This window comes from Novosphingobium sp. SG720, from assembly GCF_012275365.1.
Classification (GTDB): domain Bacteria; phylum Pseudomonadota; class Alphaproteobacteria; order Sphingomonadales; family Sphingomonadaceae; genus Novosphingobium; species Novosphingobium rhizosphaerae.
Genome location: NZ_JAAZQN010000006.1, coordinates 288,358 through 346,028, shown reverse-complemented (window position 1 = coordinate 346,028; position 57,671 = coordinate 288,358). Strand labels below are relative to the sequence as shown.

Sequence of the window (57,671 nt, the reverse complement as noted above, 5' to 3'; positions counted from 1 at the left end):
TGGTTTGCCGACCAAGGCGATGGCACCTATCGCAACCCGGTTATTGCGGGTGATTGGTCGGACCCTGATGTGATCCGCCACGGCGACGACTATTATCTGGTCGCCTCCTCCTTTACCGAGGCGCCCGGCCTCCCCATTCTGCACTCGCGCGATCTGGTCAACTGGACGTTGCTGGGCCATGCCTTGCCGCGTGCCTTGCCTGATGCCCATTATGCCACGCCGCGCCGGGGCGGCGGCGTATGGGCGCCGGCCATCCGGTTCCACGACGGGCGCTTCCTGATCTATTACCCCGATCCCGATCACGGCATCTTCGTGGTCAGCGCCACCGATCCCGCCGGGCCCTGGACGGCCCCGCAACTGGTCGATGCCACCGCAGGTGCGATCGATCCAGCGCCGTTCTGGGACGAGGATGGCACCGGCTGGCTGGTCCATGCCTATGCCCTCAGCCGCGCCGGCCAGGCCAACCGCATCGTGCTCAAGCGACTGGATCCCTCCGGCACGAAAACCATGGGTACTGGCCAGGTGATCATCGACGGCGACGCCCTGCCACCGGTGCCAACCAGCCTGGGGCCAAGGCCGTGGCAGACGACGGAAGGCCCCAAGCTCTACAAGCGGGATGGCTGGTATTACATCTTCGCGCCAAGCGGCAGCGTCAAAGGCGGTTGGCAGGGGGTATTCCGCAGCCGCAGCATCACCGGACCCTATGAAGGGCGCGATGTGATGGACCAGGGTCACACTGCCATCAACGGTCCGCACCAGGGGGCGTGGGTCTCCACCCAGAATGGTGAAGACTGGTTCCTGCATTTCCAGGATCGCGACACCTTTGGCCGCGTCGTGCATCTACAGCCCATGCGATGGCGTTCGGGCTGGCCGGTGATCGGCACGGATCCCGATGGCGACGGTCGCGGTGAACCTGTCCTGCAATACCGCCGCCCACAAACCATCAAAGGTGTTCCGCCCGCCCCGCCAAGTGCGCCATTGGCGGACGACGATTTTTCGGAAAGCACGATCGCACCCATCTGGCAGTTTGGCAGCAACCCACAACAGGATTGGGCCAGCATTGGCAATGGCTGGCTGCGCCTCAAGTCGATCAGCAGTCCTGCCGATCTCTATGAAAACGGGGGCGTGCTGTCACAGCGCCTGCCGGCATTCGCCTTCGTTGCGACAACGCGCATGCGCTTGGCGGGGCTGCGCGTGGGCGAGCGCGCCGGCCTGGCGATCCATGGCACGGCCTGGGCATGGATCGGCCTGGAACGTGATAGCAACGGCGTGCGCGTGATGCGGATGGAAAAGTCCGATCCCCGGCCGGGGACCAGCATCGCCAGCATCGCAGGCCCAGACTGTCCCGGTGGCAGCGTGTGGCTGCGCGTCACCGTCAGGCCGCACATGGTGGGCGTGCCACCGCCCAGCTTTGCGCCGTACTGGCCATCCATGCTGCGCGAAGAGCGTGCTGAGGCGAGTTTGGCCTACAGCATTGATGGGGTCGTCTTTACATCCATCGGCACACCTTTCGACGTCTTGCCCGGCCGCTGGGTCGGCGCCCGTATCGGCCTGTTCGCCCAGGCTCCATACGGTACTCCTGCTGCCACAAGCACAACCGTGGGCTACGCCGAATTCGACTGGTTCCGGATCACCAGACCGTAAGCGCCCATTCCCTTTTGCCTGACGGGATGAACGATCGGAACAGTCGTTGACTGCAGCTGTCGAGCGCAACGGCGCCATCCAAGGCGGGCTTGGCGCTCAACTCACTTGCAATATGAATGAAATTTGCCGGAAATCGGGCCGACGTACCCAGCGCGAGATATTCGCAGGGGATCACGCGACGCCATGAATCACACACCGCTCGTCACCGCCACCCGCACGCTCACCCTGTTGCTGGCCTTGGCCCTCGCCGGTTGCGGCGGGGATGACTCCGGTTCCTCCTCCTCGTCCAGCTCCAGTTCCAGCTCCAGTTCGTCGAGCAGCACGAGCAGCAGCAGTTCGTCCTCGTCTTCGACCTCGTCCAGTTGCTCGGCCAGCAGTGGCCAAGGCACCTACATGACGTGCCTGGCCAACAATTTTCTTTCCACGCTCAGTTCCAGCCAGCAATCAGGCATTGTCTATTCGCTGACGTCGAGCAACGCGACCACCTATTGGTCCAACCTGCCCACCACGTTCGTCACGCGCCATGGCCTTGCGCTGTCGGCCCTGTCTTCCACGCAAAAGACCGCCGCCGAGGCACTGCTCAACGCAGCGCTGACCAGCCAGGGGCAATCCACGATGTCGGGCCTGCGCGCGGCGGACGAGTACCTCAAGGATAACGGCGGCGGTTCCGATTACGGCGAAGATCTCTACTACATCTCGTTCCTGGGTTCGCCCTCCACGTCTTCGGCCTGGATCCTGGAATTCACCGGCCATCACTACACCTATTTCTTCAGTGTCGATGCCAGCGCCAATGCCGTGAGCCTGACGCCCAATTTCGTGGGGGTCGAGCCGGTCAGCTATACCGACAGCGGCAGCACGCTTACCCCAATGGCCAGCGAGCATGACGGGCTCAAGGCGATGCTCGACGGGCTGTCCTCGTCCGAACTGGCCTCGGCCAAGATGTCCACCTCGGTCAGCGACCTGGTTGTGGCGCCGCAAAAGGACGGGAATTTCCCCACCACCCGCTCGGGCATCCTGGTGTCCTCGCTCAGTTCGGCCAAGCAGGCGCTGGTCAAGGCCGCCATCGCCGCTTACGCCAGCGATGCCAACGGCACCGGGCAATACGATGCCTATGTTACCGACAGCGCGCTGGCTGATACTTACATCGCCTGGTCCAACTATTCCGACCTGTCCACCAAGGGCTCCTACGTCCGCATCGACGGGCCGCGCGTGTGGATCGAATTCTCGGTGCAGAGCGGCGTGGTCTTCTCGGCCAACCACTACCACTCGATCTGGCGCGACAAGACCTATGACTATGGCGGCAATTTCAGCTTCTGATCGGCCGGCCATGCACCATCGTTGCGAAAGCGGGGGCGAACGGACGCCCTCGCGCCTGCTGTGGTTCCTATTCGCCTTCCTGGTCCTGGCCCTGTCGGCAGGCGTGCTTTCGGCCCATCCGATGCCGGATTCGCAAGTGAGCGTGCGGATCCAGGCGCACCATTGGCGCGTGCACCTGGTGCTGCCCAACGATCGCCTGGCCATGGCTCTGATCGCCACGGGCGGCGTGCCCGATCCCGGCCCCGGCTTCACCGCCTATCCCGCGCTGCCCCATCCGGCGATCGCCCACTACGTGGTGCATAACATGCACCTGCACACCCCGAACGGGGCGGACTGGCCGCTGCGCGTGGTCGGCATTGCCGGGCCGGCGGGGCCGCGCCTGGAATGGACCGTGGATGTCGATGCCACGGTGCCGCTCGGCCTCGATCCGCGCACGGCGGTGCTCGATTACGACGTGATCATCCGCCACGTGATCCCCGATGCGGCCATCGTGGCGCTGGACCAGGATTGGGGCGGCGGCGTGCTGCCGGGCGAGCCGGTGCTGCTGGGCAAGCTGTCGGAAGACCAGCGCTCCATCGCGATTGCCCGCCACGATGGCGGATCGTGGCAAGCGCTGGGCGGCATGGTCGTGCTGGGCCTGTGGCATATCCTGGAAGGCGCCGATCACATCGCCTTCCTGCTCACCCTGCTGTTGACGGTGGGCCTCGTGGCGCAAGGGCAGCGCTGGGCCGTGGCCCCGGGGCGGCGCCGCGTGCTGCACGATGTGCTGTGGCGGGTCAGCGCGTTCACCGCCGGGCACACCCTGTCGCTGCTGGCCACCTCGCTCGGCCTGCTGCCGCAAGCCGGGCGCACCATCGAAGTGCTGATCGCGCTGTCGGTGGCCATTTCGGCGGCCCATGCGCTTGTCCCGCTGTTTCCCCGTCGCGAAGCCTGGATCGCGGGAGGCTTTGGCCTTGTGCATGGCATGGCCTTTGCCACCGCAATCCGCGACCTGGGCCTGTCCACCGGGCAGACGGTGGCCGCCACCCTGGCGTTCAACCTGGGCATCGAACTGGCGCAACTGGGCATCGTTGCCATTGCCCTGCCAACGCTGCTGCTGCTGCGGCCCACGGCGGCCGGGCCATGGGTGCGCCACGCGCTGGGCGCTGGCGCGCTGGTTCTGGCCCTGGTCTGGATGGCCCAAAGGATCACGATTTGACCATGCCATCGGCGCGGGCGCGCCGTGCACCGCTGCTGGCGATGGCATGCATGGCGGCGATCATGCCTGCCGTGGCGCTGGCAGCGGATGAAAACGCCCCTGCCCCGCCGCCAGACGACATCGTCGTGCGCGGGCGTTCGCTCAACCAGGTGGGAGAGGCGACGAGCGGGTCGCAGGGCGTGGTCGGGTATGCCGATTTCGAAAACCGCCCCCTGTCGCGCGTAGGGGAGCTGGCCGAAAACGTGCCAGGCCTGATCGCCACGCAGCATTCGGGCGAAGGGAAGGCCAATCAGTATTTCCTGCGCGGCTTCAATCTCGACCACGGCACCGATCTGGCCAGCTTCATCGATGGCGCCCCGATCAACCTGCGCAGCCATGGCCACGGCCAGGGCTACAGCGACCTCAATTTCGTCATTCCCGAACTGATCGAGCACATCGACTATGCCAAGGGGCCTTACAACGCGCAAAATGGTGACTTTTCCGCCGCTGGCACGATGCGTTTGGCCATGCGACAAAAGCTTGAGGCACCATTCGTGCAGGTCACGGGCGGCACCTATGGCTATTGGCGGGGGCTGGCCGCTGGCTCTGCGCGCCTGGGCCAGGGCACGCTGCTGGGCGCTGTGGAACTCACCGCCAACAATGGTCCTTGGGTGCGCGACGAAGCCCAGCGCAAGTTCAACGCCTTGTTGCGCTATTCCACGCCATCCTGGTCGCTGTCCATCCAGGGCACCACAAACCGCTGGAATGCCACCGACCAGGTGCCGCAGCGAGCCATCGCCTCGGGGTTAATTGCGGCCAACGCCACGATCGATCCCTATCTAGGCGGCCGCTCCGGCCGGCTGGCCGCCATCTTCAACGCCCAAGTAGGCTCCGATACCGCGATCAACGCCTATGTCATCGGCTCGCGGCTGCAACTCACGTCGAACTTCACCTATTTCCTCAACGACCCCATCCATGGCGATGAATTCCAGCAGACGGACCGACGCCGCGTGATGGGTGGTTCGGTGATCCGCACGCTCGAAGCCGGCCCCGTCACCTGGCGCCTGGGTGCCGAAGCGCGCTGGGACCACATCGCCCTCGGCCTCTATCACGCCGAATATGGGCAAGTGACCGGCAACGTGCGCGAAGACCGGGTTGACGAGGAAAGCGGCGCGCTGTGGGCGGAGGGCCAAGTGCGGATGACGTCGGCGCTGCGGCTGGTGCTGGGCGCGCGGGTGGATGCCATCGGCTATGCGGTGCATTCGAACCTGGCAGCCAATTCCGGCACGGGCAGCGCCGCGCTGGCCGCGCCCAAGGCAGCCCTGGCCTGGACCGTGGCGCCCGGCGTGGAACTCTACGCCAATTATGGCGAAGGCTATCATTCCAACGATGTGCGCGGCGCCACCATCACAGTCGATCCCTCCACCGGCGCCGCGGCATCACGGGTCCCGGTATTTGCCCGCGCCCGCGGCGCAGAAGTGGGCGCACGCATAGAGCGCGCCCGTTTCAAGGCCTGCCTGGTGGGTTTTGCGCTCGATCTGGCGTCGGAACTGGTCTTTGTCGGCGATGAAGGCGCCACCGAACCCCAGGCGGCCAGCCGCCGCCTCGGCGTGGAAGGCAGCCTGTTCTGGCAGCCGGCATCATGGCTGGCGCTCGACGCTTCGGGCGGATGGACCCACGCCCGGTTTCGCGGTTTGGCGGCAGGAGAGGATTTCATTCCCGGCGCCACGCCCTTCGTGCTGGGCGGCGGGGCCAGCCTCACAATCTCGCCCAAAGTCAGTTTTGCCTTGCGCCTGCGCCATTTCGCTGGCGCCCCGCTGATCGAAGACAACAGCGTGCGGTCGCAAGCCACCAGCGTGGTCAACAGCGGCCTCTATTGGCAGCATGGCCGCTTTGGCGTGGGACTGGATGTGCTCAACCTGTTCAACACGCACGATCCCGATATCAGCTATTACTACGCTTCACGCCTGCCCGGCGAAGCAGCCACCGGGGTTGACGACGTGCACGTGCATCCGGTGGAACCCCGCCAAGCCCGGGTCACGCTCCGCATGCATTTTTAGCAGGCGATGACAAAAAGCGACAACCGGTTTTGGTCGGCGCACGCCCACGAAAGCCCAGGGCTGGACCCGCACGAAAAACTCCCTTTCCATCAGGATGGAAAGGGAGTGGAAGAGCAAGCATATGAAAAGTGCCGGCATGCCATCAATCAACTGCCAAAGCTGTATCGCAGCGTGGCCCCGAAATTGCGACCGTTTACAAAGTGCTGCCGCTCGATCCCCGTCTCGAAGCCGGGCTCACCGACATAGCGGTTCGCGGCAGCATTGGTAATGTTCGACGCCGTGATCGACAGCGATAAGTTGTAGGGCAGCTTGAAGTTTACTGAGGCGTCGAGCAGACCGAATGCCGAGATATAGCGACCGTCGATCGGATTGTTCGAATAGCCGAACAGCACTGACTTGGAACGCCAGGTATAGACCACACGCGCCGAAACGACCTTGTCTTCATACATCCCGGTGAGAGAATAGTTGTATTTCGATGTCAGGGGCTGGACCGTGTCCACCGCCACACCATTCAACGTGAGCGGGTTCTTGGTGTCGACAAACGTGAATGCCCCCTGCACCCCGAAGTTGTGCAATGGCTGGGGAAGAAAATCATAGTCGAGGAAGGTCTGCGCCGCCAGTTCGATACCCTTTGCGGTGCCGGTGGCGGCATTGACCGTCTGGCTGACGAAATACTGGCTGCCGGTGCAGCTTTGGTTGGCAATCGGCGTGGGCGCTCCGGCAACGGTCGTGCAATTGCTGACGGTGCTGAAGAAGCCATTGATCCGCTTGTAGAACAGCCCAGCCGAAACATAGTTTACCGACGTGAAGTAATGTTCCAGCGACAGGTCGTAGCTGTCAGCCTTCTGCGGCTTGAGATTGGGATTCCCCACCGAGCCGGTACCGGAAACCTGGTTCAGGATGACGGCGGGATTGAGCAGGCCGAGGTCGGGCCGGGTGATCCCCTTGCCATAGCCCAGGCGCAGGATCGTGCGATCGGACAGAAACCCGGTCAGGTTCACGCTAGGCAACGCATTGGTATAGCTGGTGTTCTGGTTGTTGGGGGTAATGTCGGAAGAGCCGGGCAATTGCACCATGGCCTGGGTGAAGGTGTCGGTGCGCACCACGCGCACACCGGCGTTGCCCTTGATGCGGTCTGCCAACAGCGCGAAATCGGCCGTGACATAGCCCGCATAGGTCTTTTCGCGGAACAGGCGCCGGTTGGTGAGAATTTCCGGCAGTGAACCGTTGGCGGGAATGCCGGCTGCGGAAAAGCGGTTACGCACGTTGTCGCCCAGCAAAGCATCGGGCGAGAACACGAGGTAGCCACCGCTGTAGCCGGCCTTGCCGTCCAGGAAATTGGACGGTGCGGCCTGAACCAGATCCGCCGCACTGGCCACGCTGATTCCGTTCGACCGGGTTGCGGTCAGGGCCTGGCCATCGGTCGTCAGGTTCTTGCCGGAATAGCTGAAATTACGGTAGAAATCGTTTTGCGTGGCATAGCGCAGACCGGCCCGTACCGAAGATAGGAAGCCACCACCGACCTTGTACTTCAGATCGAGCGCGGCGGCCACGCCGTCGTCGTCCCATACCTGGTTGGTGCCATTGCCATAGTTGGCAAAGACCCAGGAGCTGGGCAGCCCCAGGTTGGGGCCGCTGATCGAAACCTGCTGCGGTGCGCCCAGCTTGCGGGTGATGTCCCAGCCCAGGCCCGCTGCAGCCGCCAGCGTGACGGAGCGGTTGTCCTGGGTCTGGTCTGCCTTGACATAAGACAGGTCGAGATTGACGTCGAGCGCGTCGGTGGCTTGCCACTTCATCCCGCCGGCGATGATATAGGTCTTGTAGCGGCGGTGTTCATCGCCCCCGGTGGTGGTGAACGTCGATCCCAGAAATGTGCCACCGGTTATGCGCTGGCCCGACAGCAGATCATTGTTGCCGCCATTGGCATTGCGGTTGGCCAACGCCTCGTCGATGGTGAAGCCGGTCAGCGTCAGGTTCTGCGCATAGCGACTGTCTGTAGCGTTGAGGAACCGGTAGTTCTGGTGATAGAGATAGTCGTTGTATTGGCCGTCGACGTAGAATTCGAGACCAGGATGCGGCCGCCATTGCACGGCAGCGTTGAACCCCTTGCGCGTTCGCTCATAACTTTCCTGGGCGATGTTGTTCTGCACGCCCACCGAGGAAATGAGCGCCGATCGGTCGCTCGCGGCCACCTTGGTGGGATCGACATCGGCCAGGTAGGTGACGTCGGACCGCCCTTGATACGCGGCCTTGTACAGGCCGGAGGCGACGCCGGCAGCATATTCGGCACTGTCCGCACGGATCGCCCGGCGGAACTGGGTGCCGCCAACGGCGGGTGTGTTGTCGCCACGGTTGAACGTGCGGGCATAGCTGCCGGCCACCATCACACCGATTTCACCATCGCCCACGTTCCAACGATTGCTGACCATGCCGAAGTATTCCGGTTCCAGCTTCCGGCCCAAGTCGTTCCAGCGCCCACCGATCGCGCCGGAAACCGACAGCCCCTTGAAATCGAATGGGCGGCGGGTGCGAATATTGACCAGGCCACCGATCGCGCCCTCGATATGGTCGGCGGACGGATTCTTGTAGACATCGATCCCGCCCACCATGCCAGGGCTGGCGCCTTCGACGTTGAACTCACGTCCCCCGGCGGTGAAATAGGAACGCCCATCCACGCGCGAGCCGGTCTGCCCGGTCAGGCCACGGATGGTCAGACCCGAACCGTTGCCCGTGGGCGAGGCTGCCTCACCCCCAAAGCGATAGGCCTGAACGCCCGGGATTCGAGTGAGCGTTTCAGCCACGTTGGGATCGGGCAGCTTGCCAATATCGGTGGCGGTGATGGAATCGACCACTTCGGCCGCGTTCTTCTTTATCTGGGCGCTGGTCTGCAAGCTCGCCCGCAGGCCCGTGACGACGATTGCCGGCACATCGTCGGCCTGGGCCGATGGCGGGGCAGCCTCCTGGGCTGCAGCCACGCTCGACAGGCCAAGCGCCGTGCCAGCCATCAAGGCGGCGGTGAAGCAGCAGTTTCTCATAGTCCCTCTCCTTGCCGGGCCGGTCCGCCCCATTGCTGGAACGTGCTCCCGCCTGCATTGTTATCGATAGCAGTGTCATTTCAGTTATCGATATCAAAGGTAACTCGCAAGGGGTTTTTTTCAGCCTCGAAACATTGTCGGCCGCGGCCGTATGCTGCGACAGCGCGAAGGAAGCCGGGCGTGCGGCGCGCCGTCATCACGGGCAGGGCGATACGATGTGCGAAAACAAAGACGCAGCAGCACCTTGCGGGTGCCGCGCAAAAGCGCTGACAGCAGCGTTGAACCCGACAGGGTTTTCCAGATTGATGACGTGTCCGGCATTGGGAATTTCAACATGCCGCGTGCGCGGAAACAGTTGCAGATAGCGTGACGGCCTTTCGGCATCGGCATTGCCCGTCGGAATCTGCACCGGCCTGCGAGCGATTGCGCAGCAGCATGACCGGTGATGCGCCGCCCAAGCAGCATGCTTGGCTCAATATGCAGAGGCTGCCAGGCCACGCCAAGCCTTCGATCTCAACATCGCCTGCACTCTGCACGGGGGGAGGTACGGCGCTTTGCACATAGGAGTAGTTCACCTGCGCAAGCGGCCCCTGAACGAGATCGGTCGATGCACCTTGCACCGGCTGGATGATGTCTGCGGGAGATAATTAACAGATGGCCTGACAGTCGACCGGTATCCGGGAACCCTATGGCGTAAAATGGCACTTGATGCCGGCCCCTATATGAGGACCAGGACGCCCGGATATCCATCTTGGTCAACGACCACATGTCGAAAGGCCGGATACGTTTTCTCAGACTGCTCAGATCATCCGACACAAACCGCTTGCCGACGGGGCGGGCCATACGTTTATCGCAAGTTGGAAGCCGCGCGTTGGGCCTTGAGATAAGTCGCATCAGTCATCCCGGTCTGAGGCTCGGCGTGCTGGGCCGACAGGCTGTCACACACCCATCACACCCCACCGTTTCCAGCCTTTATATAAAGGCTTGCGCCCAACACCCCTTCGGCGCATCGTGCCAGCGCAGGCCGTTGCAATTGACAAAGATGCTCCCGCTCAGCAGCCGTCGGCCATAGACCCAGCGCCTGCCGTGGCTCTTGGGGAAATACGGCGCGCGCCGCCATCTGCTCGTTCCTCAGCCGGTAAATGTCACTCATGCCCAGTCTTCTCGCGGAGCCTGAAGCACATTGCCAACTGCCAATCGATGAGTCCTGAGCCTAGGCCGTAGATCTGTAATTGCAGAGCGAGGCGGTGTGATCCCTTGAGGGTTTCATGGATCTGTCCGCACTGACCGAGGCTAGGCCTGGCCGTGCTGTATCGGGTCTCACAGAGGCGAACGTTGCATTGACTCGAAGCGGGCTTGGTGGCCCATCCAGTAACCTTCGCAGATCGTTCGTCCCTGCGTTCCCTCGCGGGACACCGCCCTCGGATCAGCTTTGACGCTTCACCGCTGGCAAACGAGTTCTACCCTACCTCATGCCTGGAACAAAGTGCCGTCGCGCAGCATGGCGTGCATGATCACCGCGAGGCGGCGCGCAAGCGCGACACGGGCCTTCTTGAGCCCCCGGCGCTTGGCGATCTTCATGGCCCACGTTTTCAAAGCAAAGGTTTCCCGGCTTCGGGTGAGGATCGAGTTGGCGGCTTCATAGAGCAGCTTGCGTACGGTTCCGTCCCTTTGCTTGGTGATCCGGCCGGTCCAGTCGAGCTCGCCCGATTGGTGGCGTCTGGGCACCAGACCGAAGTAAGCGCCGGCATTGCGGGATTGTCGGAAGCGGCCCGCCTCATCCACCGCAGCGGCGAACGCGGCGGATGTTTGCACGCCGACCCCCGGGATGGTCATAAGGATTTCGCAGGCCTGCGACTGGTTGGCGATGATGCGCAGGCGGCGATCCATTTCCTTGATCTGCTCGACCAGTTCGGCGCGCACCGCCAACAGGGATGCGATTGCCTCGCCCAAGCCGGGAATGTGGGCAGCCTGCATGATCCGCTCAAGGAATGCTCTCCCTTGTCCGGGACCAGGGCGGTAGCCGAACGTGGCGCAAAGGCCGCGGATCATGTTGTCGAGCCGGACACGTGCTTCGACCAGGTGGCCACGCGCGGTGACCACGCTGCGCACGCCATGGGCGGCCGGAGATTTGACGCGCACTTCCTTGTAGAACCCTGTCCGCGCAAGTTGCGCGAGCCCGGCGGCATCGTGGGGATCGGTCTTGTTCGCCTTCATCGCGTTCAGGCTCTGGTGCGCCTGCCGGGCATCGATGCACACCACCGAGACGCCCAGTTCGCGTAGACCCAGGCAGATCGCCGGCGACATGCGCCCGGTCTCGATCACCGCCCGCTCGACTGGGCCATAGCGACCCAGCATCGCGGCGATCGGCTCCGGAGAACTCTCGACCTTCTCCGACACGAGCTTCCGCCCATTTTCGTCAACAATGCAGACCTGCGCGTGCTTTCCATCGACAGGTCCAGTCCGGCATAATGCTTCATGGCTGTTTCCTTCCTTCAGGATTCGACAACCAGAAGTGTGCGCCTCTGCCGAGGTCCGAGGGAAGCAGCCGCAATTACACGATGACTCATAAACGCGGAGCCATAGCCGCATTAAGGCGAGCTGGACCATTGCGAGGAAGTTTTCGGCCAGTTTGTCGTAGCGGGTGGAAACCTGGCGGAAGTGCTTCAACTTCGCGAAGAAGCGCTCGATCAGGTTCCGTTGGCGATAGAGCCAAGTGCTGAAGTACGGCTTTGATCGGCGGTTGGATTTCGGCGGGATGTTGGCAAAAGCTCCCTTCTCGCGAAGGGACGCTCGGATGCGATCGGCATCGTAGGCTTTGTCCGCGAGCACGATCGTTCCAGCGCCAACATGATCGAGCATTGCATCAGCGGCTTGGCCGTCATGGCTTTGCCCCGCCGTCAGGCTCAGCCGGATCGGGAGGCCTTGCCCATCGACGACCGCATGGATTTTGGTCGTGAGCCCGCCTTGGGAGCGACCGAGACAATGATCTCGATCCCCCTTTTTGCCGTCGCAGCCTGCTGGTGCGCCCGGATGGAAGTGCTGTCGATCATCTGGATGTCGCCATCATACGCGGCGGTGATGGCATCCATCATCCGGTCCCAGACACCGGCTTTCCGCCATCGAACAAAGCGGTTGTAGCAAGTGGTGCGTGGCCCGTAGCGTTCGGGCAAGTCGCGCCACGGTGCGCCAGAGCGTAGCACCCAGAATATGCCGTTCAGCACGCGGCGATCATCGACACGCGGCACGCCGCGCGGCTTGTCGGGTAGCAGCGGTTCGATCACGCGCCACTCGAAGTCAGTCAGGTCATATCGGCTCATGCCAATGCTGAATCAGACTTGTGGCATTCGATCAATATCCCGGCTTCCACGGTTCGTTTTCGAGCGAAACAAGATCGCCGTCCGCCAAAAGCCGCCATAGCGCCACGATCTTCTCGGATGGCACGTTGGTCATATGCCGGGAGGTGCCCTCTTCCAGATTCTCAAAGACGACATACCTGCCTCGGTATGCGCCAAGACACCATTCGCTCTCATGCGTCACACTGACCGAAGTGTGCTCTTCGTCGTTGGGATCGGCGTCAAGCTCTTGCAGTAGGGCAGGAAACGCCGAATGCGGTGCCTTCTCCATATTCCCCAACCGATGCGTTACATGAAAGCCCATCCCACACCCCAAATCGTGGACGAGCATGAGCTATAGGAGAACGTGAGCCATACCGCCATTTATGAGTTCACGGCCCAGTGGAATTTAGGTCGCCTCCAACGCTGCAGATGAATGATCAGCCACTCTCCTTTGCCGCCTTTACGGTGTTGGCAAGGAGGCAAGCAATCGTCATTGGCCCCACCCCACCCGGTACCGGCGTAACCGCGCCTGCATGGTTCATTTCGTCGATTGCGATATCTCCGACCAGTATGTCCCGTTCACCGGAAGCGCCCGACACGCGTGTAATTCCAACGTCGATCACAACGGCCCCCGCCTTGACCCAAAAGCCGCGAACCAGCCTTGGCACTCCGGCCGCAGCAATAATGATGTCAGCCTGGCGGGCAATGTCGGGCAATCCACGAGTCGCGATATGCGTAACCGTAACGGTCGCCTCCCGTTCGAGCAGCAGCATCGCAATAGGCTTACCCACAATGTTTGATTTTCCGATCACCACTGCGCTCATGCCCTTGATCTCGTCGACAACCGAATCGAGCAGCATCATTACCCCAAGGGGAGTACAAGGCACGAGGCCACCGGTCCCGGTCGAAAGTCGGCCCACGTTGACCGGATGGAAACCGTCGACGTCCTTGGCGGGATCAATGGCGCCCAGGATCGCGCTGGGATCAATATGCCTGGGCAATGGGACCTGCACCAAGATGCCGTGCACCTTTGGGTCATGATTGAGCCGTGCTACAAGGGCCAGCAGGTCCTGCTGGCTGACGCTTGCCGGCAAGCGATGCTTGAAACTCTCGATGCCAACCCGCAAGCAAGCCTTGACTTTATGCGCAACATAGATCTCGCTAGCCGGGTCATCACCAACCAAGACGACCGCAAGCCCGGGCTTTATGCCTCTGTCATCCAGCAGCTTGGCCACCACCTGCGCGGTCCGTTCGTCCAACTTCCGCGCTAATGCCCGGCCATCAATCACGCGTGCCATAGGTACATCCCAAGCGACATTAACTGCCGAAAACGACTGTGCGGTGTCCGTTGAGGAACACACGGTCCTCGAGATGTGCCTTGACCGCCTGGGCCAGGACACGACGCTCAACATCCCGCCCCCTTGCTACAAGATCATCGGGTAAGGCGCGGTGTGAAACGGTTTCGACGTCCTGACCGATAATCGGTCCTTCATCGAGATCGGCGGTCACATAGTGGGCAGTTGCGCCGATCATCTTTACACCACGATCAAATGCTTGATGATAGGGCTTAGCGCCCTTGAAGCCTGGCAAGAAGCTATGGTGAATATTGATGCATCGCCCCTGCAGGAAACGGGACATATCATCCGAAAGTATCTGCATATACCGTGCCAGAACAATAAGTTCGGCGCCCGTTTCGGTGATGATCTGCTTTACCTTTGCCTCCTGCTGCGGCTTGGTGTCCTTGGTAATGGGGCAATGGTGAAATGGGATCGCATCGACGATGCGTGGATAATCCTTGTCACGATCGTGATTGGAAATGATTGCGACGACATTCATGGAAATATCGCCAATCCGTTGACGATAGAGTAGATCGACGAGACAATGGTCGAACTTCGAAACCATTATCACCACTTTGGGCGAAACAGCGGGGTCACGCAATTTCCATTCCATCGCGTATTCGCGGGCAATGGGTGCAAACCCTTCGCGCAGCTCGGAAATTCCGGTAATGCCGGGATCGAGCACGATCCGCATGAAAAAGCGGTTGTTGGTGCGATCGTCGAATTGCTCGGCATCGAGGATATTGCAGCCCGAGGCGGCAAGATAATTTGATACCCGCGCCACGATGCCGGACTGGTCTTCGCAAGCCAAGCTAAGAATGTATGCCTTTGTCATTTTCGGGCTCCTTGCGGAAGTGTGCGCTTGGTGCGGTAACTGGCAATCCACCTGACAGTGGCGTCGAGTCCGCCGAATGGATAGAAATGGATTGCGGCTGGATGGGCCGTGTCCGCAAGCCCTTGTTCCAAGCCAGCGACGAGCCGATCAGGGCCGGCGGTGCCGATCAATTGACCCAGCGATATGCCATATTTGCGGAGTACCGTGGCCGACGAGCCGACGCCGCAGAACGCGGCGTAGCGCAAAAGTCGCCTTATCCCCGCTGGCCCAGGCACACCCAAACGCACAGGCACGTTGATTCCACGCCGACGCACGCACGTCAGCCAATCGAGCAGAGCCAGATGATCGAACGAAAATTGCGTAACCAGTGCGCTCTCCATGCCGCGCGCAGAGATCTCGGCGAGCTTTCTGTCCATGAAATCCGCAAGCTGCTTGGCAGCCATGACCGGATGGCCTTCGGGATGGCCGGCCACACTCACCACTTCGATCTCATTGGCCTCGAACACGCCCGTGCGAAGCATCGAAAGCGTATCCTCAAACGGACCAGCGGGTTGGGGCGGATCGCCCGCCACGAGAAAGACGCGCTTCACGCTGGCCTCGCGCGCGCAACGCTCCACCATCCCGAACAGTTCGGCGTTGCTGGCAATCCGGCGCGCAGAAATGTGCGGCATCGGTTCGAACCCGAGTTCGCGAATGTGCCGTGCCGCGGCGATGCGGCCAGCCATGTCTTCGTTAGGCAAGAATGCCACTGCGATTTGGGTCCCGGGCTCGATTTCGGATGCTGCAAGATCGAGCCCTGGGCGCTCCTTGGCAGTCATTTCCAAGGAATAGCCATTCAGTATCGGCACGGGTCATGTCCTTTCAGGACGGAAACAGGCGGGCCCACCATGATGCTCTGGCCAGGGCATCGCGACGCAAGGCGATCCGCTTATGCGCATCGCTGCAGTTCAGTTTCTACGGTATGCTTCTCGGGCGTGATCGTTGAACGGCGAGGCGGCTACCGTCGCCCTGATCCGCTTGAAATCCGAGCCAGAATTCACGCCTGCGGCGCTGCCGAGATGCTCTCCAATCACAATTTCAACCTGGGTGCCAGGCGTTGCGCAGGCGTGATCCACAAGGCCGAGCGAAAGTAGGCTATCGATCGGGCCGATCTTGCCTGTCTGAAATGTCAGACCGACCAGCTTGCCGCCAGCTTCGACCCTATAGCGCGCATAGTTGTTGAAGTAATCCAGGTCACCCATGGCGGCGCGAACCTCGTCCTGATTATAGACGAATGTAACCCGCGTGCGAGGCGTTTTACCTTGCGCGGCTTGCAAGGCATCGCGGCCGTAGAAATCGTGGTTGAATGCAATGGACTTGCCGTAGCCCAGTTCGAACGGTGAAACGTAATAGTCTTCGATGTTGGAGGAAAAGAAGCTGCCATGGAGCGGCTTCTGCCCTTCATAGGAAAACACGCTCAACCATTCGCGATATCCGGCAAGCTCAGGATCGGTGAAAATGCCCGGCGTCGGGGTTGGGATCCAGCCACTCTCGATCCCGTTGGTATAATAGGCCTTGCCACCAACATGAACCAATCCGAACTCTTCGCCAGCCTTCAGCATTGCCGCCTTGACAAATGCGGCATCTTCCCAACGTCCGATAAATTCATAGCCCGGCATGCCGGCCATGCCATGGCGAAACGCGCGAAACTGGCGCCCTTCCAACTGGACTGGCGTGGAATGAAAGAATTTCGTCTTCGGCAGCGGGCCGCCAAAGATCTTTTCAGTGAGCGCCAGCGCCTGCGGTCCTTGTAGCTGGAACCGGAAAATCAATGGATCGCCTGATTTGCGCAAGCCCGAATCAGGATCAACAGTAAATTCAACATCATAGCGCCCCTTCTCCCCATGATAGCGAACCCAGCTTTGCGACGCCGGCACGCCACTCAGATTGAAGCGCTCCTCGCCATCGCGCATGACAATACCATCGGTAACGAGGTGCCCTTCGCGCGTTACTGGCACAAACTGCTTGGCCTGTCCGATGGCGAAGTTTTCATAGTTGTTAGCGCTGTAGTCCATTAGAAGTTTCAGCGCATCAGGACCTTCAATCCAAAGATCCCACATGTGATGTGAAAGATCGCTTAAAGCAACGGCGTTCCGCCAAGCAAGCTGCTCTTCGCGCCATCCGGCGTATTCTGGCTCGATGACTGGGACCCGCCAGGCAGGAGCGTGCGGCTTCCACACCAGATCGATCGGTGAACCGGCTTCATCAATTGCGGCTTGCAGGCTTTTGGGTTGCATCGGCTGCTCCTCTTCACGTCTGCAGCCGGGGATAGTCTCTCAATTGTCCCGGATTAAGAGCAAATACCGCAACTAAATATCGCGGTTTTCGCAACAATTCCAGTCCAGCAGATCAAGTGTACTGCCGCAACCACTTGTCGAGCCAGGCGACAAACGCCCCGATTCTGCGGGGGACCTGTCCACCGGGAGCGGATGCGACGAACAACGGGCGCTTGGCGATCGGGTAATCTGGCAAGACTGGAATGACGCTTCCATCAACGAGAAAGCGGCCTGCCACGGTCTGCGGTACTAATGCAATCCCAAGCCCGGCAGTGGCAGCACTGCACAATGCAAAAACACTGTTGGTCGTCCACTTCACGTTGGTGCGTGCGGACACGTGGGCTCCGTCGGCAAACTCCCAGTCCGTCTCTCCGGACTTGACCAAAAGATCATGCATAGCCAATTCTCCGGGGGTTGCCGGCAATCCTGCGCGCGCAGCATACTGCACTGAGGCAATCAGACAGAAATCGATCTCACCGATCTTCTTGACCTTTATTTCTGAATCGCGCAGCGCTGCGGGCTGAAAGCAGACATCGTAACCACGCTCTAGGAAATCATGCGGATTGGCAGAGGGTTCTTCGAATTGGATGCGGATCCTCACGTCCGGGTGCGCAACGCCAAAACTTGCCGCGGCTTCTGACAAGCCGAAACTGCCGAGCCAGATTGGACACAAGATCGCAATTTCGCCGCGCACCTGATCACGACTCGCCGCGATTTCCTCCTCGCCGCTGCCGATTTCGTCCAACACGCGTCGGCACAAGGCCATGTAGTTGTAGCCCACAGGTGTGGGAGTGACAGCCCTGGTAGTTCGATGAAGCAGACGCACGCCAAGGTGCGCTTCCAGATCGGCGATGTGCCTGGATACCAGAGTGCGCGACATGCCGAGTTCATCAGCTGCGTCAGTAAAACTCGACAACCGCGCAACCGCGAGGAAGGTCTTCATTGTGAGCAGGCGATCCATGGGTATGGTCTATCCCAGATCAGCGCGGCTCGCCACCGTGCCGCGCCATGGAAAGTCCCATTCCGATCGCAGCCAGAGCCAATTCAATAGACGGCTCACGACCAAGGCAGCTTAAAGGAGGGCTGCTCGTGGAGAGATTCGCATGGCTCGGCAAGGACTACATTTCTTCGTTGGAACTCAAGAAGATGGCCCAGACTGTGGGATTCATCACGCCGTCCTTGATCCCCTGACTGGAGACATGACCCTGCTTGGCTTGGCAGCACAGGTCAGGCGGCCGACCTGGCTTGAAATAGACCCAACAGGACACCGGCTTTTTGCAGTCAGCGAAATCGGTAACAAAGGTGAATGCGACGGCGAAGTTTTGAGTTTCGCGATCGAACCCGGCGAGACGCCATTGCGCCTTCTTGGGCGTGAAAGCACCCGGGGCGGCGGGCCAACCCACCTTTGCCTACCCATTGCCGCCGATGCCGTGTTTGCGGCGAATTTCGGAGGTGGTCAGGCGGCGCGATTGGCGGTGAACAGTGACGGAGGCTTGGAACCGGCAACTCTGTCGACCGCACATTCTGGATGCGGACCTCATCCCCGACAAGACCAGCCACACCCGCACGGTGTGGCACTTTCGCCCGACGGCGGCTTTCTGTTGGTGCCCGACATGGGCAACGACCAACTAGTCGTGCACGCCCTGAGCGGCGGGGATTTTGCACCGTCGCCAGCGCATATCTGCCAGTTCCCGCCCGGCACTGGCCCTCGTCTGGTGGCGTTTGGTCCGGATGGAGCGAGGGCCTACCTACTCAGCGAGCTATCGGCCGAATTGTTCGTGCTCGATTGGGATAAGGAAACTGGCGAACCGGAAATCATCGGCCGCATGCCGCTTGATCGAACTGAAGCCGATGGCGCCCCCAGCGCCGCAGCACTCGCAATATCGCGCGACGGACGGCATCTCTATGTCTCAAATCGACGCAGCGCCACGATCTGCACGTTCGCAATTGATCCTGTTTCGGCGATGCCATCGCTGACGGGCAGCATAGGTAGCGGTGGCAATCGCCCCTGGGGCATCGCGATGTCCCGCGATGAGCGTTGGTTGCTCGTTGCCAATCAGGGTTCGAATGCGGTTGCCGCATTTCGTCGATCGCCGCGCGACGGTGCACTAACCCGGGCAGACGGGCCCGCCTTGTCCATCCCGACCCCCACCAACATCGCCTTCTGCGTGCCACGCGAATGATCTTGACATGGCACGGCGACGATATATCTTAGATATGTTTAAGGCGTACAGAAATCGCGTTGGCATTCGCTTTTCGTACTCTGCAGCTTGCTCGCAGCAGAATTGCGCTTCTGCAACGTGTCGTCCGCAAGCGACGGTGATTGCGCCGCATCAGCCTATCTTTCCAGGAGAAAATCATGACCGGATCATCGAAAAAGGGCGTGTTCCTGATGAACCGCATTGGCCCTTCCAAAGCGTCGTTGTGGATCGCCGATGCCCTCACCGGCACAGAACAGCCGCTGCTGACAGAACCGAAGTTCGAATATCATGGTTCAATTTCACCAGACGGCGAATGGATCACATTTACTTCGGAGCGCAACGGCGACGGCAATGCCGACGTTTTCCGGTGCCGCATCGATGGCAGCGACTTGCAAACCGTTGTCGCGACACCATCAGTCGAAGACGTGCTGGTGATGTCGCCTGACGGCACGAAAGGCGCTTATGTCTCCACCGCTAACGGCTTTGTCGCCAATATCTGGGTGGTCGATTTTGCTACTGGCGATCGCCGGCAACTGACATTTGGCGAAGCCAAGACAGCGTCCAGCCTGCACGACAGCCCCGAAGGCAGCTTTCGCCCAGCGTGGTCGCCTGACGGGGAATGGATCGCCTTCGCGTCTGATCGCGACACCGACTGGTATGGGCATAGCGACGGCCATGGCTGGGAACACACCCAAGAGCTGGCGATCTATGTAATGAGAGCCGATGGTAGTGAAATTCGCAAAGTAATCGGCGAAAAAGACTGGACTTATGGCTCGCCAAAGTGGTCGCCGGATGGCCGGCGCCTGGTGTTCTATTCAATGCATCGCGAACATACCTGGGGCTCGCGACGTCCTGAATGGATCGGCCGGGTAAAATCGGAAATCGTCTCTGTCGATGTTGCCACCGGACTTGGCAGGATTCAGCATACCGACGGCCCCGACCTCAAGCTGTGCCCACAATTCCACCCCAACGGCAAGGATGTGTTCTATTACATCAAGGCGGGCGGCGGTGCGCCCGGCAACATGCGAGGCACCGACCAGGCCTGGATCCAGGCCGACGTTCCAACCGGCTTGTATTGCACCGATGGACGCAAGCCGATCTTGCGCCAGTTGCGCTCGCCGTGCTGGTCAGCAGACGGAACGAAAGTGGTGTACGAAAAGGTCGACTTCAAATTCCGCGGGCAGGGCGACATGCTTGTAAGCTGGGACAAGGATTGGGATTACCGTCACTCTGATGTCTATCCCGTGCTATCGCGCCAAGGGCGCGTGGCAATCACCGAGAAGCAGCAGGGTTGCTCGTCGATCGTGACATGCAAACCCGATGGCAGCGAAAAGTTTACCGTGTTCGATGCCTCCAAGGCAGGGCTTGACCCACTCCAGAACAAGAAGGGCCTTGCCGGGGCGTTCCAACCGGCTTGGTCGCCCGACGGCGAATGGATCGCGTTTGGCATCGGGCCTTGGTTCGACGCGCGCTCCACGGGCAAATCGAAAATCATGCGCGCCCGATCCGATGGCTCATTCGCAGAAGCCCTGACCGATGGAACAACCCACGTCGGTTTCCCCAGCTATTCCGCCGATGGCCGCTTTCTCGTATTTCGCCAGTGGGAAAAAGACGACTGGGGCCTGCGGATCATTGATGTGGAAACCCGGGAAATTCGTGTCCTGACCACCGCGATCGACAATATGCCCAGTTGGTCCCCCGATGGGGAACGCATCGTCTTTACCCGGCAATTCGGACCCGCGCATTACCATGTTTGCACCATCCGTCCGGATGGTTCGGATTTCCAACAACTAACCGAAACGCGGGCCAGCGACGGGCACGGCGTGTGGATGTATGATGGACGGATCGGCTATTCGACCGGGCTCTACGGTTTCCGCGATGAAGCAGCCATCTATGATTTCACCTTCCAGCCCTACGGCCAGATCATGGTGATGGACGCCGATGGTGCGAACAAGCGTCTGGTGACCGACAGCCTCTGGGAAGATTCAATGCCTTGCTACATTCCCAACGAATTCCTATGACGCCGTGGCAAGAATTCGATCGTTCCAGCCTTTGAGTGGCTCGACCAGCTTCTTGCCCAGCAGCCAATGCGTTGGTGGCATCATCGCGGCGTGCCGACATGGGACGGTGGCGGATAAGCGGTTCCAGAACTGCCCATTCGGCGTTCGTCCGGTCGCTTGGCAGGTCTAGCGTGCGATGACAGAATTGGGAAACGATTTTCATAAAAAAATCGCGCGATAGCAAACATCTAGATCATGATGGCGTTTCAACCAAACGTCATCATGGATCTAGATCTACACGGGCATAGACCGCCCCAAATGGTGCCGGCACACATCCCTTGGCCTCTTGGTGATGTCTTGGTTTGATTTTGCCTTGGCGATCGGGCAGGATCTGTTGACGCCGTACCTCCTATTTCAGGGGCAGGAACAGGTCGGCCACTGCCTGATAATCGGGCGTTTCCGGCAAGAAGCTCAACCGCTGGCGATGGATTGGGAAGTCGCGTGTTCTTCGCCGCTGCCTGGAAGCCACTCGCGGTATAAGTACAGCGCGGCAGGCTCCAGATTGTCGGTGTTGCTGACAACGCGCGGTACAGCCCAACGGCCTCCGGGGATCATGCCAGCCTTGATCGGCCCATCGCCTCACTCGATCGACCGGTCGATGCCTACGCACAAGTCCATCGGGTACTCGGATCGAGGAGTGGTATCCGGATCGGAACGGAAGATGTTGAAGGTCGGGCTTTTGTTTAGGGTCAAGCGCCGGTCGCTTTGCCCCACGCGATGAAACGCTGTATCGTCGCGCCGATCATCGCTGGATCGCCCCGGTGCTCCATGATCGCCACGGGGGTAGAGACCGCCTCCCGGATCGTTATGTCGTGAGGCGTGAAGGCTTTTTGCATAAACTTGCTCCGTGCATTGCCGAGAATGCCAACAACGGCAAGCCATGGCTCCCAATCGGGACATTTCCGAAACAACGATGGCGATTGCCCAAACCGTTGCCGAAAGGCGCGGTTGAAGGCATCTGGCGCATCGTAACCAGCATCCATCGCTATGTCCGTGACGCATTGGCCGTCACTATAAGCCAACTGATATGAAGCCAGCTTCATGCGAACAAGTTGAACATAGCGATGTACGGACAGACCCAAGGTTGCCTAGAACTGCCGGTTGAAATGAAACTTCGAGAATTCTGCAACACTGTTCAGAACATCAAGATTGAGATCCCTATTGAGGTGCTGGTCGATATATTCTAGAATCCGCTGCATTCGAGCGTGATAGTTTTGAATCGCCGCCTTCATGGTGCTTTACTCCATATCGGCACCACATATGCGATTATGGGTTAGGCGCGCTCGACCGTCTTGCAGTATGGCACGGGATAGACCGCTTTGGGATGGCCTCATTGCGCAAGCCTGCGCACATGCACCGCGCCCATGCTGTTGTCACGATCATTATAAATTTTATGCCCATGCCGTCTCTGCCGACTTGGGGCTATCGGCTGCGGATATCGGCCGAAGCGATTATGCTGGGATATTCAATTTGCGCTCGTGGTGAACTCTATTGGTTCGAGTGTCTGGATGGCGCGGCCGCAAAAGGCCATGGAAGGCTCAACAAACTGCATAAGCCTGCCGACAAGAAGGCAGGAGAGCCATTGGGAGACGGCCGTTGAGTAAAAACGCACTTTTCCACGCATCGGCATGGACGGCGACCGCATTCGCCGCAGTGGCCGCCGCAACTTCTGCGGCAGCGCAAACGGCCGATCCGGCCAACGGCGCACTCAGCGAAATTGTTGTGACGGCGCAGAAGCGTTCGGAATCCGCGCAGAATGTGCCCATCGCCATCAATTCGATCGGCATCAAGCAACTCTCTGCCTCAGGTATCACAACCTCTACAGAGCTGAAAGAGCTGTCACCCGCGCTCAATTTCAACACCAATCTCGGCGGATTTGGCCAACCGCGTATTCGCGGCATCGGCACCAACGCCACCGGCCCGGGCATTGAAAACCCGGTGGCGACTTATGTCGACGGCGTTTATATCGGCGCGTCGACCGGCGCGATCTTCTCGCTGCAGGATGTGCAGCAGATCGACGTCCTCAAGGGTCCGCAAGGCACGCTGTTTGGCCGAAACGCCACGGGCGGCGTTATCCAAGTAACGTCGCTTGCGCCAAGTGACGATTTTCACGGTTCCATGCAGGCCTATTATGGCAATTATCAAAGCTGGGGTGGATCGGGCTACCTTACTGGCGGTCTAGCGCAGGGCCTGAGTGCCAGCTTGGCCGGCGTTTACAACACCCAGGGCAAGGGCTTCGGAAAGAATCTTTTTACTGGAAACGACGTGCAAAAAGGCACGAATTTCGCTTTCCGGGGGAAGCTCCGCTACACGTCCGATGACGGCAATTCGATCATAACGGCATCTGGTGACTATTCGTCGAACATTGCAACGGACCCAACGTTCCGGCTTTATCAGGGCTTGACCATCCTAGGCACCACGATGCCAGGCGGCCCGTACGACATCTACACACAGCACGATCCACAATTACGGGTTCACCAGGGCGGTGGATCGGTCAACATCACGCACGATTTCGCCGATGTCGAGTTGGTCAATATTGCTGCCTGGCGCAAATCACGGCTGTTCACGGCATTTGATCCTGATGAAACGCCGGTCAATTTGCTGAATTTCAGCGAGGTTCAGGTCGATGAACAATTTACCAATGAATTGCAGCTGGTGTCGCGTGGAAAGAAACGTTTCAACTGGGTGCTTGGCGGCTTTTTGATGTGGTCAGACGGCAAATATGATCCGATCCAGACCCAGGGCCCTCTCCTGTGCGGATTCGCCTGCACCAATCAGATTGTCACCCAAACGGTTGACCAGTCGCTGCATTCCTACGCCGCCTTCGCGCAGGGTACTTATGCGATTGGTCCTTCCACCAACGTGACCGTCGGCCTGCGCTATACCAGCGATCATCGCAAAATGAACGAAGGCCAGGTTATCACCACGATCCCCTTTTCGGGCACGAACACAGTGGTTACACCCGCTGCGCAAGCTGCGGCGAAGACATTTCCCAAGCTTACTTGGCGACTGTCGCTCGACCACCGCTTTTCCGACAGTATTATGGGCTATGCTTCCTATAACCGTGGCTTCAAGAGCGGATCCTTCCAGCCCGACAGCTTCCCGATCCAGGTTTTGCTACCTGAAACCGTTGATGCATTTGAGGCCGGTTTCAAGGCAGATCTGTTTGACCACAAAGTTCGCCTCAACGTGTCCGGCTTCTATTACAACTACCGCAATATCCAGGCCAATCAGATCATCCAAGGTGTGCTTTATGTTTACGACGCACCCGGCTCTATCAACTATGGCCTGGATGCCGATCTGGTAGCGAGAATTACCCCCAACCTTATTTTCAATGCAGGCGTGGCGGCATTGCATGCACGCTACAAGTCGGGTTTCAACACGCCATTCTGGTCGGTTCCCATCCCCAACGCCTTCAGCAACGCCAACCCGTTTTTCACTGCGCTGGGTGGCAATTCCGTGATCCAGTGCGTTCCCGGCACGAACTACAATGGAACGGTGTTCGCACCGTGCGACGCCTCGCACAATCGCTTGCAGAACACCCCCGAACTCGTGCTCAACAGCAGTGTTGATTACACGATCCATATCGGCGCCGGGACGGTGAATTTGAACGGCATCGTCTACTACAACGGTGGATATTTCGATGATCCGCAAAACCGCCTGCGTCAGCCCGCCTATACTCTGTTGGATGCCAACATCACCTGGCGGCCGCGTGGTGATGCTTTTTTCATCAAGGCATGGGGCAAAAACCTGTCGAACACTTTTTACACTCTGCAACAGAACGCGCTGGATACGGGTGACAGCCGCGGGGCTGCACCTCCCCGGACCTATGGCTTGACGATCGGCACCAAGTTCTGATCCGCATGCCGATCTGATCGCCAATTTTGGCGTACCCTGAACAGGTCCGTTTCAAGCCCTGCCTTTGCGGCGTGCCTTGAAACGGACTTTATCTTTTATCCTTCGCTAACAGGAAATCTGCCATGCTCGCACCCCAGGCATCACCGTTCAACCGGCCGGCGGCCGTTCCCTATTACCCGCAATATGGCCTATTTAGCTTGTTCGGCGGGTACATCCGTCAATGGGAATACAACGGCTGGCAAGTGGAAAGCCTGTCCTGGAAGCGGACCTGCTACATTCATGCTGGCCTTTCCGGGATGGGCCAAATCACCTATCGCGGGCCCGACGCAGAGCGCTTTCTGGCGGAAACGTTCGTCAACAATTTCTCTCGGTTCCAGGTCGGCCGCGCAAAGCACGCGGTGGCGTGCGACGAAGATGGATTGATCGCTGGCCACGGTGTGTTGCAACGGCGCGCGTCGGACGATTTCTGTCTTTACGTGGCGGGTTTGTGGGCTCCCTACCGGTTCAGCCAGTTTTCCGGAGATGTCGAACAGATCATCAGCGACGATTTCCTATTCCAGGTTGCTGGTCCGACCTCGCTTGCCACGCTAGAGGCTGCCGCCGGTGAATCGCTTCGAGACATCGGGTTTCTGCGATATCGGCAGGTACGGATCGCCGGTCACAGCGTCCAAATCATGCGCCTTGGCATGGCCGGCACGCTCGCTTTCGAGGTTCACGGCCCATTTGCCCATGGACCGGAAATCTATGACGCCATCCTGCGTGCCGGAGAGCCGCACGGCATTGAGCCGCTGGGGTGGCAAACGTTTCAGGTAAATCACGTCGAAGGGGGCTTTCCGCAACAGTTCTGGACGTTCTCGTCATCAATGCACTGGAATCAGGGATGGCAGCAGTTCATGGCTCACATGCCGTTCGCCTTCCCCGATCCGATTATGGCCGGCAGCATCGATCCGGCGGACTGGCGCGCACGCTGCCGCACGCCAACCGATGTCGGCTGGCAGGGCTCCGTGCAATTCGATCATGATTTCACCGGCCGCGCAGCGCTTTGCGCCCAGTTTGCCGATTCCACGCGGACGGTGGTTACCCTGGAATGGAACGCCGAAGATGTTGCCAATATCTATCGGTCATACCTGGCCGAAGGCGAGCCATGCAAATTCCTCGAGATTCCTGTGTCCCCGGCAAATCGCGGCGTATGCGGCCACGCCGATCACGTCATGGCCGGTGATCGGCGGGTGGGCGTCTCCTCGGGCACAGTCTACAGCTATCATTTTCGCAAAGTGATATCGCACGCGACCATCGACCGCGACCAAGCGGTGATCGGCAACCAGGTTTTGGTTCATTGGGGTGATTTCGGCAAACGGATCGAACCGATCCGCGCAACGGTCGCACGGTTCCCGTACTTGACCGAGGGACGCAACCAGGAAATCGATCCAACGAAGATCTAACGAGGTATCGAGGCGGAAGCGGCTCAGCCATCTTCCGCCTCTTGGCGGCCAAGTGCACCGGCGCCCACGATGCTCAATCCGTAAAGCGCCAGCCCGGCAATGACTGCAACGGGGATCATGGTGACAATGGCCGAGGCTGCCCCCGCCCCCTGGCCAAGTGCCAACCCGACGATGACCGGTGCGAAAACTGAACCGAAGCGCCCCAGCGCAACGGCCGTGCCAACACCAGCGCCACGGCCGGCACGCGGATAGAGCCTTGGAGCGATGCCGTACAACGTAAACTGCCCGCCCAGCGTTCCGATGCCAACCAGAAACGCCGCCACCATCACCCCAGACGGGGACTTGGCTTGGGACAGCACGATCAGACCCACGACGATCAGCGCGTACAGCACGAGCATCGGCCCGCGCACGCCCAGCCTGTCGATCATCCGGCTGGCACACAATCCCCCGGCAACGCCGCCCAGGTTGATCGCAATGATCGCGTCAATCCCCAAGCGTACCGGGTATCCCATTCCCCTGACCAGAAGCGGTGTCCAGCCAAGCAGCACAGACAGCAACGCAAGCGTCAAGATGAAAGCAATCCATAGCAACACCGTTGATCCGGCCCGGCCGCCGCCGAACAACGCCTGCCAGGACGCCAGCTTGGCGCCGTTGCGATGCCTGCCCTTCGTCAGGGTTTCTGGAAGATAGCGGATCAACAGTGGAATGGTCAGAACGGTCAAGATACCACCCACCGTGAACAGGCTTTGCCATCCATAATTGACGACGAGCGTGCGCCCGACGATCCCCGACAGAATACCGCCCAAGGGCTGTCCGACGATCACTGTGGTGACCGCACTGGTTGTCCGTGCGGCTGCGCTGGTCTCCGCCATCGTTGCGATCAGCGTTGGCATCGCGCCGCCCAGGCCGACGCCGGCCAATATGCGCGTCAGCACCACCATCTCGTACGACGTGGACAGTGCAGTACCGAACGTGAACAGCCCTAGCGCCACGATCGAAGCAATCACGACAGGCTTGCGGCCTGCCCAGTCAGCAGCCCAGCCGCCGATCACTGCACCAATGCCAAGGCCGATCAGCGTGGCGCTCAGAAAAACGCCGATCTGCGCCTGTGAAAGGTTCATCACGTTTTGCAAGACCGGACCTGCCGATGAAATGATCTGGAGGTCATAGCCTTCAAGGACCGTGACCAGAAAACACAGCGGCATGGTCCACGTGCTGCGCTCGGCAGTCGCTTCGTTCATATCCTTCTCCTCACCGGCTACGCTTAAGCCCGGCGGGAGTGACCACAATCAGCGCGGCGGCAATCCTATCTGGATGCCATCAGTATCAATCGCCGGCTGATTCTGACCGGGCCATCTGGTCGATCATCTTGAGCGCCATCATCGGTGCACGGTCGATTGCCAGCGCGGTTTTCTGCCGCAAACCGGTGCGCTCCTGCTCCTGCTGGATGGCACTGGCCATGACGTTGTCTTCCTGAAAGGTCTTTTCCAGGCTGGCGCGCAAACTCGCGTTGAACGCGGCGTCGCCAACTCTGAAGTTGCGAATGTGTAACCAGAAGAAATGCGTCGTTGACTGCGTTTCCGGCGTCAAAAACTTGTAGCTGTAAGTGCGGACGCCAGCACTCAGACAGGCTTCGCTGCGGTCGCTACCCGCCGGAATTACCGCGATATCGACAAAACTTGTGGCCGGCAGAGCAAAGTGAAAGGCGATCTGTCGATCAACCCGCCCCTCACCAAAGTCACGGCTTGCGCGGTCGAGTGGCGTTGGCGGAATGTTTTCGATCCAGCGATAGGCCTTCAGCCCATGGTCGCTTTTGGCAACCGACACCGGGACGTTTTTGGCAGCCGGATTGCCAATCGTCTCTTTATGAAGATAAGTTGTGTGCGCCGGATCCATCAGGTTTTCGATCTCGATCCGATAGTTGGCGCCGTGATGCTGGTAGCCGTTCTCCAGCACTTCCCACCCTTGCATGCCATAGGCGGGCACGTGCGGCACCAGCGATTGATCGGCCGGCTTGTGTCCGGGCCATAGCCATATCAGGCCATATCGTTCGATCACCGGATAAGCGCGGGCTCGCGCCGTGGGCGGGATCACATCCTGCGCCGGGATGGAAACGCAGACGCCGTCACGACCGAATACCATGCCGTGATAGCCGCAGCGCAACCCGCCATCGACGCATTCGCCCAGCGAAAGCGGCGCGAGGCGATGCGGGCATTGATCCTCGAGCGCTCCCACCTTGCCATCGGACGCGCGAAACAAGACGACCGGCTCGTTGAGAATACGGCGGGCCACGGGGCGATCGCAAACTTCACTCGCCCAGCCAGCAGCATACCACTGGTTGCGGACAAAGCCCTGCGTAAAATCGGCCTTCAACGACATTGTTCCATCTCCTGCTGGAGGAGAAAAAGCACATCCGCCGTCAAAGACCCAATTCGAACCGAGGCGCAGTTGATAAATCCGTGGGTCGGTCTGCTAAAAGTCCACCCTACCTGCGGATGCCGCCACCAGGGCGCGCAGAAATTCGTTTTGCAGCCTCGTCGGCAACCAGTCCGCACGCATGGTCACTCCGATGAAAGGACAGCCTCCGTCGAGCGCGTAGGGCAAGGCGACCAGTTGATCGCTTTCGGAAGCCAGTTCGAACGAGGTGATGATCGTCAGGCGATTGCTAACCGTCAGCAGGTTGCGGACGATGGTAAGCGACGAGGTCGCAAGCGATGCTTTTGGACAATGTGGCCCCTTGAACAGGGATTTGAAGCATGAACGTCGGGTGGAACCCTCAGTGCCGACGATCCAGTCATACGCGGCCAGATCAGCCAATTGTATGTTTCGCTGACCGGCAAGAGGATGATCCTTTCGGGCCGCGATGCAGAACGGCGTTGCGGATAGGCGTTCGTTTCGCAGATCGTCGGCAGCTTCGTCTTGGACGATGCCCAGTAGTAGGTCTACGTCGCCTGCGCGCAAGCGCCGGATCATTTCTGGCGTGCTATCGCTGACCACACGAATTTCTGCTTCCGGGTGCCGGGCCAAGAAGTCGTTCAGGACATCGGAAAGCAGTAGAACTCCACCAAATGGGAGGGCTCCGATGACCAAGTGGCGTTGCTTGCCGCCAGCCGAAGCTTTAATTTCGCTAATGCCGAGTTCCACTTCCTGCATAGCAAGCTTCAGTCTGTTTCCGAATAGGACCCCCTCGGGCCTGACGGTCAAGCCGACTGCCGATCGATAGAACAAGGGGCGCCCGATATTGCCTTCAAGATCCCGTGACGATCGCTGTAGCGACGCATCTGTAAGCCCCAGTGCCGCGGCGGCATCAGCCAGTGCGCCATGTTCGATGATGGCGATCAGCGTGCGGGCTTGGGAGCGTGAAAGACGGTGAACCACTGCAATAGCTTGCTCATGCTGCGCGGTTGCACCAACTGCCAGGACCGCCGCCTCCAGCTGGGCGAACATGCGCTGCGTTCGCACGTGTAACAGAGATCCGATTTCTGTCAGGTAGCTGCCGCTTGCCCTTCGCTCCAGTAAGGTGAAACCAATCAAGTGCTCCAGCTTCGACAATGCCTGGGTTACGGCGGGCTGTGACAGGTTGCATTCTTCCGACCCTCGGCGCACTGATTCCAGCCGGCCAACACTTTCGAACAGGCGCAGCTGTTGAAAGCTGATCGCCGCAACGACTGCGTCGAAATCCACCCGCGTTCTCCCGCCCGAAAACCAGAATCAATTAGCCGATTTTAGCTCTTCCCAGATGATTAAGTCGCAAATTCCGGTGCTTCGCGCGAGTAGAAAAAACCGAAAACTTATCACGTAGAGCGCAAAATTGGCCTGAATGACTGCCACCACATGGATATCAAACCGCTCTTGGACCAGGGAATGGGCCGATGGAAGTGCGGGGCAAATTACTGATTGGACAGACATCGTTGCTTGGCACCGGAAACGGATTTTCGCACTAAATCCCGCGTCACATGCGCCGCTGTCACCGCGCTTTTCCAGCGCGTCGCCTGGAGATGTCGAACGCACATGTGCTGTGGCGGATGCGGCATTTGCGCCGTTTCGCGCAATCATATCTACCAAGCGTGCGGCATTCATCAAAGCGATCGCGGCTCAACTCGATGCCATCGCCGCCATGGTCCACGGCGAACCGTTCCCTGCGACCAGCGACGGACGATCAACCTCTGTCGGCAGCCTTGCAATCACGCGCTTTCTGCGCCCACCATGTTTCCAAGACGTTCTAGACTGCCTTCTGCCGCCGGAGATCGCCGACCACGTCCTGTACAACAGGCCGCCAACAACGCGTGGCCAGCGATAGATATTGCATCGCGCCCGGCAGGATTAGCATCGCGCCGATTGCTGAACCAGGCTCCCCATGGTTCTTGGCTCAAGGTTTTTGACAATCAGATTTTGGAAACGAGGGGAGCAACCCGTGCCTGCAAGAGTGCCATTGAAGATCGCGGTTGCAGAACATCCGCATACATCGGCGATCCGCACCGGTGCGATCGAGATCGAAGGCGTCGACGCTGAAATCGTCACGGTAAAGCCGCAGATCGGCGCGTTTCGGCGGATGGTCCGCGATGTCGAATTCGACGTCTGCGAAATCGCACCGACCACCTACATCATTGCCCGCGCCCATGGTCGCCCGTTCAAGGCGCTGCCCATTTTCGTCACCCGGCGGTTTCACCATTCGGGCCTGCTCGTCCGCCCCGATGCGGGGATCGCGCATCCCAAGGACCTGGAAGGCAAGCGCGCCGGCGTGCGCGCCTATTCGGTTACCACCGGCGTGTGGACGCGGCAGGTGCTGATCGACGAATTCGGTGTCGACAATGATAAGATCCATTGGTTCGTCGATGATGAAGAACACGTTCAGCAAATGAAGCTGCCCGGCAACGTCAGCCATGTGGCAGCAGGCGATTCCCTGGCAGACATGATGGCGCGCGGCGATATCGTGGCCGGGTTTGCCGCAGCGGCCGGCATTGGCCGCACCGGTGCCCCCACCGGTCGCTGGCAAGAGGTGGATGCCGATTACCCCGACCTGTTCCCCGATGCCGAGGAACTCGAGGCCGAATATTTCGGCCGCACCGGCATCTATCCGATGCATGGCACCATCGTGGTCAAGGACAGCGTGCTCGAAGCCCATCCGTGGATCGCGCGCTCTATCAACGATGCCTTCACCCGCGCCAAGGATGAATGGGTGGCCCGGTTGCAGGCCGGCACTGCCCAGGGCGAAGCGGCCAGGAAATATGCGCAATTGAGCCAGATCGTGGGTGCAGACCCGCTGCCCTACGGCATCGAGGCCAATCGTCCCACGATCGTGGCGCTTGAGAAAACCGCGTGGGACCAGCGCCTGACGCCCAAACGCATGACCATCGATGAGCTGTTTGTCGATCCTTCCAAGATTTGAGAAACCATCATGATTATCGATTGCCACGGTCACTTCACCACCGTTCCCCAGCGCTTTCGCGAATGGCGCACCCGGCAGGTCGACGCCGCCAACGATCCGGCCAATGCGCCCGCCCCCAAGGACGCGATCATCACCGATGACGAGATCCGCCAAGGCGTGGGCAGCGGCCAGTTGCGCCTGCAGCAGGAGCGCGAGGGCGATCTCACGCTGTTTTCGCCCATTGCCGGTTTAATGAGCCACCATCTGGGCAACGAGCAGACCAGCCTGGTCTGGGCCGAAGTGTCCAACAACAACGTCAAGCGCGTGTGCGAACTCTACCCGGACAATTTCGTGCCGGTGTGCCAGTTGCCGCAATCACCGGGCGCGCCACCGGCCAATTCCATTCCCGAATTGCGCCGCTGCGTAGAGGAAATGGGCTTTGTCGGCTGCAACATAAACCCTGACCCTACCGGCGGCTATTGGACCGGCAAGCCCTTCACTGATCGCGAATGGTATCCGTTGTTCGAGGCCATGTGCGAACTTGACGTGCCCGGAATGGTCCACGTCGCGGCATCGTGCAATCCCAACTTCCACGGCACCGGCGCGCATTATCTCAATGCCGATACCTCGGTCTTCATGCAGATCCTGCAATCCAGCCTTTTCCAGGATTTCCCGACGCTTCGGCTGATCATCCCGCACGGCGGCGGGGCGGTGCCCTATCACTGGGGGCGCTATCGCGGGATGAGCCTGGAACTGGCGCAGCGCCCATTGGAAGGGCTGTTCGACAACATCTTCTTTGACACTTGCGTCTATCATCATCCCGGCGTCGAGCTGCTGACCAAGGTGATCCCCACCGCCAACGTGCTGTTCGGGTCTGAAATGATCGGTGCGGTGCGCGGCAAGGACCCTGATACCGGTCACTACTTCGACGATACCAAGCGCTATGTCGATGCGTGCGAGGCACTGACGGACGCAGACCGCCAATTGATTTTCGAAGGCAATGCCCGTCGCGTCTTCCCGCGGCTGGATGCGCAGCTCAAGGCGAAGGGGCTCTGAGCATGATCGTCGACATCCATCCCCACGTCATTTCCGATGACGACGGCCGCTATCCGCCCGCGCCGCTGTTCGGCAAACGCTCGGACTGGTCACAGGAGCGGCCTTCGACGGTGGAAACGCTCGTTGCCCAGATGAATGCCGCCGGCGTGGACAAGGCGGCGGTGGTGCACAGTTCGACGACCTATGGGTTCGACAATGCCTATGTGGTCGATGCCTGCAACGCCCATGCCGAACGCTTGCTGGCGGTTGGTTCGGTTGACGTTCGCGCGCCCGACGCAACCACGGTGATTGCAGACTGGGTGAAACGTGGTCTTGGCGGACTGCGCATTTTCACCGGCGGCAGCACCAAGGATTTCGATCCCAGCGAACTGGAAGATGAAGCCGCCTATCCCGCTTGGGAGCTGATGGGCGATCTCGGGTTGGCCATGTGCATTCAGACCGGGCCGATAGGACTGCCGCAGGTTGCCGCGCTTGCCCGCAGGTTCCCAAAAGTGCCGATCATCCTCGATCACCTGGCGCGGCCCGACCCGACCGACGGGCCACCTTATGCCGCGGCGCAGGGGCTGTTTGATCTTGCCGCCCTGCCCTCGATCTATCTCAAGCTGACGCCGCGCATCATGGGCGACAGTGTCAAGGGCAGGGCCGATCCCGCCAGCTGGTTTGGCAAGCTGGTCGAAACGTTTGGCGCGCCGCGCCTGGCGTGGGGCTCGAACTATCCAACTTCGCCCGGGAGCCTGGCTGAGATACGGGCAACGGCCGAAGACCGCCTGACCACGCTGAGCGCAGAGGATCGCAGCTGGATTTTCGGCCGCACGGCCCTGGCGCTCTATCCAAGGCTGGCCTGAGCACGCGCGCTTGACGCACGCCCAACGCAACGCAGCGATGGGGCACCAGTTGCAATCACCGCTGCGCTTGTTTGGATTGGCGCGTCAAGGCGCCGGATTTATGAATGAGGTCAATCCAATTGACCGGGCGAGGGAATAAACGTGGCGCAGATCGTATTCGGCATGGCAGTGCCACATTCGGGGATGTTGGGGCAGACCCCCGACGAGTGGCTGATCAATGCCCCGCGTGACATGGCCAATCCCGAGCTGTGGTATCGGGGCCGTACATGGACGTATCCCGAACTTGAAGCGGAACGCGGCGGCGCCTTCGCGCAATTCCTGACGATCGAGGAACGCACCGCACGCGTCGCGCGATGCAGCGCGGCCTTGGACAAGATGCGGGAAGCCTATGTTGCCGCCGATGTCGATGTCGCAATCATTCTGGGCAAAGACCAGAAGGAAATCTGGCCCGACATGTCGCCCTCGATCGCGGTCTACACCGGCCAGGACGTGCACAACGGACCGCCGCAGCGCAAGGTCTATGCGCCGGACCACCACGTCGTGCACCAGGCCCATCCCGAGCTGGCGACCTATCTGATCCAGGCGTTCCAGGCCAACGGCTTTGACCTTACCGACCTGATCGCCTGGCCAGAAAACGTCTGGATGGAGCGCCAGATGAAGCAGAAGGCCGACTATCCCGTCGTGCCCCATGCCTACAGTTTTGTTTATCACCAGATCATGGGGGACAATCCACCGCCCCACGTGCCGGTACTGATGAACCTGTTCTATCCGCCCACCCAGCCTTCGATGCAGCGCTGCATCGATTTCGGCCGCGTGCTGCGCGATGCCCTGCTCGCCTGGCCGGCCGACGTGCGGGTGGCGGTGATTGCCAGCGGAGGCCTCACGCATTTCGTCAATGACGAGGAATTCGACCGCAAGGTCATCAAAATGCTGGGCGAATACGACTACGAGGGTCTCGCTGCCATTCCCGACTCTTATTACCAATCGGGTACGTCCGAGATCAAGATCTACTCCACCGTGATGATGGCCCTGCAGCACACCGGCGCCGAGATGACGCTGGTGGACTACGTGCCGTGCTGGCGCACCGCCGCCGGCACCGGCGAGGGCATGGGCTTCATGTACTGGGCGGCCAACTAGACAAGAAAGACACTGAGATGAGCGATATCCGCCTGAACGGCATCATCCGCGCCTTTGAAGCAGGCAAGCCGGCGTTCACCTGCTTTGCCAAGCTCGACAAGCAAAGCGCGACCGAACTTACCGACGCCCCCTATGATGGGGTGGTCTACGAGATGGAGCACAACCCCTACGACGTGGCCGCCTTGGGCGACTGCCTGCAGTACATGTTGAACCGCAAGGCAATCGCCGCCAGCGGATCGGTCGCTCCTTCGGTTACCCCGATCGCGCGCATTCCCGCCAATGGCGCGGAAATGAACCAGTTTCAGGCTAAGCAAGTGCTGGATCGCGGCGTTTATGGCGTGATCGTGCCGCACGTGTGGACCGCCGAACAGGCCTATAACGTCGTCGCATCGTGCCGCTATGCCCGACCCAAGGGCGCCGCGCTTTACGAACCCAAGGGACTGCGCGGCGACGGCCCGGCCACGGCCGCGCGCTATTGGGGCGTCTCGCAGACGGAATACTATACCAAGGCAGACGTCTGGCCGCTCGCCCCGCATGGCGAGATCGTGGTCGGCCTGATGATCGAAAGTCCCGAGGCGATCGAAAACCTCGACGATATCCTGGCCAATGTGCCGGGGATCGGCTTCTGCCTGATCGGCGAAGGCGACCTTTCGCAGGCGCTGGGATATCCGCGGCAATACGACCATCCCGAAGTGCTGGACGCCATGGCCCGGATCGTGGCCACCTGCCACAAGCACAAGGTTGTGGTCGGGCATCCGCACGTTGGCGCCAAGAACGTCGACCGGCTCATCCAGGAAGGATTCCGCTTCCTGATGTCGGCGCCCTCGCGATCGTATGGCGTGGTGGGCCAGGGCCGCGAACTGGCGGGGTATTGAACCATGAATGGCGCCAACGCTCTGGTAAAAACGCTCGCCGAAACCGGCGTCGAGATCTGCTTCGCCAATCCCGGCACATCGGAAATGCACTTTCTCGCGGCATTGGACGACCCCCGGATCAAGTCGGTCCTGTGCCTGTTCGAAGGGGTCTGCACCGGCGCCGCCGATGGCTGGTACCGGATGCGCGACAAGCCGGCATCCACGTTGCTTCATCTCGGTCCCGGCCTCGCCAATGGCCTGGCCAACATCCACAATGCCAAGCGCGCCGCCAGCGGGATGGTCAACATCGTGGGCGAGCATTCGGCAAGGCACCTGAAGTACGACCCGCCGCTGACGTCCGACATCGAAGGCCTTGCCCGCCCGCTAAGCCATTGGGTGAGGCGCGCGGAAAGCTCGACCAGCATCGTCTGGGACACGGCCACCGCCGTTGCCAAGGCGTCGGAGCATCCTGGCCAGATCGCCACGCTCATCCTGCCGGGCGACACCGCGTGGCAGGATGCCGGCAACAGTTCTGCCCCCAGCATCCCTGCAGCAGCGCGCAAGGCGCCTGACCAGGCCAGGGTCGAAGCGATCGCCAAGGCCTTGCGTTCAGGCGAGCCGGCCATGTTGATCCTTGCCAACAAGGCCACCCGCACCGCGCCGCTCGAACTGGCCGGCAAGATTGCGGCAGGAACCGGATGCAGACTGGGCTCGCAATTCTTCACCGCCCGGATCGAACGAGGGGCCGGGCGCGTGCCGCTTGAGCGAATTCCCTATGCCGTGCCGCAGGCGCTCGCATTCCTCAAGGACATCAAGCACATCATCACGCTCGAAACCCGCGAGCCGGTGGCGTTCTTCTCGTATCCCGACCGGCCCAGCCTGATGAAGGCACCCGACGCCGTCGTGCACACGCTCGCCGACGCCGACGAAGACAGCACCCTGGCGCTGGAAATGCTGGTCGAAGCGCTGGGCGTGGAGCGTGCCAGCCTACGGTATCAGTCCGCGGCGCAGGCCATCATGCCCACCGGCAAGCTGGACGCGATCAGCATTGCGCATGCGCTGTGCGCCGGAATTCCGGAAAACGGGATCGTCGTGGATGAATCGCTCACCAGCGGCCGTGAATCGATGAGCTACACCCTGGGTGCGGCCCCGCACGACATGATCAACAACCTGGGGGGATCGATCGGCTACAGCCTTCCGGTGGCGACGGGCACCGCACTGGCCTGCCCGGATCGCCGAACGCTGTGCCTCGTGGGTGATGGCAGCGCGATGTACACGATCCAGGCCTTGTGGACCCACGCGCGAGAGCAGTTGCCCATCACCACCGTGGTGTTCGCCAACAACAGCTACAACATCCTCAAGGCCGAATACGCGAACATGGGGGCCGGGGCTGCGCCTGGCGCACGCGCGCTCGGCATGATCGACATCGATCGACCGACGATCGACTGGCTGGCCATGAGCCAGTCGATGGGCGTGCCGGGCGTGCGGGTCGAAACTGCGGAACACTTTGTCCAAGCCCTGCTCGACGCCAATCGCGAAGCCGGCCCCCGGCTGATCGAAGTCAAGCTATACTGAACAGGATCGAGTTCATGTTGACCCTGAAGGCAAATATCGAAGCCTACCCGCAAACCCTAGCCATCCATGATGGACGCGTGAAGTCGGACCTCTTCCACCTCGACATTTGCGGCCCGGCCAGGGCGCACAACGGTTTCAAGGACATGCTCCGCCACGGCGCCTACGATTGCGGCGAACTGGCAATCGTCACCTATCTGCAGGCGCGCGTCTATGGCAAGCCGTGGGTTGCGCTTCCCGCGCCGATTTCTGGCCGATTCCAGCATCACTGCGCCGGATACAACAAGGAGTTGGGCCACGTTGCCCCCAAGGACATCGAAGGGCAGAAGGTGGGTGTGCGCACCTATGCCCAAACCACCGGCCTGTGGGTGCGCGGCGTGTTGCAGCACGAACATGGCGTCGATCTGGACAAGGTCACGTTCATGACCGTGGGTGAAGGGCACCTGGAGGAATATGCCGATCCGCCCAACTGCATCCGCCTGCCCAAGGGGTCGGACATTGGCCAGATGATGCTCGATGGCGAACTGGTTGCGACACTGCAGGGCGTAGACCTGCCCAAGGACCCGCGCGTGGAGCGGCTCGTGCCCGATCCCTACAACGCAGCCAAGACTTGGTACGCGAAAAGCGGCATCGTGCCGATCAACCATCTGTTTGTCGTGCATGCCGACATTGCGCGCGAACAGCCCGAGGTGGTTCGCGACCTCTATCGCATGATCGGAGAAAGCCGCGATCTGACCGAAGGAGGGCTCCCCGCTCCGTTTCCGCCGATGGGCTTCGAGGCCAATCGCGCAGGAATAGAACTGGCTATCCAGTTGGCCTTCGAACAACACATCATTCCGCGCTTGCTCAGCATCGATGAACTGTTTGCCCCTGCCATGCAGGCCTTGAATTGATCGCGTGTGACGAGCAAATCGCATTCGTTCGCCTTCAGGCAATACCGTAGCTTCTGGATTGCCCGGTTCATGTCCATGCTGTCGCAAAACAGCACCAGCGTGGCGATCGGATGGCAAGTCTTCGCCATCGCCCGCGCCGATATGAGCCTGAAGGGTGCGGCTGCTCAGTTGGGCACCGTGGGGCTGGTCCAGTCCATGCCAATCGCATTCCTCTCTCTTCACGCGGGCGTGATTGCAGATCGCCATGATCGGCGGTTCATCGTCGGCATCTGCTTGGCCATCCAGACTGGGCTGGTCGGTACACTAGCGCTGCTGGGGGCCACCGGTCGCATTTCGCTGGCGGACATTTTTTGCGAATGTCGCAGTACAGGGTGTCGCGCGGGCGTATTATCTACCTGCAATCAACGCGCTCGGCCCCAGTTACGGTCCTAAAGATGTGCTGCCACGGGCCGCGGCCTTTTCCACGCTCGCCGGCCGCTGTGGCGGCATCGCCGGGCCGGTGTTAGGCTGCTCGCTCTACACTCTGTCGCCTGTGGCGTGCAACGTTCTGGTACTGGTGTTTGCGTTGGCATTGATCGTCTCGCTAGGCGCAAGCCCCGCGCCCTTTCTCCGGTGCGGGCAGGATCGTGGCAGCAAATCTGCGAAGGACTGCGCTTCGTCCGGCACAATCCTGTCCTTCTCGGCGCTATCTCGCTTGACATGATCGCGGTTTTGGTTGGCGGCGCCACCACGCTACTGCCAGTATTTGCTCGAGAAATCCTGTATACGGGCGCCAGTGGCGCTGGGGTATTGCGTGCGGCGCTCTCATCAACGGCTTGTGTTTCACCGCTTGGCCGATCCAACGTCATTCTGGCGGCAGCATGTTTAGTCCCAGCATGTGATGGCCAGGTTTGACGATAAAGATGTCAGGCTTTGATTTCCAGAGTTCCTCGACAGCTTCTTAGGGGGTTCGGAACTTGAGTACCTTGAGCTGCTTGGCGAAGTTGTAAGCAATCAGCCAGTCGGCGACGTGTCGTCGCAGTTCCTGGATCGATGCGAAATGGAAGGATTTGGTGGTCGCTTCCTTGATTGTCCTGACCATCCGTTCGGCCTGGCCGTTGATCTATGGGTGATACGGCTTGGTGAGGCGATGCTCGATGCCGTTGTCTTGGCAGGAGCGACCGAAAATGTGGCCAATCCACGTGTGCGACACGCCTTGGTACCGATCGACGAACTGCACACCGTTGTCGGTCAGGATGGTGTGGATCGGATAAGGCACTGTCTTGATGAGCACCTTGAGGAACGCGGCAGCCGCCAGCTTGGTCGCTCGGCGAAAGATACGGGCGAAGACCAGCTTCGAGGTTCGGTCGACCGCAACGAAGAGGAAGCCTTTCCCGCCCTCATATCGCAACTCGGCGATGTCGAAATACCCGATCTCGTAACCTTTGAACTTCTTGGGCTTCTCGCGGTCGGCCTTGGGCAGGCGGCTGATGCCGTGACGCTGCAGACAGCGATGTAGGGACGAACGCGTCAACTGCGGGATCACATCCTTCAGCGCGACGAAGACGTCATCCAGTGGCAGCCGGGCCTGCACGCGCAGCGCCACGATGGCGGCTTCTTCCATCGGCGAGAGTACCGTGCTGCGGCGTTCCTTCGGCCCCATCGGCATATCTTCCACAGACCGTCGATGCCGCCACTTCAAGACTGTTTTCTCGTTGATCCCGTACCGCTTCGCGAGGCTCGCGACCGAAGCTTGCGATCGCTGTAGCTCGCCTCGAATGGCATGCGTGGTCTTGGCGCTGTCGTGAAGAATCTGGCCCATAGTTCCCTTCGCTGCGATGGCGATAAATCTACACCATCACATGCTGGGACCAAACACCTAACTAAACCTCGGACACGCCGTTCATCAGATTACGGCCCAGTTCCGCAGACGTCGCGCCCGTCCAGGCCTTGATGCCCCGGCAAGCGCTCGATGCCTCTGCGTATCCCAATTGCTCCGCAAGCCGGGCTACCGGGACCTGACCCCTTGCGCACAGTTCACGCGCCCTTCTCTCACGCTCGTCGCGAACGATCGCGCGTAGGCTGGTGCCACTGAGCGCCAGTTTGCGCTGCAGCGTTCTCTCCGCGAGCCCCACTGCCTTGCCGATGGTCGCCAGCGTCACAGGCTCAGTACCGAGGCGTGCGGCGACCGCGGCCTGCACGCGCTCGACGAGGAACGCGGGCAATCCGCGATCTTCCATCAGGTCGCTCAGATGGCGTTGCATGAACGGAAAGAACACCGCCGACGCGGCATCGCGAAAGGTCGTGCCGGCGTCGTCATTGTCGATCAGGATGCGGTTGGTCTCCTGCCCGAAATAGATCGGGGCCTTGAAGAACTGGCGGAGCGGCGAGACATCGTCCGGCGCGGAATCTTCGAAATGGATTTCACTGGGGTGCCAGTGTGGCCCGAGCCGCAGGCGCAGCCAGCAGATCGTGGCGCCGATGGTAAAGAGCGCATCCTGCCGCCGTAGTCCGCGCAGATTGCGCGCGCGAACCCGGTACGACCAACTGAACAGAGCCTTGTCCTGCTCGCAGATCGCGTCGGTGCCCTCCTGCCACGCGCCGAGGAAAGCACTCAGATGCGCAAACCCATCGGCAATGCTCGATGCCGTGCTGAACAGCACCCCCAGCGGCCCCAGCGCGCTGGGTTGGAAGCGGCGGCACAGTTCGAGGCCAAGATTGGGCTCATCGTGGCGTTGGGCGGCGCCTTCGAAAAAAGCGAGGTAATCGCGCAGCGGGATCCAGGCATAGAGATCATCGGATGCCGGCGCATGGGTCGAGGCAGGCGCTCGGCCTTGCGCCACGGCCCAGTCGCGTGTGGCAGCAGTGACCGAATGGAGAACGCTGCTCCGCACCCGGGGTTCTGCTTCGGACGATCGTGCCATCGGCTCTTTGGCTCCCTCGCGGCCGGAGCGGCGCGCTGCGGGATCCCTAGCTTCGCGCGGCTTTCATCGCTGAGCTAGGACGACTGGCGCATTTAGTCAATATATTGGCGTATTTTGACAACTGGATTGGCGCTGATCCATGTACCTTGAACACATCAGGACCAAGAATGAAGAAATGAATTCTCGAAAATAATGTCTCGAAAATTTGCGCAAGATCTGGCTCGAAGGAGGCTTGATGCGCAATTCCTGCCGGACAACCTAAAATAACCGGCATGATAAAATCAGTTCAGGAGGAAAACAAAAACTGCAAGCATGAGGGAAACGTCCATGAAGCGCATCTTCTTCTTTTGCACATCTGCTCTCACGCTGTGGTCTGGCCCAGCCTTTGCCCAGCAAACTGCGGACGGAGCAAACCAGTCCCAGCCCTCCGGTTCGGAAAGCGACGGCGAGATTGTTGTCACCGCCACGCGTTCGGCGCAGGTAGCCAGCCGCGTTCCGATCAGCATCAGCGCCTACAACCAGGCCTCGCTCGACAAGACCGGCGTTCGCGATGTCGGCGGCATCGTCGCACAGACTCCGGGCCTCGTGTTCCAGACCACCAGCCGCGCCACGAACATCGCCATCCGCGGCATCAGCTCCACCGCCGGGGCGGCCACGACCGGAATCTACATCGACGACACCCCGATCCAGATCCGCTCGCTTGGCTATGGCGGTGGCAATGCCTATCCGATCATCTTCGATCTCGACCGGGTCGAAGTCTTGCGCGGCCCGCAAGGCACACTGTTCGGCGCCGGATCGGAAGGCGGCACGGTGCGCTTCATCACGCCCAAGCCCGACATGACGCGCCAAAGCGGCTATTTGCGCAGCGAGGTGGCGTTCACCGAGAGCGGCGCCCCGTCCTATGAGGCGGGAGCGGCGCTCGGCGGCCCGCTGGTTGCCGACAAGATCGCCTTTCGCGCCAGCGGCTACTATCGCCGCAATGGTGGCTACGTCGATCGGCGCAACTTCGATACCAAGGCGACCGTCAGCCAAAACGACAACTGGGAGCGCAGCTACGCCGGCCGCCTCGCCCTGGCCTTTGCACCGATCGAGACGCTGACGATCACGCCTTCAATCTTCTATCAGAACACCTACTCGCACGGATCGTCGTTCTACTGGGATTCCCTCTCCGATCCCAGTGCGCACCGCTACATCAACGATCAGCCGGGCGCCGAGCCTTCCCACGACGAATTCTACCTGCCCGCGCTCAACGTCGATTACGACATGGGGCCGGTGCGCCTGGTTGCCAATGCCTCCTACTTCGACCGCAGCACCCGCAATACGGTCGACTATACGACCTTCAACCAGAGCCTGTTTACCGGCATTTCGCTGCCGACCATTCCCGGGCAGCATGCCGAAAGCAATTACCGTAACAGCCAGAAGAACTACACCGGCGAGTTGCGGCTGCAATCGAACGATACGGACGCGCGGCTGCGCTGGGTGGTGGGCGGCTTCTGGTCGCGCAACCGGCAGACTGCGCTGCAACAAGTCTCGGACACCTACTTCCCGGCCTATATCCTGAGCGCATTTGGCGTCCCCTACACCGTGATCTTCGGCCAGTCGCTGATCGATGGTCGCCTGATCTACGACCAGGCAACCCGTTCGGTCGATTCCCAGTACGCCGTCTTCGGGGAAGCCACCTACCGCCTGATCGAAGGCCTCACTTTCACCGCCGGGCTGCGCTACAGCCACACGAAGTTTGAGATTTCGGCGATGGCGCAAGGTCCCGTGGTCGGCCCGAAGACCGTCGACTCCGGGGTCCAGAAGGAGAACCCGCTGACGCCCAAATTCGGCTTGAATTACCAGGCGGACCGCAACAACCTCGTCTATGCAACCGTCTCCAAGGGCTTTCGGCCCGGTGGCTACAATCCGGCGGTCGGGCTACCGTGCAGCGGCAACCTCGCCAGCCTGGGCCTGACCGACCGTCCGGCGCTCTACAACTCGGACTCGGTGTGGAGCTATGAAGTCGGATCGAAGAACAAGGCGTTCGGCGGCAAAGTCCAGCTGGCGGCCAGCGCCTACCAGGTCAACTGGAACAACATCCAGCAGAACGTATTCCTCAACAGCTGTGGCTTCCAGTTCACCGGCAACCTCGGCTCGGTGCGCAGTCGTGGCTTCGATCTCGACGTGCAGGTGAACGTAACGCCGGACCTGCTGGTTTCGGCAGCGGTCGGCTATACCAACGCCACGTTCCAGAAGACCGTGTTCGCCGGCCCAAGCGCAACCAGCGCGGTGGTGAGCGCCGGCGATGCCGTGGTGGCGCCGCCGTGGACCGTGGCGCTGCACAGTGAATACACCCGCCGTGTGCTTGGCGGACACGAAGGCTACCTGCGTCTCGACTACAACTTCAAGAGCCATCAGGCCGCGATCACCCCCAGCCTCAATCCTGCCAACGGCACAGCCGACCCCACGATCGGCAACGTGCCCGCCACGCACCTGCTGTCGCTGCGCACGGGCCTGCGGCTCGATGGCATCGATGTGTCGGCGTTCGTCAACAACCTGCTCGACGAAAACGCTTGGATCGCCCGCCAGCGCGACAACACACGCTCCTCGCTATACCGTTCCATGTCCAACCGTCCCCGTACCTGGGGCATGACCGCGTCCTACCGCTTCTGACGCCGCGTCCGGCCCCCGTGGCCGGACAGCGGACCACCGACCGCAGAAAACACGGATCAAGGACCATCTGCATGGAACGATCGCAAGCCAGGATGCACGACGCGCCCCACGACCGGCTGACAGGTTCGATCGGCGTGGGCCACATCGTCTTCTTCGTTGTCGCCGCCGCGGCGCCGCTGACCTCGGTGGTCGGCGCATCGCCCGCCGCCTTCGCCTTCGGCAACGGCGCCGGGGTACCGGGGACCTATCTTGTTGCGGGCCTGCTATACCTGCTCTTTTCGGTGGGCTTCACCGCAATGAGCACCCGCATCCATTCGACCGGCGGGTTCTTCCAATACATCACAGTGGGCCTTGGCGGGCGTATGGGCGCAGCCGGCGCAATGGTCTCCATCGCTACCTACTCAGCGATCCAGTTGTCGATACTTGCGCTGGCCGGGGTCTACATCGGCGATGTCGCAGGCCCACTCGGCCTGACGCTGCCATGGTGGGCCTGGGCCGGGGCGATCGTCGCCGTGGTGATGCTCGTCGGTCGCCGCCATGTCGAGCTGAGCGGCAACATCCTGGGTGTCTGCATGGTAGCCGAGATCGCGATCCTGCTCCTGCTCGATCTCGGCAGCCTCCTGCACGCCGGGTCACACGGGGTCAACCTCGACATCTTTGCGCCGGGTATCGTGCTGGGCAAGGGACTGGGCGTGTCGATGGTCTTCGTGATCGGATCGTTCATGGGCTTCGAGGCCACCGCGCTGTTCGCCGAAGAGGCGCGCGAGGCAAGGACGAGCATCCCGCGCGCCACCTACCTCGCCGTCGGGGGGATCATGGTCTTCTATGCCTTTTCGACCTGGTCGATCACCCAGTACTACGGCCCCGACCGGGTGACGGCGATCGCCGCCAGCGGGCTCGACAGGTTCTATTTCCGCGCCGCCGAAGACGTGCTCGGCGGGTGGGCGACCGCGCTCATGCGCGCCCTGCTGATCGTCAGCCTGTTCGCCTGCGCGCTTTCGCTGCACAGTTCCATCAACCGCTACCTGCTGGCACTCGCCCGCGACGGCCTATTGTCACGCGCACTCAGCAGAGTCGATCCGGCGCACGGCGCGCCGATCGCCGCCGGCAAAGTCCAGGCTGCCATGGCCAGCGCCCTCGTTGGCGGCGCAGCATTGCTGCGGGTGGATCCCTATGCGGTGGTCTTCGGCTGGGCCTCGGCCTTCGCGGTCATGGGCATCCTGGCGATCCAGGTGGTAGTCTGCGTTGCGATCATACGCTTCTTCCGGAACCTGCCCGACCGCCCCCCACGCTGGGTGGCACTGGTTTCCCCGGCCCTCGCCGGCCTCGGCCTCGCGGCCTGCCTTGCCTGCGTGATTGCCAACCTTCCCCTGCTCGCCGGCAGTGACAGCCCTGCCCTGCATTCCTTTCCGGCCGTGCTCGCATTGATCGGACTGGCTGGCGCATGGCGCGCCCACGCCTGCCGGCGCGCTCGCCCAGGGCGGGATGCCGCCCTACGACTTCTTGGAGACGAAGCATGAACTTGCCACTTGCCAACGCCCCCGGGCCAGACAACCTCTGGAAGCGCCTCGACGCGCCCAACTACTATCGGGCCACCCAGAAGTACGACCTATCGTTCCCGATGCTCGAGGAAGATCTCGACGTCGACGTGGTGGTCATCGGCGGCGGCTTCTCGGGGATCAACACCGCGCTCGAACTGGCCGAGAAGGGCATCACCGACATCGCCGTGCTCGAGGCCAGGGTGCTCGGCTATGGCGGCACGGGCCGCAACGGCGGGCAGGTCATGGCTGGCATCGGCCACGACATCAACGCGGTCTCGCGCCATGTCGGCCCGCAAGGCATGGAGACGCTGTTCCACATCGCGACGCTGGGCGCCGGGGTGATCCGCGAGCGCATAGCACGCTATGGCATCGATGCCGACTTGTGCCGTGGCTATGGCTACCTCTCGGTCAATGCGCGCCAGACCCGCACTCTGCACAAGTGGTTGAGCGAATTCGTCGAAGCCGAACCGGACGAGGACATCGAACTGCTCCAAGGCACCGACGTGCACACGGTGATCGGCTCCGATCGCTACGACGCGGTGATCAAGCACATGGGCGGTGGCCATGTCCATTCGCTCAACCTCCTGCTCGGCGAGGCCAAGGCACTGGCGGGCCACGGCGCACGCATATACGAGCACAGCACGGTGCAGTCGGTCGATTACGGCCCGCGCATTACCGTGCGCACGCCCAAGGGCACCGTGCGCGCCAACAAGGTGCTGTGGGCGTGCGACAGCTTCCTCGACAAGCTGGAGCCGGCGATCCACGCCAAGACCATCAACACCTATTCGTTCCAGGTCGCCACGCAGGAACTTTCGCCGGAAATCGCCGAGCGCATCAGCCCGATCCGCGGCGCGTTCAGCGACATCAGCCCGGTGATCAACTATTTCCGCGTGACCAACGAGAACCGCCTGCTGTTCGGCTCGGCGACGCGCTGGCTGGAATACGTCCCGCGCGATTTCGCCGCGTGGAACCGCAAGCTGATGTTGGAGATCTTCCCGTTCCTGGCTGACACGGCGATTGACTTTGCCTGGGGCGGGCCGATGGCCTGCAGCGCCAACCTGTTCCCCCAGATCGGCACTTTGCCCGGCCGTCCCAATGCCTTCTACGTCCAGGGCTATTCGGGCTTCGGCGTGACCCCCTCGCACATCGTCTGCAAGGTGCTGGCCGAAGGCATGAGCGAAGGCTCGGCCCGCTACGACCTGATCCGCTCGATCCCCCACGCCGCGATTCTCGGCAAGGATCAGTTCGCCCCCGCGCTGCTGAGCGCCGCCAAGACCTGGCACCAGCTCGCTGGCTATTTCAACGGTCGCCGCTGAACCGCCCTTTCCAGGAGAGTTCTACCATGTCGCTGTTCCCCTTTGCCACCGATGCCCACCCCGACCTCGACCCCTGGGGCACGGTGGTCGACCTCGGGTCCGAACTGCTCGCCGGCGACGGCGCGGCCTTCGGCAAGATCACTGCAGGAACCCCGGAGGCACCGTTCCACGCCGCGTATTTCGGCGTCAGCCGCAGCCGGTTCCGGATGACCTATCCGTTCAACGAACACGCCGTCGTGGTCGCCGGCACGGTATCGCTGACCAACGAGGCCACCGACGAAACCCGCACTTTTACCGCGGGCGAAGGCTGGTTCGTCGAGAAGGGCACCGCGATCGTGTGGGATGTGCAGTCCGACCTGTTCGTCAAGCATTACCTCGCCGTCGCCTGATCCGCACCCCCTCGTCTCAAGGACACTTGCGCCATGTCGCGATACCCTCTCGTCAAAACCGTGCTGGCCCTTCTTGCCACCGCCGCAGCCACCGGTGCCGGCAGCGCCTACGCCCAGCTTGCCGCCGCCGGGGTGGTGGCGCCCCCGCCGCCTGCCGACCTGGTCCTCTATAACGGCCACGTGTTGACGCCTTCGGGCTGGGCCAGCGCGGTGGCGTCTAGCCACGGTGCCATCGTCGCGCTGGGTGATGATGCACGCGCCAAGGCCAGTGCCGCCGCCAACGCGCGGATGATCGACCTGCACGGCCAGACCGTCCTACCCGGCCTGCACGACATGCACGTCCATCCGATGTCCGCCGGCACGGCCGAAATGCAGTGCCAGATCGCGCCGGACAGCACGATGGAGCGCCTGCTCGCCACGACCGCCGCATGCGTCAAGGCGAAGAAGCCGGGCGAATGGGTCGTGGGGCGGGCCTATGAACCCGCTGCGCTGGGGGCAGCACCGAACAAGGCCCTGCTCGACGCCATCGCCCCGAACAACCCGGTCATCCTCACCGATGTCTCGATCCATGCCTCGTGGGTCAACAGCGCGGCGCTGCGGCTGGCCGGAATTAACCGCGACACGCCCGACCCCAAAGGCGGGGTGATCGATCGCGACGCGCGTGGCGAGCCCACCGGCGTCCTGCGCGAAGCCGCAGCCTTCCTTGCCCGCGAAAAAGTCCCCGCCGCCAGTCGGACCGACAATGTCCGGGCCCTGCAGTGGGCGCTCGACAAGATGATGTCGTATGGCATCGTCGCTTTCGACGATGCGCTGGTCACCACCGATGTCGCCCAAGCCTATGCCGACCTTGCCGACGCCGGCAAGCTCAAGCCATTCGTTCGCGGCTGCCTGATCTCCACCGATCCGCACGTCATCACGTATCGCCAGGTCTATGCCCGCGCGCGTTTCGCACCGACGTGCATCAAGATCCTGACCGACGGCGTGCCCAACGACAGCCACACCGCCGCCATGCTCGATCCCTATCGGCAGGATCCCGGCGTACCGCACGACGACCGGCCCAACGGCTTGCTGATGATACCCCCGGCCCAATTGGCCCGCGACGTCATCCGCTACGATGCCATGGGCTTCACCGTGAAGCTGCACGCCGCGGGCGACGCGGCGGTGCACGAAAGCCTCGAGGCCATTGCCGCAGCGCGCAAGGCCAACGGCTTCTCCGGCCTGCTGCACGACGTCGCCCACAACAGCTTCGTCACTCCCGGCGATTTCGTGCGCGCGCGCGATATCGGCGCCACGCTGGAGTTCTCGCCCTATATCTGGTTCGATTCCCCAATCGTGCGGGGCGTGCAGCAAGCCGTCGGCCCCGAGCGCATGAAGCGCTGGATCCCGGTCAAAGAGGCACTCGACGCCGGGGTATTCGTCATCCCCGGATCGGACTGGAATGTCGTGCCCTCGGTCAATCCGTGGCTGGCGATGGAGACGCTGGTCACCCGGCGCGGCCCGGGCGGCAGTGGCGAGCCGGTTGGCCTCGCCGAGGCGATCACCCTGCAGCAGGCCTTCGATCTGTTCACGATCAATTCCGCCCGGCACATGAACGCGGCCGACCGCAGCGGAACGATCGAGATCGGCAAGCGTGCCGACCTCGTTGTCGTCGACCGCGATATCTTCGCAGTACCCATCACCCAGATCCACGACACAAAGGTACTGATGACGATCATTGAAGGCGAGGTGGTTTACACACAACCGGCCGCCTGAAGGAAAGCTACCGCGAGGAGGTGCGCAAGTGCAATGCATCCGAACGCCGCACCGCTTGGTAGCTTTTGCGAAACGGTGATGCAAATCAGCGATTCCCAGCCGTTTGGACTCGAACCTGTCCAATAATAAGTTCCAGGGTATCGAAGAGGGTATCGCTTCTGGACGTCCTCCAAAACAGCAGTTTTCTGCGAGAAATGTGAGTGTTTTTGAGTCCTCTCTTGGCTCTGGTCGTAATCAGAGCGTCACCAACCCCATCCTCCGCGTCTCCGATTGCAAAAACGGTTCCACGCGGGGGCGCGAAGGGGGGCGCTATTGACCCCGCCCCCTCCTCGCAAGCCCGCTACTCCCCCCGATCCCGCCTGTCCCGGTCGCGCCGGATCTCCCGGTTCACCGACCACAGTTGATAGACTCCAAAGCCAATCGCCACGGCGGCGGTGAAGACGATTTCGATCCAGCCGGTCATGCCACGCTCTCCTGCAGCTGCGCCGCGATGGTCTGCGCGGCAAGGTCGGGGCGTTCTTCGTGGGCGAGGTGACCCAGGTGGGGCAGCACGGTGAGGCGCGCGTGGGGCAGCAGGGCGGCGGCGGCTTCCACGGTGTGGAGCGGCACGGCCACGTCTGCCCGCGCGTGGACCAGGTGCACCGGCATGGCCATGGCCGGCAGGCGGCGGCGCAGCGCGTCCAGATCCCAGCTCGCCATCATTTCCATCGCCCCGGCGCAATGCGCCGGGCAGCCCAGCAGCGCGCGATAGGCGGCAAGGCCCCCCGCATCGATGGTCGATCCCGTGGCGCGCTTGAGGAAGCGCTCCGGCTCTCCGGGCAGGCGCGCGATGCCCGCCAGCAGGCGCGGCACCAGCGGGTTGACGAACAGCATCCGCGCCAGCGAAGGAAACAGCTGCGCTGCCAGCCCCGGAAACGGCATCAGCGCGGGGTTGAAGCCGATCACCGGCAGTGCGCCGCCCGCGTCCTGCGCCCATTGCAGGGCAATCGCCGCTCCGGCGGAATGCCCCGCCACCAACGCGGCCGCCAGGTCCAAAGCGCGCAGCAGATCGGCCAGCGCGCGCGCCATGGCCGGCAGCGTGAGGCCACCCGCCGGGCGCCCACGGGTGAAGCCATGGCCCGGCAGATCGGGCGCGACCACGGTGAAATCACGCGCCAGCACGGGCATCACGCCGCGCCAGCTATGCGTGGCCGCGCCCGTGCCATGGATCAGCAAGACCACCGGGCCGGCCCCCATCACTTGCACGTGCCAGACCAGCCCCGGCGTGGCGACGAAGCGGCTGGCCGCGTGGTGCGGCCAGCAGCGCCCCTCCCCGTCCCAGCGCGGCGCGCCGCTCATGCCCGTGCCCCCGGCCCCGCCGCCGCCACCGCCACTGCGGCGTGCAACGCGCGCGCATCGGCGCAGGGCAGCGGCAGATAGCGCGCGCACATGGCATCGGCCAGCCGTGCCGCCTCGGGCCGGGGGCGCGCCGAAATGTCGATCACCACCGCATCGTGGCCCGCGGTGGCGATCGCGCGCGCGGCGAACAAGGCATCGTCCTGCGCCCGCGCGCGGCCACGCGTGCCGTCGAGGGCCAGGTTGGCGCTGCCATCGGTGAGGAACACCAGCAGCGGCGTTGCCCCCCGCGCGCCCACCGCATCGCCCACCTGCCGCGCCAGGGCCAGGCCGCTGGCCAGCGGCGTGCCGCCCCCGCCGGGCAGCGCCGCCAGCGCGCGCTTGGCGCGGGTGAGCGAGCGGGTCGGCGGCAGCAGCAGTTCCGCCCCCTCGCCATGAAAGGCCACCACCGCCACGTCCGACCGCTTGACATAGGCCTGCGCCAGGATCAGCTCCGCCGCGCCCTTGGCCTCGGCCAGGCGCGACATCGCGGTGGAGCCGGACGCATCCACACAGAACACCGTCACCGTCATGCTGCGTTCTTCAAACCGGCGCACGCGCAAGTCATCGCGGCGAAAGCGGATCGGGCCCGCCCCTTCGGGCGCGGGATCGTCGCGTCGCAGCGGCTGCCACGGGATCGCCGCGCGCAGCGTGTCGACCAGGGCCAGCCGCACCCCGCCGCCCGGCGTACCGGGACGCGCGGCCAAAGGCCGGCCGCGCCGGGCCGAACGCATGCGCCGCCCGGCCCCACCGCCGCTGCCGCGCGCCTGCCGCCCCAGGCCGGCGGCCATGCGATCGAGCACGTCGGGCGGAATCGCCGCGCGTGCGGCTTCCACCACCAGCGCTTCGGGAATGTCGGACGTGGCGCTCTCGCCATCCGCGTCGCCGGCCGTCGGTTCCTCGGCGCGCGCATCGGGGGGCGGCGCGGGCGGCGGCTCTGGCGGCGGGGCGCCGGCTTCGGGCGGCACCTGCGTGGCGCGCGGCGAGAGCACCAGCCGCGCCGCGATCTCTGCATCCGGGTGCCCCACCACCGCCGCGCCCATCAAGGCGGCATGGGCACATGCCGCGGCGCAGGCCTGCAGCTGCGGGCGCATGGACGCGATGCCCAGCGCATCCGCCGTGGCCGCCAGCGCCCCCCGCGCGGCATCGTCAAGCGCCGGCAGCACCGCGCCTTCGCCGCGCCTAGGCCATGGCAAAGGGAGCGGCATGGCCAGGTCGGCCGGCCGCACCGTGGCCAGGCACAGATCAAAGGCAATCCGCTCCATCAGCACAGCTGGCGGGCGCTCATCCCCCGGCGCACCATCATCCAGCAGCACCAGCAAGAAGGCGCCGGCCTGATCTCCGGTCCCGTCCATCGCCTGGGCAACGCGCCCGGCCACATCCGGGCGCAGCCGCTGCGCCATCGGCACCACCAGAACGCCGCCCGCCGCTTCTTCCAGCAAGCCGCGCTGCCGCACCAGCCGGCCCGCCGCCAGGCTCGCCGCGATGTCAGTCCCGCCGCACAGGCGCTGTTCGTCGATATGGCCGGGCAGGCGGCGAAACGGCGTGCCCGGCGGCATCAGCGCCGCCAGCGCGGCCAGCACCCGGTCTGCCGCCGGGCCGCCCCCATGCAGGCACAGGCCACCGAGCGGCGCGGGCGAATGGGCCAGCAGGCGCGCTGCCAACAGCGCATCCGCCAGCGCGCCACTCATGAGCGATACCGGGTCATGCCAGATGCTCAACCAGGGCGCGCTCGATCCGCGCGCTCGATCCGCTTTCGTCCAGCACATCGCGGCGCAGGCGGTGGCGCAGGGCGAGCGGCGCCACCGCGACCAGATGCTCGCGGCGCACCGCCTTGGCCCCCTTTAGCGCGGCATAGGCGCGCGAGGCGCGCATCAGCGTCAGTTCGCCGCGCAAGCCATCCACCCCCACCGCGCTGCACAGGCCCGCGGCATCGGCCATCAGGGCATCGGGCACCTCGATCCTGGCCAGCTTGCGCTGCCCCCGCGCGATCTGCTGCAGCACCTTGTCGTCCTCTTGCGCCCAATGCGCCGCAAACGCGGCCGAGTCGGCATCGTGCGCGGCGCACCGGCGCATGATCTCCACCCGATCCTCGATCGCCTTGGGCGTGCGCACGTCCACCGACAGGCCGAACCGGTCCAGCAATTGCGGACGCAATTCGCCTTCTTCGGGATTGCCACTGCCGATCAGCACGAACCGCGCCGCGTGGCGCACCGAAAGGCCTTCGCGCTCCACCACGTTCTCGCCCGATGCCGCCACGTCGAGCAGCAGGTCGACCAGGTGGTCTTCCAGCAGGTTGATCTCGTCGATGTACAGGAAACCGCGATGGGCGCGCGCCAGCAGGCCCGGTTCATAGACGCGCTCCCCGGTGCGCAGCGCGCGTTCCAGATCGAGTGCGCCAAGCAGGCGATCTTCGGTGGCGCCCAGCGGCAAGTCCACGAACGGCACCGGCCGTTTCACCGCCTTGCCCCCGGTGCAAACGCCGGGACACGCGCCGGCATGGCCCGGCGCACAGCCAAACCGGCAGCCTTCCACCACCTGGATCGGCGGCAACAGCGCTGCCAGGGCGCGCGCGGCGGTGGATTTGCCGGTGCCGCGATCGCCAAACACCATGACCCCACCGATCGACGGATCGACCGCCGCGATCAGCAGCGCGAGCTTCATTTCGTCCTGGCCGACGATCGCAGAGAAGGGGAAGCGCGCCATATGTCCAACACATTGGACATCAATGTGTGTAAGGACAAGAAAAATCGCATGGGCCAGCCGACCGATTTCTCGGGTTGGCGCGAATTGCCCCTAGGCGCGCCGCCGCGAGCGGATGCGCGGCGCCAAAGCATCCAGTGCGTCGCCATTGTCGCGCGCCCAGCCATAGAGCGCTTCGACCGGCTCCACGAAGCGGCGGCCCAGCGCCGTCAGCGCATAATCCACTTCAGGGGGGTTCACCGCATCGCGCACGGTGCGCGCGATCAGGCCGCTTGCTTCCATTTCCCGCACCGTCTGGGCAAACATCTTCTTGGAAATGCCCGGCAGGCTGCGCAGCAGGGCCGCACTGCGCGCCGTGCCACCGTGGCGGGCATGCAGCGTGTGCAGCACCATGCTGGTCCACTTCGTGGCAAACAGTTCCAGGATGCGGCGCGGGGCACAGTCCTCGCGCCATTCCTCTTCCGGGCTGCCCGGTATCACGCCTGCATTCCTTTCGTCTCGGCCCCGTGCCCGCTGGGTGTGGGTGGTCACCAAATGGTGCCTTCTTGGCGCCTTGCCATCCTGATCCCAACTATACGTTTTTGCCCGACAAGGAACCATCGATGACCAAGACTGCCCTTGTGGCCGGGGCCACCGGCATCACCGGCCAGGCCATTGCCGGCCTGCTGCACGCCCGGGGCTGGCGCGTGCTGGGCCTGGCGCGCAATCCCTTGCCGCTGCCCGGCGTCGAACCCGTTGCCGCAGACCTGACCGACAGCGCCGCCACCGCCGCCGCCCTGGCCGGCCACGCGCCCGATGCGGTGTTCATCACCACCTGGCTGCGCCGCCCGACCGAACGGGAAAACATTGCCGTCAACGCCGCCATGGTGCGCAACCTGCTCGACGGGGTGGCGCGGTCGAAGAGTTTGCGCCACGTGGCGCTGGTCACCGGGCTCAAGCACTATCTCGGCCCGTTCGAGGCCTATGGCCAGGGCAACCTGCCCGATACCCCGTTTCGCGAAGACCAGCCGCGCCTGCCGATCGACAACTTCTATTATGCCCAGGAAGACGAACTCTTCGCCGCCGCCGCGCGCGATGGCTTTGCCTGGAGCGTGCATCGCCCGCACACGGTGATCGGCAAGGCCGTGGGCAATGCCATGAACATGGGCACCACGCTGGCCGTCTATGCCACGCTGTGCCGCGAACTGGGCCGCCCGTTCCGCTTCCCCGGATCGGCGGTGCAATGGAACGGCCTGACCGACATGACCGACGCGCGCCAGCTCGCCCACCAGTTGCTGTGGGCCAGCACCACGCCAGAGGCCGCCAACCAGGCGTTCAATTGCGCCAACGGCGATGTCTTCCGCTGGCGCTGGATGTGGCCGCGCCTGGCGCAATGGTTCGGGCTCGACGCGGCCGCGTTCGATGGTACCGTGCGCCCCCTGGCCGATCAGATGGCCGACGATGCCCCGGCCTGGCGCGCCATCGCCGCACGCGAAGGACTGGTCGAACCCGATCTCGCCCGCCTCGCCTCCCCCTGGCACACCGATGCCGATCTGGGCCGCCCGATCGAGGTTGTGACCGACATGGCCCGCTCGCGCGCGCTGGGCTTTGCCGCCTACCAGCGGACCGATGCTGCCTTTTTCGACCTGTTCGGCCAGCTTCGCGCCGAACGGCTGATTCCCTAGGCGCTCAACCCAGCGTATCGCCTGCGGTGGCGCGCGCCTGTTCGGCCAGGATGCCGCGCGTGGCGGCCCAGTAATGCCACGCGGCCCACAGCCCGGTGGGCGCCAGGATCAGCAGCGCCACCCGCAGCGATGCCGCGTCCGCGCCGTGGCCACCGGCCACGTGGTCGCTCACCAGGCCCACGAACTGCGGCGCGATCACCAGGTTGGCGATATTGGCCATCAGCAGCGTCAATGCGCAGGCGGTGGCGCGCATCTGCGCCGGCACGATGTTCTGCAACAGGCCGAACGAGGGGCCGATGTAGAAATACATCGCCGGCACGAACAGCCACAGGCAGGCCTTGGCCACGCCCAGATCATGCGTCCAATAGATGAAGAACGATGGCACGGTGATCACCGCCACGACCACCGCCATCAGGATCAGCACGCGGCGCGGATCGGCCATCACGCGGCTGGCCATCAGCACCGCCGTGGCCACCGTCGCCAGGCTGCCGGCGATCAGGTGCATCGGCCCCAGGATCTCGCCCGCCTGCCCGGCCGAAAGGCCATAGGCGCGTTGCAGATAGGTGGGCGTCCACCACATCAGGCCCCAGCCCCACAGCGCCGTCACCGCCCCGCCCATCATCAGGTGCATGGTGGCGCGCTGGCGCAGCAGGAATGCCAGCGCGCGCCACAACGGCAGGCGCGGCGCGGCCGGCGGCGCATCGGCCGCGCGCGGCGCATCCATGGCCCCACGGCGCGGTTCGCGCACGGTGAAAAAGATCAGCGCCGCCAGCCCCACGCCCGGCACGCCCAGCGCCAGGAACGCATGGCGCCAGCCATACAAATCGGCCACGCGCCCGGCCACGTCCGCCCCGATCCATGCCCCCAGGCATGAACCCAGGGCATAGACCGTCAGCGCCGCCGGCCGCTGCGCCGGGCGGAAGTAATCCGCCAGCATCGAGGTGGAAGGCGGCGTGCCCCCGCTCTCGCCAATCCCCACCCCGATCCGCGCCAGCAGCATCTGGCCAAATGTGGAAGAAAGCCCGGTCAGCACGGTAAGGCCGGACCACAGCAGCAGCGCGCCCGAAATGATGTTGCGCCGGCTGAACCGGTCGGCCAGCGCCGAAACCGGAATGCCGATGGTCACATAAAACAGCGCCAGGGCCACGCCGGTCAGCAGCGCCACGCCCGAATCGGTCAGTTTCAGATCCAGCCGGATCGATTCCATTACCGTGGTGATGACATAGCGATCGGCAATGTTCATCGCATAGACCAGCGACAGCAGCACCAGCACATACCACTGCCGCGCCGCTTCCGCCGCGCTCTGGCCGATCACCGGGGGTGCCGGGGGCAGGATTGCTTCACCATCGCGCATGCTCGTTTCTCCCCGGCGGCCATTTGAATGCAGGCCTGCCCATACACGCATTTTCCCGTCATTCCGAAGCCCGGCCTTGTTGCCCCGGCAAAGCAGCATTCCAAGGTTTTCCGTTACCTCGGATTCGATCAATCAACTTCTCCCCCCGTTCGCCCTGAGCTTGTCAAAGCCCCCACGCAGCCTGTCGCAACCGCATCACACCCCGGCCGCCACCTGCCGCCAGCGCGCCAGCAACCCATCCGCCAGGCTGGTCGGCACCAGTGCATCGCAGCGATCTTCGCGCACCACATGGAGCCGCACCGCCACATGCGCGATCACCGTCGCCGCCGTGCGCCCCGGCGCAAAGCCCACGTCTTCGGCATCGAACACGCCATCGTGCATCAACAGGGCGCGCCATGCAGCCCCGCACAAAGTCACCCGCACCAGTCCGCCGCCAATCGCCGTTACCGCGCCATGGCCCGCCACCGCAGCGGCCAGGGCGCGCGCATCCACGCCGCTGCCTTCCACCAGCCAGACATTGGGCTCGAACCGCATGGCCCGGCAAACATCGTCGCCCGCGCTGCATCCCGCCGCCGGCAGGGCAAAGCCCAGGGCCGCCGCCACCGGCCCGGCGCCAGCACCATCCCACAGTTCCAGCGCCAGCACATCGCCTGCATCGCCAACGATCATCTCAGTCACGATAGCGCGCCCCTTGCCGATCGTAGAACACCGGATCGCCCACCCGCACCCGCACCGTGGCCCCGCGCGTGGCAGACCAGGCCAGCAATTCCTGCCCATGCCGCGAAGTGCCATCGGTCAACAGCGCCAGGCCGATCCACCCCTCGCCCGCCACACGCGGCGCCGCCGTGGTCACATGGCCCAGCGGTTCCTCTCCCTCGCGCAGCACCAGCATCGCGCCTTCGGGCAGGGCCTGGCCGTCCAGCACGGTCAGCCCCACCAGATGCCGCCGCCCCGCGGCCGTGGCCAGGACCGGGCGCTGCAGTGCCTGCCAGCCGACGAACCCGCCCTGCTTGCGCAGCATGCCGCCCAGGCCGATATCGGCGGCGGTCACGCGCCCGTCCACTTCGGCGCCGATCACCACATGGCCCTTTTCCACGCGCAGATGGTCCATGGCATCAAGGCCATAGGCACCGCCACCGGCCGCAACCACCGCCTGGTGCAGCGCCTGCCACAGCGCGGGCATGTGGTGGCCGGGCGCATAGACTTCGAACGCGCGCTCCCCGCTATAGCTGGCGGCCAGCACCAGCACTTCGATCCCGGCGATCACACCCCGCGCGCAATGCATATGCGCGGGCGCCGCCGCGCCGGTCAGCCCGGCCAGCACCGCCACCGCGCGCGGCCCGGCCAGCGCCACGGCGCCGTAATGCTCCTGCACATTGACCACGCTCGCTTTCAGCTGCGGGGCCATGACATTGCGGAGCCACGACAAGTGCTGTGCCATGCGGTCCGCCCCGCCGGTGGAGCTGGTCAGCAGATAGCGCTGCTCGTCCAGGCGCCAGGCGGTGCCATCGTCCATCACCATACCGTCTTCGCGCAGCATCACGGTATAGCGCCCACGCCCCACCGCCAGCCGCCCGATGGCGGTGGCGCAGGCCATTTCCAGCAGCGCGGCGGCATCCGGCCCGGCCACCTCGAACGTGGCCAGCGTGGATACGTCCACGATTCCCGCGCTTTGC

Annotated in this window: 46 protein-coding genes and 5 pseudogenes (2 of these 51 only partly in view); 24 read left to right on the top strand and 27 right to left on the bottom strand. The window is 62.5% G+C overall.

The window, feature by feature from the left end; translation table 11 throughout:
* Positions 1-1,644, top strand: the 3' portion of a protein-coding gene (locus FHW94_RS19840) for a glycoside hydrolase 43 family protein (RefSeq protein WP_168557557.1). The gene continues 105 nt to the left of window position 1, outside the view; the window shows 1,644 of its 1,749 coding nt (coding positions 106-1,749); its start codon lies beyond the left edge, outside the window; the stop codon is at positions 1,642-1,644.
* 188 nt (positions 1,645-1,832) lie between these two features.
* Here FHW94_RS19840 and FHW94_RS19835 read toward each other — a convergent pair whose 3' ends face one another.
* Positions 1,833-2,033, bottom strand: coding sequence for a hypothetical protein (locus FHW94_RS19835; RefSeq protein WP_168557556.1), 201 nt, complete (start codon positions 2,031-2,033; stop codon positions 1,833-1,835).
* A 4-nt stretch (positions 2,034-2,037) separates the two neighbouring features.
* Here FHW94_RS19835 and FHW94_RS19830 point away from each other — a divergent pair, with 4 nt between their 5' ends.
* The 3 genes from FHW94_RS19830 to FHW94_RS19820 are packed head-to-tail and all read left to right on the top strand — an operon-like array spanning position 2,038 to position 6,198.
* Positions 2,038-2,961, top strand: a complete 924-nt coding sequence (locus tag FHW94_RS19830) for a DUF3500 domain-containing protein (RefSeq protein WP_168557555.1) — start codon at positions 2,038-2,040, stop codon at positions 2,959-2,961.
* 10 nt (positions 2,962-2,971) lie between these two features.
* Entirely contained in the window at positions 2,972-4,159 is a 1,188-nt protein-coding gene (locus FHW94_RS19825; RefSeq protein ID WP_168557554.1) for a HupE/UreJ family protein, read from the top strand.
* A 2-nt stretch (positions 4,160-4,161) separates the two neighbouring features.
* Positions 4,162-6,198 carry a TonB-dependent receptor gene (locus FHW94_RS19820; RefSeq protein ID WP_168557587.1) on the top strand — a complete coding sequence of 679 codons (2,037 nt, stop codon included), beginning with the start codon at positions 4,162-4,164 and terminating at the stop codon, positions 6,196-6,198.
* 146 nt (positions 6,199-6,344) lie between these two features.
* Here FHW94_RS19820 and FHW94_RS19815 read toward each other — a convergent pair whose 3' ends face one another.
* From FHW94_RS19815 to FHW94_RS19770, 11 genes and pseudogenes are all read right to left on the bottom strand, one after another.
* The gene (locus tag FHW94_RS19815) at positions 6,345-9,233 is read right to left on the bottom strand and encodes a TonB-dependent receptor (RefSeq protein ID WP_168557553.1); all 2,889 of its coding nucleotides are present in this window, start codon (positions 9,231-9,233) and stop codon (positions 6,345-6,347) included.
* Positions 9,234-9,429: 196 nt separating this feature from the next.
* The gene (locus tag FHW94_RS19810; RefSeq protein ID WP_168557552.1) at positions 9,430-9,642 is read right to left on the bottom strand and encodes a hypothetical protein; all 213 of its coding nucleotides are present in this window, start codon (positions 9,640-9,642) and stop codon (positions 9,430-9,432) included.
* A gap of 441 nt (positions 9,643-10,083) precedes the next feature.
* Positions 10,084-10,386: pseudogene (locus FHW94_RS23450) on the bottom strand (IS5/IS1182 family transposase); the annotation flags it as partial.
* A 317-nt stretch (positions 10,387-10,703) separates the two neighbouring features.
* Positions 10,704-11,713, bottom strand: a pseudogene (locus FHW94_RS19805) (IS110 family transposase).
* A 94-nt stretch (positions 11,714-11,807) separates the two neighbouring features.
* A pseudogene (locus FHW94_RS19800) lies at positions 11,808-12,553 on the bottom strand (IS5 family transposase); the annotation flags it as partial.
* 31 nt (positions 12,554-12,584) lie between these two features.
* Positions 12,585-12,893, bottom strand: coding sequence for a hypothetical protein (locus FHW94_RS19795; RefSeq protein WP_168557551.1), 309 nt, complete (start codon positions 12,891-12,893; stop codon positions 12,585-12,587).
* A 115-nt stretch (positions 12,894-13,008) separates the two neighbouring features.
* Positions 13,009-13,869: a bifunctional methylenetetrahydrofolate dehydrogenase/methenyltetrahydrofolate cyclohydrolase FolD gene (folD, locus tag FHW94_RS19790; protein WP_168557550.1), complete on the bottom strand. Its 861-nt coding sequence runs from the start codon at positions 13,867-13,869 to the stop codon at positions 13,009-13,011.
* A gap of 19 nt (positions 13,870-13,888) precedes the next feature.
* The gene (gene purU / locus FHW94_RS19785; RefSeq protein WP_168557549.1) at positions 13,889-14,743 is read right to left on the bottom strand and encodes a formyltetrahydrofolate deformylase; all 855 of its coding nucleotides are present in this window, start codon (positions 14,741-14,743) and stop codon (positions 13,889-13,891) included.
* Positions 14,740-15,591 carry a methylenetetrahydrofolate reductase gene (locus FHW94_RS19780; RefSeq protein WP_349237567.1) on the bottom strand — a complete coding sequence of 284 codons (852 nt, stop codon included), beginning with the start codon at positions 15,589-15,591 and terminating at the stop codon, positions 14,740-14,742. The genes purU and FHW94_RS19780 overlap by 4 nt, the downstream gene beginning before the upstream one ends.
* Before the next feature lie 99 nt (positions 15,592-15,690).
* Positions 15,691-17,019: an aminomethyl transferase family protein gene (locus FHW94_RS19775; RefSeq protein WP_168557548.1), complete on the bottom strand. Its 1,329-nt coding sequence runs from the start codon at positions 17,017-17,019 to the stop codon at positions 15,691-15,693.
* Between the two features lie 112 nt (positions 17,020-17,131).
* Positions 17,132-18,019, bottom strand: coding sequence for a LysR family transcriptional regulator (locus tag FHW94_RS19770; RefSeq protein WP_168557547.1), 888 nt, complete (start codon positions 18,017-18,019; stop codon positions 17,132-17,134).
* Between the two features lie 142 nt (positions 18,020-18,161).
* On the opposite strand from FHW94_RS19770, the gene FHW94_RS19765 reads away from it, so the two are divergent.
* Both FHW94_RS19765 and FHW94_RS19760 read left to right on the top strand, forming a co-directional pair.
* Positions 18,162-19,241, top strand: coding sequence for a lactonase family protein (locus tag FHW94_RS19765; protein WP_168557546.1), 1,080 nt, complete (start codon positions 18,162-18,164; stop codon positions 19,239-19,241).
* Between the two features lie 176 nt (positions 19,242-19,417).
* Complete coding sequence (locus FHW94_RS19760; RefSeq protein WP_168557545.1) at positions 19,418-21,280, top strand: PD40 domain-containing protein; 1,863 nt, start codon at positions 19,418-19,420, stop codon at positions 21,278-21,280.
* Positions 21,281-21,730: 450 nt separating this feature from the next.
* Here FHW94_RS19760 and FHW94_RS23445 read toward each other — a convergent pair whose 3' ends face one another.
* The gene (locus tag FHW94_RS23445; RefSeq protein ID WP_246866283.1) at positions 21,731-21,874 is read right to left on the bottom strand and encodes a GyrI-like domain-containing protein; all 144 of its coding nucleotides are present in this window, start codon (positions 21,872-21,874) and stop codon (positions 21,731-21,733) included.
* Positions 21,875-22,008: 134 nt separating this feature from the next.
* Positions 22,009-22,362 carry a helix-turn-helix domain-containing protein gene (locus FHW94_RS23440; protein ID WP_246866282.1) on the bottom strand — a complete coding sequence of 118 codons (354 nt, stop codon included), beginning with the start codon at positions 22,360-22,362 and terminating at the stop codon, positions 22,009-22,011.
* A 308-nt stretch (positions 22,363-22,670) separates the two neighbouring features.
* On the opposite strand from FHW94_RS23440, the gene FHW94_RS19750 reads away from it, so the two are divergent.
* The 3 genes from FHW94_RS19750 to FHW94_RS19740 all read left to right on the top strand — a co-directional run bounded on the left by FHW94_RS19750 (position 22,671) and on the right by FHW94_RS19740 (position 26,619).
* On the top strand, positions 22,671-22,919 hold the full coding sequence (locus FHW94_RS19750; RefSeq protein ID WP_168557544.1) for a hypothetical protein: 249 nt from the start codon (positions 22,671-22,673) through the stop codon (positions 22,917-22,919).
* The gene (locus tag FHW94_RS19745) at positions 22,916-25,177 is read left to right on the top strand and encodes a TonB-dependent receptor (RefSeq protein ID WP_168557543.1); all 2,262 of its coding nucleotides are present in this window, start codon (positions 22,916-22,918) and stop codon (positions 25,175-25,177) included. Before FHW94_RS19750 ends, FHW94_RS19745 begins: the two co-directional genes overlap by 4 nt.
* Positions 25,178-25,299: 122 nt before the next feature.
* A complete protein-coding gene (locus FHW94_RS19740) occupies positions 25,300-26,619 on the top strand; it encodes an aminomethyl transferase family protein (RefSeq protein WP_168557542.1) in 1,320 nt (439 codons plus the stop codon).
* Between the two features lie 23 nt (positions 26,620-26,642).
* Here FHW94_RS19740 and FHW94_RS19735 read toward each other — a convergent pair whose 3' ends face one another.
* The 3 genes from FHW94_RS19735 to FHW94_RS19725 all read right to left on the bottom strand — a co-directional run bounded on the left by FHW94_RS19735 (position 26,643) and on the right by FHW94_RS19725 (position 30,303).
* Complete coding sequence (locus FHW94_RS19735; RefSeq protein ID WP_168557541.1) at positions 26,643-27,860, bottom strand: MFS transporter; 1,218 nt, start codon at positions 27,858-27,860, stop codon at positions 26,643-26,645.
* Between the two features lie 85 nt (positions 27,861-27,945).
* The gene (locus tag FHW94_RS19730) at positions 27,946-28,998 is read right to left on the bottom strand and encodes an aromatic ring-hydroxylating dioxygenase subunit alpha (RefSeq protein WP_168557540.1); all 1,053 of its coding nucleotides are present in this window, start codon (positions 28,996-28,998) and stop codon (positions 27,946-27,948) included.
* Between the two features lie 93 nt (positions 28,999-29,091).
* Complete coding sequence (locus FHW94_RS19725; RefSeq protein WP_168557539.1) at positions 29,092-30,303, bottom strand: LysR family transcriptional regulator; 1,212 nt, start codon at positions 30,301-30,303, stop codon at positions 29,092-29,094.
* A gap of 430 nt (positions 30,304-30,733) precedes the next feature.
* On the opposite strand from FHW94_RS19725, the pseudogene FHW94_RS23435 reads away from it, so the two are divergent.
* The 9 genes and pseudogenes from FHW94_RS23435 to FHW94_RS19680 all read left to right on the top strand — a co-directional run.
* Positions 30,734-30,919 (top strand): annotated as a pseudogene (locus FHW94_RS23435) (aldehyde dehydrogenase (NADP(+))); the annotation flags it as partial.
* 126 nt (positions 30,920-31,045) lie between these two features.
* On the top strand, positions 31,046-32,008 hold the full coding sequence (locus tag FHW94_RS19715; RefSeq protein ID WP_349237570.1) for a PhnD/SsuA/transferrin family substrate-binding protein: 963 nt from the start codon (positions 31,046-31,048) through the stop codon (positions 32,006-32,008).
* Positions 32,009-32,017: 9 nt separating this feature from the next.
* Positions 32,018-33,043 (top strand): amidohydrolase family protein, encoded by a 1,026-nt coding sequence (locus FHW94_RS19710; RefSeq protein ID WP_168557537.1) that lies wholly within the window; start codon positions 32,018-32,020, stop codon positions 33,041-33,043.
* Positions 33,044-33,045: 2 nt separating this feature from the next.
* Positions 33,046-33,888 (top strand): amidohydrolase family protein, encoded by an 843-nt coding sequence (locus FHW94_RS19705; RefSeq protein WP_210425765.1) that lies wholly within the window; start codon positions 33,046-33,048, stop codon positions 33,886-33,888.
* Positions 33,889-34,029: 141 nt separating this feature from the next.
* A complete protein-coding gene (locus FHW94_RS19700; protein WP_168557536.1) occupies positions 34,030-35,025 on the top strand; it encodes a protocatechuate 3,4-dioxygenase in 996 nt (331 codons plus the stop codon).
* 17 nt (positions 35,026-35,042) lie between these two features.
* On the top strand, positions 35,043-35,900 hold the full coding sequence (locus tag FHW94_RS19695) for an aldolase/citrate lyase family protein (protein ID WP_168557535.1): 858 nt from the start codon (positions 35,043-35,045) through the stop codon (positions 35,898-35,900).
* Between the two features lie 3 nt (positions 35,901-35,903).
* A complete protein-coding gene (locus tag FHW94_RS19690) occupies positions 35,904-37,454 on the top strand; it encodes an acetolactate synthase large subunit (RefSeq protein ID WP_168557534.1) in 1,551 nt (516 codons plus the stop codon).
* Between the two features lie 14 nt (positions 37,455-37,468).
* Positions 37,469-38,344: a phosphate ABC transporter substrate-binding protein gene (locus FHW94_RS19685; RefSeq protein WP_168557533.1), complete on the top strand. Its 876-nt coding sequence runs from the start codon at positions 37,469-37,471 to the stop codon at positions 38,342-38,344.
* Between the two features lie 6 nt (positions 38,345-38,350).
* The gene (locus FHW94_RS19680) at positions 38,351-38,776 is read left to right on the top strand and encodes an MFS transporter (protein WP_349237566.1); all 426 of its coding nucleotides are present in this window, start codon (positions 38,351-38,353) and stop codon (positions 38,774-38,776) included.
* Between the two features lie 412 nt (positions 38,777-39,188).
* Here FHW94_RS19680 and FHW94_RS19675 read toward each other — a convergent pair.
* Positions 39,189-40,145: pseudogene (locus FHW94_RS19675) on the bottom strand (IS481 family transposase).
* Between the two features lie 61 nt (positions 40,146-40,206).
* Positions 40,207-41,247 (bottom strand): AraC family transcriptional regulator, encoded by a 1,041-nt coding sequence (locus tag FHW94_RS19670; RefSeq protein WP_168557531.1) that lies wholly within the window; start codon positions 41,245-41,247, stop codon positions 40,207-40,209.
* A 327-nt stretch (positions 41,248-41,574) separates the two neighbouring features.
* On the opposite strand from FHW94_RS19670, the gene FHW94_RS19665 reads away from it, so the two are divergent.
* The 5 genes from FHW94_RS19665 (at position 41,575) to FHW94_RS19645 (ending at position 48,900) form a co-directional block, all read left to right on the top strand.
* Positions 41,575-43,902: a TonB-dependent receptor gene (locus tag FHW94_RS19665; protein ID WP_168557530.1), complete on the top strand. Its 2,328-nt coding sequence runs from the start codon at positions 41,575-41,577 to the stop codon at positions 43,900-43,902.
* A gap of 71 nt (positions 43,903-43,973) precedes the next feature.
* The gene (locus tag FHW94_RS19660) at positions 43,974-45,422 is read left to right on the top strand and encodes an APC family permease (RefSeq protein ID WP_168557529.1); all 1,449 of its coding nucleotides are present in this window, start codon (positions 43,974-43,976) and stop codon (positions 45,420-45,422) included.
* A complete protein-coding gene (locus FHW94_RS19655; RefSeq protein ID WP_168557528.1) occupies positions 45,419-46,759 on the top strand; it encodes an FAD-binding oxidoreductase in 1,341 nt (446 codons plus the stop codon). The genes FHW94_RS19660 and FHW94_RS19655 overlap by 4 nt, the downstream gene beginning before the upstream one ends.
* Positions 46,760-46,785: 26 nt before the next feature.
* Positions 46,786-47,148 (top strand): cupin domain-containing protein, encoded by a 363-nt coding sequence (locus FHW94_RS19650; RefSeq protein WP_168557527.1) that lies wholly within the window; start codon positions 46,786-46,788, stop codon positions 47,146-47,148.
* A 33-nt stretch (positions 47,149-47,181) separates the two neighbouring features.
* Positions 47,182-48,900, top strand: coding sequence for an amidohydrolase (locus FHW94_RS19645; RefSeq protein WP_168557526.1), 1,719 nt, complete (start codon positions 47,182-47,184; stop codon positions 48,898-48,900).
* 340 nt (positions 48,901-49,240) lie between these two features.
* Here FHW94_RS19645 and FHW94_RS23630 read toward each other — a convergent pair whose 3' ends face one another.
* The 5 genes from FHW94_RS23630 to FHW94_RS23430 form a co-directional block, all read right to left on the bottom strand.
* Positions 49,241-49,363, bottom strand: a complete 123-nt coding sequence (locus FHW94_RS23630) for a hypothetical protein (protein WP_282599604.1) — start codon at positions 49,361-49,363, stop codon at positions 49,241-49,243.
* Positions 49,360-50,238 carry an alpha/beta fold hydrolase BchO gene (gene bchO / locus FHW94_RS19640; RefSeq protein WP_168557525.1) on the bottom strand — a complete coding sequence of 293 codons (879 nt, stop codon included), beginning with the start codon at positions 50,236-50,238 and terminating at the stop codon, positions 49,360-49,362. Before bchO ends, FHW94_RS23630 begins: the two co-directional genes overlap by 4 nt.
* Complete coding sequence (locus tag FHW94_RS19635; protein WP_349237565.1) at positions 50,235-51,995, bottom strand: magnesium chelatase subunit D; 1,761 nt, start codon at positions 51,993-51,995, stop codon at positions 50,235-50,237. Before FHW94_RS19635 ends, bchO begins: the two co-directional genes overlap by 4 nt.
* On the bottom strand, positions 51,979-52,980 hold the full coding sequence (bchI, locus tag FHW94_RS19630; RefSeq protein WP_168557524.1) for a magnesium chelatase ATPase subunit I: 1,002 nt from the start codon (positions 52,978-52,980) through the stop codon (positions 51,979-51,981). The genes FHW94_RS19635 and bchI overlap by 17 nt, the downstream gene beginning before the upstream one ends.
* Positions 52,981-53,070: 90 nt before the next feature.
* Positions 53,071-53,457, bottom strand: a complete 387-nt coding sequence (locus FHW94_RS23430; protein WP_168557523.1) for a helix-turn-helix domain-containing protein — start codon at positions 53,455-53,457, stop codon at positions 53,071-53,073.
* Positions 53,458-53,579: 122 nt separating this feature from the next.
* Between FHW94_RS23430 and FHW94_RS19620 the strand changes: the two genes are divergently transcribed.
* The gene (locus FHW94_RS19620; protein WP_168557522.1) at positions 53,580-54,641 is read left to right on the top strand and encodes an SDR family oxidoreductase; all 1,062 of its coding nucleotides are present in this window, start codon (positions 53,580-53,582) and stop codon (positions 54,639-54,641) included.
* 4 nt (positions 54,642-54,645) lie between these two features.
* Here FHW94_RS19620 and FHW94_RS19615 read toward each other — a convergent pair whose 3' ends face one another.
* From FHW94_RS19615 to FHW94_RS19605, 3 genes are all read right to left on the bottom strand, one after another.
* A complete protein-coding gene (locus FHW94_RS19615; protein WP_168557521.1) occupies positions 54,646-55,995 on the bottom strand; it encodes an MFS transporter in 1,350 nt (449 codons plus the stop codon).
* Between the two features lie 195 nt (positions 55,996-56,190).
* Positions 56,191-56,664 carry a sarcosine oxidase subunit gamma family protein gene (locus FHW94_RS19610; RefSeq protein WP_246866296.1) on the bottom strand — a complete coding sequence of 158 codons (474 nt, stop codon included), beginning with the start codon at positions 56,662-56,664 and terminating at the stop codon, positions 56,191-56,193.
* Between the two features lies 1 nt (position 56,665).
* Positions 56,666-57,671, bottom strand: partial view of a 2Fe-2S iron-sulfur cluster-binding protein gene (locus FHW94_RS19605; protein ID WP_168557519.1) — the final stretch only. Its footprint extends 1,874 nt past the window's final position; the window shows 1,006 of its 2,880 coding nt (coding positions 1,875-2,880); the start codon falls outside the window, past its right edge; the stop codon is at positions 56,666-56,668.

What these genes read in the sequence shown, in the direction of transcription:
- FHW94_RS19830 (WP_168557555.1), top strand. Translation starts at nt 2,038, where the DNA reads ATGACGTGCCTGGCCAACAATTTTCTTTCCACGCTCAGTTCCAGCCAG.
- FHW94_RS19825 (WP_168557554.1), top strand. Translation starts at nt 2,972, where the DNA reads ATGCACCATCGTTGCGAAAGCGGGGGCGAACGGACGCCCTCGCGCCTG.
- FHW94_RS19820 (WP_168557587.1), top strand. Translation starts at nt 4,162, where the DNA reads ATGCCATCGGCGCGGGCGCGCCGTGCACCGCTGCTGGCGATGGCATGC.
- FHW94_RS19815 (WP_168557553.1), bottom strand. Translation starts at nt 9,233, where the DNA reads ATGAGAAACTGCTGCTTCACCGCCGCCTTGATGGCTGGCACGGCGCTT.
- FHW94_RS19795 (WP_168557551.1), bottom strand. Translation starts at nt 12,893, where the DNA reads ATGGGCTTTCATGTAACGCATCGGTTGGGGAATATGGAGAAGGCACCG.
- folD (WP_168557550.1), bottom strand. Translation starts at nt 13,869, where the DNA reads ATGGCACGCGTGATTGATGGCCGGGCATTAGCGCGGAAGTTGGACGAA.
- purU (WP_168557549.1), bottom strand. Translation starts at nt 14,743, where the DNA reads ATGACAAAGGCATACATTCTTAGCTTGGCTTGCGAAGACCAGTCCGGC.
- FHW94_RS19775 (WP_168557548.1), bottom strand. Translation starts at nt 17,019, where the DNA reads ATGCAACCCAAAAGCCTGCAAGCCGCAATTGATGAAGCCGGTTCACCG.
- FHW94_RS19770 (WP_168557547.1), bottom strand. Translation starts at nt 18,019, where the DNA reads ATGGATCGCCTGCTCACAATGAAGACCTTCCTCGCGGTTGCGCGGTTG.
- FHW94_RS19765 (WP_168557546.1), top strand. Translation starts at nt 18,162, where the DNA reads ATGGCTCGGCAAGGACTACATTTCTTCGTTGGAACTCAAGAAGATGGC.
- FHW94_RS19760 (WP_168557545.1), top strand. Translation starts at nt 19,418, where the DNA reads ATGACCGGATCATCGAAAAAGGGCGTGTTCCTGATGAACCGCATTGGC.
- FHW94_RS23445 (WP_246866283.1), bottom strand. Translation starts at nt 21,874, where the DNA reads ATGATCCCCGGAGGCCGTTGGGCTGTACCGCGCGTTGTCAGCAACACC.
- FHW94_RS23440 (WP_246866282.1), bottom strand. Translation starts at nt 22,362, where the DNA reads ATGAAGCTGGCTTCATATCAGTTGGCTTATAGTGACGGCCAATGCGTC.
- FHW94_RS19750 (WP_168557544.1), top strand. Translation starts at nt 22,671, where the DNA reads ATGCACCGCGCCCATGCTGTTGTCACGATCATTATAAATTTTATGCCC.
- FHW94_RS19740 (WP_168557542.1), top strand. Translation starts at nt 25,300, where the DNA reads ATGCTCGCACCCCAGGCATCACCGTTCAACCGGCCGGCGGCCGTTCCC.
- FHW94_RS19735 (WP_168557541.1), bottom strand. Translation starts at nt 27,860, where the DNA reads ATGAACGAAGCGACTGCCGAGCGCAGCACGTGGACCATGCCGCTGTGT.
- FHW94_RS19730 (WP_168557540.1), bottom strand. Translation starts at nt 28,998, where the DNA reads ATGTCGTTGAAGGCCGATTTTACGCAGGGCTTTGTCCGCAACCAGTGG.
- FHW94_RS19710 (WP_168557537.1), top strand. Translation starts at nt 32,018, where the DNA reads ATGATTATCGATTGCCACGGTCACTTCACCACCGTTCCCCAGCGCTTT.
- FHW94_RS19705 (WP_210425765.1), top strand. Translation starts at nt 33,046, where the DNA reads ATGATCGTCGACATCCATCCCCACGTCATTTCCGATGACGACGGCCGC.
- FHW94_RS19695 (WP_168557535.1), top strand. Translation starts at nt 35,043, where the DNA reads ATGAGCGATATCCGCCTGAACGGCATCATCCGCGCCTTTGAAGCAGGC.
- FHW94_RS19690 (WP_168557534.1), top strand. Translation starts at nt 35,904, where the DNA reads ATGAATGGCGCCAACGCTCTGGTAAAAACGCTCGCCGAAACCGGCGTC.
- FHW94_RS19685 (WP_168557533.1), top strand. Translation starts at nt 37,469, where the DNA reads ATGTTGACCCTGAAGGCAAATATCGAAGCCTACCCGCAAACCCTAGCC.
- FHW94_RS19670 (WP_168557531.1), bottom strand. Translation starts at nt 41,247, where the DNA reads ATGGCACGATCGTCCGAAGCAGAACCCCGGGTGCGGAGCAGCGTTCTC.
- FHW94_RS19665 (WP_168557530.1), top strand. Translation starts at nt 41,575, where the DNA reads ATGAAGCGCATCTTCTTCTTTTGCACATCTGCTCTCACGCTGTGGTCT.
- FHW94_RS19660 (WP_168557529.1), top strand. Translation starts at nt 43,974, where the DNA reads ATGGAACGATCGCAAGCCAGGATGCACGACGCGCCCCACGACCGGCTG.
- FHW94_RS19655 (WP_168557528.1), top strand. Translation starts at nt 45,419, where the DNA reads ATGAACTTGCCACTTGCCAACGCCCCCGGGCCAGACAACCTCTGGAAG.
- FHW94_RS19650 (WP_168557527.1), top strand. Translation starts at nt 46,786, where the DNA reads ATGTCGCTGTTCCCCTTTGCCACCGATGCCCACCCCGACCTCGACCCC.
- FHW94_RS19645 (WP_168557526.1), top strand. Translation starts at nt 47,182, where the DNA reads ATGTCGCGATACCCTCTCGTCAAAACCGTGCTGGCCCTTCTTGCCACC.
- FHW94_RS23630 (WP_282599604.1), bottom strand. Translation starts at nt 49,363, where the DNA reads ATGACCGGCTGGATCGAAATCGTCTTCACCGCCGCCGTGGCGATTGGC.
- bchO (WP_168557525.1), bottom strand. Translation starts at nt 50,238, where the DNA reads ATGAGCGGCGCGCCGCGCTGGGACGGGGAGGGGCGCTGCTGGCCGCAC.
- bchI (WP_168557524.1), bottom strand. Translation starts at nt 52,980, where the DNA reads ATGGCGCGCTTCCCCTTCTCTGCGATCGTCGGCCAGGACGAAATGAAG.
- FHW94_RS19620 (WP_168557522.1), top strand. Translation starts at nt 53,580, where the DNA reads ATGACCAAGACTGCCCTTGTGGCCGGGGCCACCGGCATCACCGGCCAG.
- FHW94_RS19615 (WP_168557521.1), bottom strand. Translation starts at nt 55,995, where the DNA reads ATGCGCGATGGTGAAGCAATCCTGCCCCCGGCACCCCCGGTGATCGGC.
- FHW94_RS19610 (WP_246866296.1), bottom strand. Translation starts at nt 56,664, where the DNA reads ATGATCGTTGGCGATGCAGGCGATGTGCTGGCGCTGGAACTGTGGGAT.